This window comes from Cupriavidus sp. FW305-46 (assembly GCF_058787075.1).
Genome location: NZ_JBYSZI010000029.1, coordinates 6,752 through 62,219 on the forward strand (window position 1 = coordinate 6,752; position 55,468 = coordinate 62,219).

Consider the following 55,468-nt stretch of genomic DNA (forward strand, 5'->3'; position numbering starts at 1 on the left):
CTCCCGGGCAGTCACGGCCGGGAGGCCCGACTTGTCCACAGGAACTATCCACAGCTTCAGTGGATATCCCCCCTCTTGACAACCGCAACGGGCGCGCCGGTGCTGGAATTCACTGGAGTGCCCGTTTTATAGGCAACCCGCCGGGCTACGGGAATGGTTGCGGGCGTTCGAATTTTGTGCCTGTTGCGATTCTTCCGCCACGGGGCGCTCAGCGCGTCAGCACTTCGCGGATGGTGTCGGCCAGTTCCTTGGCCACGAATTTCGCCACATAAGCGTCCGCGCCCACCTTGCGCACATGCTCCTCGCTGGCCTCTCCGGACAGTGACGAGTGAATCACCACCGGCAGCGACTTCAGCCGGCTGTCCGCCTTGATCTTGCGGGTCAGGGTGAAACCGTCCATCTCCGGCATCTCCAGGTCGGTCAGCACCAGCGCCACCTCGTCCTGCACTGACCTGCCATGGCTGGCCGCCTCGGCGGCGATGCGGTCGAGCAGCTCCCACGCCTCCTTGCCGGACTTGGTCATCACCACCGGCGCGCCCAGCGCCTTCAGCCCCTGCTCGATCAGGCCGCGCGCCAGTGCCGAATCGTCGGCGGCAATGACCTTGGCGCCGGGGCGCAGGCTCAACTGCGGGCCGACCGTGCCCGGATCCACGTCCGGCTGCCGCGTCGGCAGCACATCGCGCAGGATCTGCTCGACGTCCAGCACCTGCACCAGCCGCGACGGGTCCGTGCCCCCGGCGGTGTCCCCGTCCAGCTTGGCGATGCTGGTGACGTGGCCGGTCCGCACGCTGGCCTCGGCCGAATGCACCTGGTTCCACTCCAGGCGCACGATTTCCTCCACTGCCTCCACCGCGAAGCCCTGCGTCGAACGAGCATATTCCGTCACCAGCAGGATGCCCAGGCCGCTGCGCGGCTTGCAGCCCACCAGCCGGGGCAGGTCGATCACCGGGATCACCTGGCCGCGGATATCCGCCATGCCCAGGATCGACGGGTCGGCCCCCACCACGGTCGTCACGTGCGGCATCACCAGGATCTCGCGCACCTTGAAGACATTGATCCCGAACAGCTCCGTCTGGCCGGAATGCTCGGCTTCGCCAAGCCGGAACAGCAGCAGCTCGAACTGGTTGTTGTTGGTCAGGTTGGTCCGTTCGTCGATGTCCCTCATGGAACTGCTCATGCTGCGCTCCCGTGCCGTGCGTGTGGTTTTTTGCCGCCGTCGTTGTCATCTGCCTGCGGCCGCGGCGGATGGCGGACGGCAGGGTTCATGACTGGATATCGGCGCGGGGCAACGGGAGTTGAGAGGCACACGCAGCGCATGTTCGGATTTCATCCTTGCATATCCGGATTGCTTCGTTCCTCCGGCACAGCGTCGTCCATATAGTGGTTCCCAACTTGTCATAACACGCTATGTCGATCCCCATGACGACCCGGACCAACGTGGTACCCGTCCCCGCCGCCGCAGCAGCCATGCCGGCACCGATCCCGCTGCCGCTCTATACGCAAATCAAGGACGCCTTGCGCGCCCGCATCCTGGACGGCACCTATCCGCCGCACCACCAGATGCCGTCGGAAAGCGAGCTGGGCGAGCGCTTTCGCGCCAGCCGCATCACCGTGCGCCAGGCGCTGGGCGACCTGCAGAAGGAGGGGCTGATCTTCAAGATCCATGGCAAGGGCACCTTCGTCTCCAAGCCCCGCGCCTTCCAGAACGTGACCTCGCTGCAAGGCTTTGCCGAGGCCATGTCGAGCATGGGCTACGAGATCCTGAACCAGATACGCAGCTGCAAATGCGTACCTGCCAGCCGTCACGTTGCCACGCAGCTGCGGCTGCGCGAAGGCGATCCGGTGGTGGAGATCCGGCGCGTGCGCCTGCTCAACCGCGAGCCGGTGTCGCTGGAGCTGACCTGGGCGCCCGAGGCCGTCGGCCGCCGCCTGCTCACTGCCGACCTGGCCACGCGCGACATCTTCCTGATCCTGGAAAACGACTGTGGCGTGAAGCTCGGCCATGCCGACCTGAGTGTCGACGCCATCCTCGCCGACGACGACCTGACCCAGGCCCTGCGCATCCAGGAAGGCGCGCCGGTACTGCGCATCGAACGCCTGACCCATGACGCGCAAGGCACGCCGATCGATTACGAGTTCCTCTACTTCCGCGGCGACGCGTTCCAGTACCGGCTGCGCGCAGACCGGCACAAGACCGCGCCAGCCGCCAGCGTCACCAGCCCGGCCGGCCGTGCACGGCCCCGCAAACCAGCCAGCAAGGGGAAGCCCTCCGCATGAATACCCTGACTCACGAATACGACATCGTTGTCGTCGGCGGCGGCACCGCCGGCCCGATGGCCGCGATCAAGGCCAAGGAACGCAACCCCGCGCTGCGCGTGCTGCTGCTCGACAAGGCGCACGTCAAGCGCAGCGGCGCCATCTCGATGGGCATGGACGGGCTGAACAATGCCGTGATCCCCGGCCACGCCACGCCCGAGCAGTACACCCGCGAGATCACCGTGGCCAACGACGGCATCGTCGACCAGTCCACCGTTTATGCCTACGCGCGTCACAGCTTTGCCACCATCGAGCAGCTGGATCGCTGGGGCGTCAGGTTCGAGAAGGACGAGACCGGCGACTACGCAGTGAAGAAGGTCCATCACATGGGCTCCTATGTGCTGCCGATGCCGGAAGGACACAACGTCAAGAAGGTGCTGTACCGCCAGCTCAAGCGCGCGCGCGTAGTGATCACCAACCGCATCGTCGCCACGCGCGTGCTGACCGACGCCAGCGGCGCCGCCGGCGGCGTGATGGGCTTCGACTGCCGCACCGCGGACTTCCACGTGATCCGCGCGCGCGCCGTGATCCTGTGCTGCGGCGCGGCCGGCCGCCTGGGCCTGCCCGCTTCCGGCTACCTGATGGGCACCTACGAGAATCCGACCAATGCCGGCGACGGCTATGCCATGGCCTATCATGCCGGCGCCGCGCTGGCCAACCTGGAGTGCTTCCAGATCAATCCGCTGATCAAGGACTACAACGGCCCGGCCTGCGCCTACGTGACCGGCCCGCTGGGCGGCTATACCGCCAACGGCAAGGGCGAGCGCTTTATCGAATGCGACTACTGGAGCGGCCAGATGATGTGGGAGTTCTACCAGGAGCTCCAGGGCGGCAACGGCCCGGTGTTCCTGAAGCTTGACCACCTGGCGGAAGAAACCATCCAGACCATCGAGACGATCCTGCACACCAACGAACGGCCCAGCCGCGGCCAGTTCCACGCCGGGCGCGGCACCGACTACCGCAGGCAGATGGTGGAGATGCATATCTCGGAGATCGGCTTCTGCAGCGGCCACAGCGCTTCCGGCGTGCATGTGAACGAGCGCGCCGAGACTACCGTGCCGGGCCTGTACGCAGCCGGAGACATGGCTGCCGTGCCGCACAACTACATGCTGGGCGCCTTCACCTATGGCTGGTTTGCCGGGCACAACGCGGCCGGCTACGTCGCCGGCCGCGGCCTGCCTGAAGCCGATGCGGCCCAGGTCGAGGCGGAGCGCGCGCGCGTGTTCGCACCGCTGGCGCGAGAGAGTGGCCTGCCGCCCGCCCAGGTGGAATACAAGCTGCGCCGCATGGTCAACGACTACCTGCAGCCGCCCAAGGTCACGCGCAAGATGGAAATCGGCCTGCAGCGCTTTGACGCCATCGCCGAGGACATCGGCCAGATCCGCGCCGCCAATCCGCACGAGCTGATGCGCGCGGTCGAGGTGATGGCGATCCGCGACTGCGCGGAGATGGCGGCACGTGCTTCCCTGTTCCGCACCGAGAGCCGCTGGGGTCTCTACCACCATCGCGTCGACTATCCGCAGCGCAATGATGCGGACTGGTTCTGCCATACGCACCTGAGCAAGGATGAAGCCGGGCGCATGGTCAGCCACAAGCGCGCGATCGAGCCGTACATCGTCCCGGTGGCAGGCGGCGACGCCACCGCCTACCAGCGGCTGCGTGTCAGCCGCGGCCAGGCTGCCGCCACGGCCGCCACTGCCGAACCCGCCACCCTGGCTGCCGCCTGAAGGAACCCACGCCATGGCCTACACCCCGCATGAGATCGCCCAGCGCAGCAGCGCGCCGGTCACCATCGATGAAGACAAGTGCATTGCCGACAAGGGCTGCACGGTCTGCGTCGATGTCTGCCCGATGGACCTGCTGGCCATCGACCTGACCAAAGGCAAGGCATTCATGCAGTTCGACGAGTGCTGGTACTGCATGCCCTGCGAGAAGGATTGCCCGACGGGCGCGGTCAGGGTCGAGATCCCGTACCTGCTGCGTTGATTGCCCCGCTTCATGACAACAGCACCACAGAGATGACCCCATGAAAGCCCTCCACAAGCGCCAGGGCTGGGACCCGCGTCACCTTCGCCAACGTGCCCGCGCCCAGCGATGTGGTTCCGGCGGCCTGGCAACTGCTGCAGTCACCCAAGCTGGTGCTGCACCTGGGCAACAGCCTGTACCGCGTGTTTGCCGGCTTTGGCGCGGCGGCCGTGGCGGGCATCGTGCTCGGCATGGCGATCGGCCGCTCGCGCTGGCTGGAAGACCTGCTGCTGCCGCCGCTGGAGGTGCTGCGCCCGATCCCCGGCGTGGCGTGGATTCCGCTGGCAATCCTGATGTTCCCGTCTTCGGAGCTGAGCATGATCTTCATCACCTTCATCGGGGCGCTGTTCCCGATCCTGCTCAACACCATCCACCGCGTGGAGCGCACCGACCCGCGCCTGGTCGCCACGGCGCGCAGCCTGGGCGCGCGCCGCTGGACCGTCTTCCCCGAGGTGCTGCTGCCCGCGGCGCTGCCGAGTATCGTCACCGGGCTGGCGATCGGCATGGGCACGTCCTGGTTCTGCCTGGTCACCGCCGAGATGATCGCCGGCCAGTACGGCATCGGCTATTACACGTGGGAGGCCTACAGCCTGCAGAACTATGCGGACATCGTCGTCGGCATGCTGCTGATCGGTGCCTTCGGCATGGGCAGCAGCGCGCTGATCAAGCGCTTCGGTGCGTGGCTGATGCCGTGGACCCGCCTGCAGCAGGTGCGCACATGACGAGCCAACCGATCCGCGCGGGCCGCCTGCAGGTGCGCGGCCTGGATGTGGCGCTGGGCCAGGGCGATGCCGCCTTCACCGCCGTGCACCAGCTATCCATCGACATTCCCGCAGGGCAGTTCGTCTGCATCCTGGGGCCGTCGGGCTGCGGCAAGTCCACGCTGCTGGGCGCCATCGCCGGACACCTGCCGGCGGCGGCGGGCGAGATCCTGCTCGACGGGGCGCCAGTGCGCGGCCCCGCGCCGGAGCGCGGGCTGGTGTTCCAGCAGCACTCGCTGTTCCCGTGGAAGCGCGTGCTCGACAACGTCGCCTTCGGCCTGAAGATGCAGGGCGTGCCCACCGCCGAGCGCAAGCGCGAGGCGCAGGCCCTGCTGGACCTGGTCGGCCTGGGTGGCTTCGCGCAGCGCTACCCCGCCCAGCTTTCCGGCGGCATGCAGCAGCGCGCGGAGATTGCGCGCGTGCTGATCAACCGGCCGCGCGTGCTGCTGATGGACGAGCCCTTCGGTGCGCTCGACGCGCAGACCCGCGCCCATATGCAAGCCCTGCTGCTCGAGGTCTGGGCGCGGATGCGCACCACCGTGGCCTTCGTCACCCATGACATCGACGAGGCGCTGTTCCTGGCCGACCGCGTGCTGGTGATGTCGCCACGGCCCGGACGCATCCTTGAAGATATCGCCATCCCCTTCGAGCGGCCCCGCCGCGCCGAGCTGATGACCGACGACGATTTCATCCGGCTCAAGCGCCGCTGCCGCGGCCTGCTGCACGACCACACCCAGGCCAGCGCGCTCGCGACCGCCGCCTGACCGCTATCGACCTGACTGCCATCCATGCCGCAAGCTTCCACCCTGCCTGACGAATCCCTGTTGGATCTCGATCCCGCCATCGGCGCGCTGACGCTGCGCCTGGCCGACCCCGACCCCGCGGTGCGACGCGTGGCCGTGCTGCAACTTGCCGACTTGGAGGATGAAGACGGCGTGCCGCTGCTGCTGCAGCGCCTGCAATCGGACCCTGCCGAATCCGTGCGCGCGGAAGCCGCGCGCACGCTGGCCAGCTGGGAGCAGGAAGCGGTCGTCCCGGCGCTGGCCGCGGCACTGGCCGACCCCAGCCGCGAGGTGGCCGAAGCGGCAGCACAGGGACTGTCGGAACTGAAGGCGCCCGCCTCCGGTGCCGCCCTGCTGCCGTGGGTCACGCACCGCGATCCCTTTGTCCGGGCGGCCGCGTGGCGCGGCCTGCGCGAGCTGCGCTATGCGGCCGGCTTCGATGCGGCCATGGCGGCACTGTCCGACGCGGCCGCCCCGGTGCGCCGCGAAGCCGTGGCCGTGCTGGGCTGGCTCAGGCGCAGCGAAGCCCTGCCCGCGCTGGCACAAGCTGCGACCAGCGATGCCGATACCGACGTCAGGCGCGCCGCCGCCGGCGCGCTCGGCCTGGCTGCCGACCCGTCGGCGCGCGATGCGTTGCTGGCAGCCCTGCGCGACGGCGCCTGGCAGGTGCGGGAAGAAGCCGCGCAGACGCTGGGAAAACTGAAATTCCCTGAAGCCGTGGGCCCGTTGATCGACGCGCTGGAAGACCGCTACTGGCAGGTCCGCCTGCAGGCCGCCAGGGCTCTCGGCAAGCTGCGCGACCGCGCGGCGCTGGTGTCGCTGACGGTGCAGCTGGCCCACGCCATCAGCAACCTGCGCAAGGAGGCCGCGCTGTCGCTGGGGAGCCTGCGGGATGCGGCAGCCGTGCCGGCCCTTGCCGCAGCCGCCGACGATGCCGATCCGGAGGTACGCAAGGCCGTGCGCATTGCGCTGGCGCAGATCGGCGCGCCGGAGGGTCATGCATGAGCGGCGGCATGGTCGTACCTACGCGCCTGGAGCTCTCCCGCGCCAACGGCGCGCTGCGCGTCTACTGGCCAGACGGCCAGTGCCAGTCGCTGGACCCGGGCCGCTTGCGCGCAGCCTGCCGTTGCGCCGCCTGCCGCGGCAAGCCCTCGGAGGCCGGGCCAGGCGACACGCAAATCGTCGCCCTCGGCGAAATGGGCTATGGCGTGCAGATCGTGTTCAGCGACGGGCACGACCGCGGCATCTACCCGTGGCCGTACCTGCAGGCGCTGTAGCCGGGCGCTTACCCGCCCGCCAGCGCCTGCAGGATATGCACCTCGTCGGTTTCCTTCAATGGCGCGTCCAGCCGCATCAGCTGCGCGCGGTTGACGAAGACGCGGATATACGGCCGCAGCTTGCCCTGCTCATCGACGATGCGAAAGCGCATGCCGGGGAACTGGCGGTCGAGGTCGTCGAGCAGCTCGGCGATGCTGGCGCCACGGGCCTCGACGTATTCGCGCTGTCCGGTATAGGAGAAGAGCGGCGTCGCGATACGGACCTGCATGGAAGTTCTCCGGTCGGCTGATGGCATTCAGGCAGGGCGCGCCACGGTGACCGCGTAGACCTGCGGCAGGTTGCGGGCGATGCATTGCCAGCCCTCGCCCTCATCGGCACTGGCCCAGATCTCGCCGCCGGTGGTGCCGAAGTACACGCCCACCGGCGCGTGGCCGTCGGTGGCCATGGCCTGGCGCTTGACCGTGAACCAGCCCTGTTCGGCCGGCAGGCCGCGGTCCTGCCGTTGCCAGGTTTCGCCGGCATCGCGCGTGACATAGGCTGCCGGGCGGCCGCCCGGGCTGACGCGCGGCGAGACGTCGCTGCCATCCATCGGGAACACCCAGACCGTGCGCGGATCGCGGCGGTGGGCGACGATGGGGAAGCCGATATCGCCCACTTCCGCCGGCATGGCTTCGCCGATGCGTTTCCACACGCCTTCGCGGCGGTCCATGCGATAGATGCCGCAGTGGTTCTGCTGGTACAGGATGTCCGGGTCGGCGGGATGCTGCAGCATGCAGTGCGGATCCTGGCCGTATTCGGGATTGGGGTCGGGCAGGAAGGTGGCGAGGCTGCCGCGGTTCAGCGGCTTCCAGTCCGCGCCGCCGTCGGTGCTCTCGAACACGCCGCCGCTGGACATGCCGATATACAGGTGGCGCGCGTCGCGCGGATCGACCAGCACGGAATGCATCTTGGGGCCGTCGGGCGTGCCGTCCTGCTCGCCGCCGGTCCAGGTGCGCCAGTTCGGGTGGTCGTTGAAGCCTGATACCGGCTCCCAGGTCACGCCGTGGTCGGCGCTGCGGAACAGGCCCTGCGGCGAGGTGCCGGCATACCAGGCGCCGGGCTCGCTGGCGTGGCCGGGCGTGAGCCAGAACACGTGGTCGACGACGCGGCCGGTCTCGCCCTCCGGGGCCTTGTCGAAGGCGGGCGGGCGCGCGGCTTCGGTCCAGTTGCGGCCGCCGTCGGCGGAGCGGAACACGGTCGGGCCCAGATGGCCGGTGCGCGCCGCCATCAGCATGCGCGACGGTTCACGCGGGTCCTGCACGATATGGTGGATGGTATGGCCGAGGAACGTCGGGCCCTCGATCTGCCAGCTGCGACGCGCGGCGTCGCTGGTCAGGAACCAGGCACCCTTGGTGGTGGCCACCAGCAGCCTGACGGGGCCGGTGTCGGTTTCGGGAATGGGGGAAGTCGTCATCTTGGCTCCTGCAAGAAGGCCGGTGAACGATGCTTCCGAGTCTAGTACATGTAGACAGTGTTCACAATTAAAGATGGCGGAGCTGTGGCCGGCAGGCCGGCCACAGCCACCATGAGTACGAAGTAGCACGGAGTTAAAAGCGGAAGCCTGCAACTTGCCTGGACATTGCGCGTAAAGTGTGGCATAAGCAATGTTCCCCGATGCTTTCGCGCCCCATACCCATGCTTCGCACTGTCCGCTTCGCCACCCTGAACCGCCCGGCCCTGCCGGCGGCAGGCGTGCGCGCCGCGCAGCGCGCGGGCGCCGCCATCGACCTGGCCGACCGCTTCCACGCGTACGCCCAGGTCCGCCGCGCCGTGCTTTTCCTGGCCGTGCGGGCAGCTCGGGACGCCACCCTCCAGCCCTGAGCTTTCCCGCACGGCCCATGTCGCGGATGCCATCTGGCACCCGCTTGATCATGCAGCCAGGAGAAAGCCAGACATGTCCCCGCTCTACCGCCATACCCTCTGCGCCATGGTGGCGCTTGCCGCCCTCTACCTGATCCTCAATCCCTGAGCCCGGTGGAGTCTTGCCATGGCGAATTTCCATGCCCTGCGCCTGCCGGCGCCGGCCCTGGCGCGCGCGCTCGAACTGCGCATCGATGTTGAGCTGGCGCCGGGCGATATCGAACGCGAGCTGGGTGCCCTGCACGACCGCATCGGCCAACCCGGCGACCGCCTGAATGCGATGCCGGCGCTGCCAGCGGGCGCGCCAGGCCTGCGCCTGCGCTATCGCGAGGCCGACGGCGAGTACTACGTGTATGTGGAAGATGTGATGCAGCGCCGGCTGGCCGGTTATACCGTCTTCAACCGGCTGATCGAGGTCGGCCGCCGGGCCGACCCATGGGTACGGGCGCCGCACACAAAGTTTGCGCCCGCTTACCAGCGCCGCGGCCTGGCTCGGGCGCTGTACCGCTGGGCGCTGGACGGCGGGCTGTGCCTGCTGAGTGGGGCGCGCCAGTCGGCCGGCGCCAACGCCCTATGGCAGGCGCTGGCCGCCGATTACCCGATGGGCTATGTGGACTTGCGCCAGAAGACGCTGACCTGGCTGGGCCAGGCCGTCGACGCGCCCGTGCGTGAGGGCCTGCATACGCGCATGCTGCTGCTCGGGCGCGGCTGGACGCTGGACGCGTTCATGGCCCGCACCGGCATGTACTGAGGCAGCGCGCCCGCTTACAGCCAGCGGATCGGCGCGGCCTCGCGGGCGTTGGCTACGTACAGGGTCCAGCCCTGGGCAAAGTAGGCGCGCACCCGCGCGGCCAGCGATTGGCCGCCGCCCACGCGGGCGTAGTAGGCAACATCGCGTGCCGGCTGGGCGGCGGGCTTCGATGCCTTGGCTTGAGCGGGCTGGCGATAGAGGGTGTCGGCGAGCACTTGCATGGCGAATATCCTTTCCGGTTGGGATCGAAGTTGGTGCGCCTCACGAAGCACATCCAGCCGTGGTTCGGCCCGGATCGGGAGGCGGCTCAGGGTTATCCCTAGTATAGAGAAGTTGCGCCTGAATCATCCGGGTCTGTACCTATAGGCCGTATATGGGGTGCGTGATAATGGCCGCCTGCCGCAAGCGCCACCTGATGCCAATCCATCAACCCAAGACGATCAATCATCACATTCGATATTCCTCGATGCACATGCCGCGCATTGCCTGCCGGTGATGATGCATGGCGCGTGGTCACCTAGCCTTCAGCCTTGCCCGGATCGCGCCCGCAGAGGCACCGACAAGCGGCACACCGATAACAGCGGGTTGGCCAGGTTTGCGCCTCCAGCCCAGACCAGAACCACGTGAGACACGCCTGACGACAGTCCGTACGACGGACGTTGCAGCGCCCGCAAGGAGACAGCTCATCATGATCGAACAGCCCTATCCGTCGTCCGCGACGGAAGCCGATGCTGCACGCCCCCAAGTCCCCGAAGTCCGGAGCCGGATCGACGCGTTCTTCGAGATCACCGCGCGCGGCAGCACCCAGCGCAAGGAAGTGGTCGCCGGGGTGACCACCTTCATGGCGATGGTCTACGCCGTCTTTGTCGTTCCCGGCATGCTGGGCAAGGCCGGCTTCGACACCAGCGCGGTCTTTGTCGCGGTGTGCCTGACCACCGCCTTCGGCTCCCTGCTGATGGGCCTGTGGGCCAAGCTGCCGATCGCCATCGGCTGCGCCATCTCGCTGACCGCATTCATGGCCTTCGGGCTGGTGCTGGGGCAGGGCCTGTCGCCGGCGGTCGCGCTCGGCGCCGTGTTCCTGATGGGCGTGATCTTCACCGCGATCTCCGTCACCGGCGTGCGCTCCTGGATCCTGCGCAACCTGCCCGCCGGCGTGGCGCACGGCACCGGCATCGGCATCGGCCTGTTCCTGCTGCTGATCGCCTCGAATGAAGTCGGGCTGGTGGTCAAGAACGCTCACCCCGGCCTGCCGGTGGCGCTGGGCAAGATCACCTCGTTCCCGGTGGTGATGTCGGTGCTGGGCCTGGCCGCGATCTTCGGCCTGGAGCGCCGCAAGGTGCCGGGCGGCATCCTGCTGGTGATCATCGCGATCTCCGCGCTGGGCTTGGCCTTCGACCCGGCGGTGAAGTTCACCGGCGTGTTCGCGCTGCCGTCGCTGAGCGCACCCGGCCATGAATCGCTGATCGGCGCCATGGACGTGCGCGGCGCGCTGACGGCAGCGGTGCTGCCGAGCGTGCTGGCACTGGTGATGACCGCGGTGTTCGATGCCACCGGCACGATCCGCGCGGTCGCCGGACAAGCCGGCCAGCTCAACGCTGCCGGCCATATCCACAACGGCGGGCGCGCGCTGACCGCGGATTCGGTCAGCTCGATCTTCTCGGGGATGTTCGGCGGCGCTCCGGCTGCAGCCTACATCGAGTCGACCGTCGGCGTTGCGGCCGGCGCCAAGACCGGCCTGACCGCCGTGGTGGTGGGCCTGCTGTTCGTTGCGGTGATGTTCTTCTCGCCGCTGGCCGGGCTGGTGCCGTCGTATGCCACCGCGCCCGCGCTGATGTACGTGGGCCTGCTGATGCTGTCGAGCGTGAGCCGCCTGCACATGGACGACATGGTCGACGCGATGGCTGGCCTGGTCTGCGCCGTGTTCATCGTGCTGACCTGCAATATCGTGACCGGCATCATGCTCGGCTTCTGCACCCTGGTGGTGGGCCGCGTGGTGGCTGGCGAATGGCGCAAGCTCAATGTCGGCACGGTGGCCATCGCGGTTGTGCTGGCTGCGTTCTATGCCGGGGGCTGGGCCATCTGATCCTGCCGAAAGCTACTGCCGCGGCCCGGGCGCCCCGCCGGGCACGCTGACAACCAGATGTCTCCTCCACCGTGATCCAGGTGGATTTCAAGCCCGGGCTTCCTGCTTTCCCGGGCTGTTTTTTTGGTGGCTTGCCTGAAAGGTCCCGCGCTTGGCGAATGGCGTTTCGCTAAATCGCCTTCATTGCCCGGCCTGCATTGCCGCCACATCCATGTACACCAGTTCCCAGACATGGCCATCGGGATCCTGGAATCCATGCCCGTACATGAATCCCAAATCCATCGGCGGCTTGTAGGTATTGCCACCCGCCGCGACCGCGGCATTGACCATTTCATCCACGCGCGCGCGGGTTTCCATCGACAGGCAAACCAGCACCTCAGTCGATTTCCGTGCATCGCAGATTTCATTGGGCGAGAAGCTGCGGAACTTGGCTTCGGTCAGCAGCATCACGAAAATGTTTTCGCCGACGATCATGCAGGTGGCAGTGTCGTCGGTAAATTGCGGATTGAAGGAAAAACCCAACTGCGTAAAGAAGGCAATCGACTTTTGCAGGTCGCGGACGGGCAAATTGACAAAAATCTGCTGGCTCATCAGGGGCTCCGGTAGTCGTGTCAGAGGGGGCTGCGCCGGGCGCAGACAAGCAGTCTAGGCGCTAAAGGCCGGGGGCGTGCGTATTTTCATTGTCCTTAAATGCGGGCAAAACGGGCGATGCCCAGCCCAATACCGGCTGCATCGTGGGCTGTGCGACCGTCAATTCAGGCCGGCAAACAATCAGTCCGTGCAATCTCCGTTATTTTTTGTAAAATTTTTTTAGGTGAACCGACACCACAACTTCTAGTACCATGCAGCGGCCTATTTGCAGAAAGGGGATATAAATGGCGACATACAAGCAACTCCTGGCTGAGAAGGAAGCGCTGGAAGCCAAGCTGAATGAAGTGCGTGCGACGGAAGTCGCCGGCGTGATCGACAAAATCCGGGACCTGATGACTGAATACGGCCTGACCGCCGAAGACATCCTGCCGCGCCGCAAGCGTGGCCGCCCGGCTGGCTCGAGTGCCAAGAAGCCCGCATCCGCCTTGCCGCCGAAGTACATGGACCCCAAGACCGGCAAGACCTGGTCGGGCCGCGGCCGCGCGCCGGCATGGCTGGGCAAGCGCCCCGAGCGTTTCCTGATCGAGCAGTAAGCCGCCTGCGCGGCCAGCGGGCGCCTGCCTCAGACGGCCGCTTCAATCGATGGTGCCATCGGCCTGCCGGGCGCGTCACTGCGCCTGGCAGACATACTCCTTGCGCAGCGCCCTGAAGCCCTGCTGGGTCGGCTCCGCCGTCAGGCGCGCGCCGCCGCCGGCCAGCGGCTGCATGCGCAATACCTGCGCCGAGCACTGGCTCGCGGTCTCGTCCCGCTGGTAGCGGATCTCATACTGGCCGCCGGCAACCGGCACGAATGACACGCCCGCCGCGCAACGCAGCTCGGGCAGCGGCGGCGCCGCGGCCGAGGTCACCGCCACGTAGATGCGCCGGCCCGCCTCCACCAGCCGCTCGCGCGTGCGCGCCGGCGGCTCGGGCGAGCGCCCGGCCATGTCCAGGCTCCGGTCCCGTCCCATCGCAGACAACTGCCTGCCGGTTCCCGCCAGCACCAGCGGCCGCGCGGGCACCGGGCATTTGGCCGGATCGACCACGGTGAACGAAGTGTTGTCGTCGGTGCTGGTCAGCAGCCGCACACTGGCGGCCGGGGCGCCGGCAGGCACCCGGTATTGCGCCACGCAGCCGGACAGCGCCACGGCGGCGGCAAGCATCGGCAACAGGGCAAGGCGAGGCAGGACTGCGGACGACCGGTCATGGCGCATGGCGGCGGGCAGGTGGAACGATTGGGCCAACAGCGGACGTTGGCGGCACGATGGCGGCAAATCCGACATGGATGCCACACGATGACGGCGCGGCCAGGCAACACGCCGCGCCCTCAAACCAACCAGCATACCTGCATCCGGCGCTTGGCGGCAGCCGCATAAACCCATGTTGAAAACCTGCGTGTGATATCCACAGAATCTGTGGATATCCTGGCCCTACACTCCCCGAAAGCCCCGGTCTGTGCGGCAACCCACCGGAGCGCCCAAATTTTAGGCAACGGGTTGCAGGCGCCCCGGAACCCGGCAATGGTGCGGCACCCCCGCCGCCAGCACGCCGTTGCGCTGCCCAGGCCACACTTCATCCCCCCGCACGCCCTTGAAGGGGGCACCGGCACCGCGTAATCTCAGTGTTACCGGGGGCTGCACTGGCGCACTTGCGCCAACTTGCCAGCCAGATAATGACAATGACACAACAAGAGCCTATCCAGGCCGGGCCGTTGCCTCGTGACCTGCTGCACGCACTGCGTGACGGCGGCTACGACGTATCGGGACTCGCGCCTGCCCCGGAATCCGACACCGACTCCGACCCCAGCGACCTCAGGCCCGCCATGCCGGCGGCCGGCCCGCAACAGGCCTGCCACGTGCTCTGCGCGGTCTACCGTGCCACTGGCGATCCAACCATCGGCCTGTGGCTGGGCAGCCGGATGCAGACCGACCTGCTCGGGCTGGCGGGCCTGACGGCCATGGCCGGGCCGTCGCTAGGCACCGCGCTGCGGCGCATCGCGCGCTACCAGAAGCTGCTCGCCGGCGACCGCATCGAACTGCGCCGCCAGGGCGACGAAGCCTGGGTCTGTATCCGCCCGAGCGATCCCGAGGCGCCCGACACCCGACCGCGCATCGACATGGAGCTGTGCTCGCTGCTGGCCTTCGGGCGCCAGTTCACGCGCAAGCCGCTGCATCCGCTGCGGGTGTCGCTGCGCATCGGCCAGCCGGACTGGCACCTGCGCTATACCGAGGCCTTCGACTGCCCGGTGCGCTTTGGCGAGCCCGAAGACGCCATCGTGTTCGGCCGCCGTGACCTGGCCTTGCGCCTGGCTGCCCGCGTGCGCAGCGGACCGGCCGGCGCGGGCACGGGCCATGCCGCGCGCGAAGCGCGGCCGGCGTCCGCGTCGCTGGACGATGTGCGCGCGGCCCTGCAGGCGCTGGCCGGCGACCGCGCCCTCAGCCTGGCCGCGGTGGCACGCCACCTGGACATCAGCGAGCGCACGCTGCAGCGCCGGCTGATGGCGGCGGGCACGAGTTTCCGCACGCTGTGCGAAGAGGCGCGCCGCGAGCTGGCTGGCGGCTACCTGGCCGGAGGCGCGATGTCGCTCGGAGAAATCGCGTTCCGGCTCGGCTTTGACGATGCCAACTCGTTCTTCCGCGCCTTCCGCCGCTGGACCGGCATGACCCCTGGCGACTACCGGCGCGCGGCGGCGCCTCCACCCGCGTAGGGCAGGCCGGCTCACCCGCCGTCGGGTTGCTCCCACGGCGGGTTGTCGCCGAAGCGCCCGGCCAGGAAATCGACAAAGGCGCGCACGCGCGGCGGCACCAGCCGCCGCTGCGGCATCACGGCGTAGATGCCGGTGTCGGCGAGCGGGTAATCGGGCAGCACCTGCACCAGCCGCCCGGCGCGCAGGTCGGCGCAGACATGCCAGGTGGAATGCAGGGCGATGCCAAAGCCCGCCAGCGCCGCATCGGACAACAGCTCGCCGGTATTGGCCTCGATCCGGCCGCGCACGCGCACGGCAATCTCCCCGCCGGCGCCGTCGCCCAGGCGCCAGACATCCTGCCGGCCCTGGCTGCCCACCAGCACCAGGCAATCGTGCCGCGCAAGGTCCTGCGGGGTGCGCGGCGTGCCGCGCCGGCGCAGGTAGTCCGGCGCGGCACACAGCAGCCGCCGGTTATTGGCCAGCCGCCGCGCGACCAGCGTCGAATCGTCCAGCGCACCGATGCGGATGGCCAGGTCGAAACCCGCGCTGACCAGGTCCAGCACGTTGTCGGTCAGGTTGACGCTCAGCGTCAGCCCGGGATGCTGCGCCAGGAATTCCGGCAACAGCGGCGAGATATAGAGCCGCCCGAACGAGGACGACGTGGTCACCCGCAGCGTGCCCGACACCCCGGTGCCGGCCTGCCGCAACGAGGTGCCCAGCGCTTCCAGGTCGTCCACCAGCGCACGCCCCTGCTCGGCCAGCACCGCGCCTTCCGGGGTGGCGTGCAGCCGCCGCGTGGTGCGATGCAGCAGGCGCACGCCCAGTTCACGCTCCAGCCGCTGCAGCCGCTGGCTGGCCACCGCCACCGACAGGTCCAGGCTGCGTGCCGCGGCGCTGATCGAGCCCAGGTCGAGCACGCGCAGGAACAGGCCGATATCGCCGATCCGGTCCATGATTTTCAAGATTCCATTGAAACTGATTATGGATCATGCCGGTTTTTACTGAAGACGGAAAGGCGCAGACTGCGGGCTTTCTTCCTTTTGCCGACGCCCCCCGAACATGGCCTCTCCAGTCCCCACCACCGCCACCTCCGGCGCTGCATCCGCCCGCGGCCGGCTGCCGGTTGCGCTCTACGCGCTCACTGCCGGTTCCTTCGGCATCGGCTGCGCCGAATTCGTGATCATGGGCCTGCTGCTGCAGGTTGCCGCCGACCTGCAGGTGACCATCGCCGCCGCCGGCATGCTGGTGTCCGGCTACGCGCTGGGCGTCTTCGCCGGCGCGCCGGTGCTGACCCTGCTGACGCGGCGCATGCCGCGCAAGGCCGTGCTGCTGGCGCTGATGGTGATCTACACCGTCGGCAATGCCGCCTGCGCGCTGGCGCCCGACTACACCACGCTGATGATCGCGCGCGTGCTGACCTCGCTCACGCATGGCACCTTCTTCGGCGTCGGCGCGGTGGTGGCCACCGGGCTGGTGCCGGAGGACCGCCGCGCCTCGGCGATCTCGGTGATGTTCTCCGGCCTGACGCTGGCCACGTTGCTGGGCATGCCCGCCGGCGCCTGGCTGGGCCTGCACCTGGGCTGGCGCTCGACCTTCTGGGCGATGACCGTGATCGGGCTGCTGTCGCTGGCGGTGATCGCGCTGCTGGTGCAGAAGAGCCAGGACCACGGCGCCCCCGTGGCCCTGCGCGACGAACTGGCCACCATCGGCCGCCCGCAGGTGCTGCTGGGCCTGTTGATGACGGTGCTGCAGTCGATGGGCATCTTTGCCGTGATCACCTACGTGCAGCCGCTGCTGACGCGCGTGTCCGGCTTTGGCGAGGCGGCGGTGTCACCGATCCTGCTGCTGTTCGGCGCCGGCATGATCCTTGGCAACGTGCTCGGCGGCCGCTTTGCCGACCGCACCCCGACGCGCGCGGTGCTGGCCACGCTGACCACGCTGACGCTGGTGCTGGCGGCGATGACGCTGGCCATCCACAGCCAGGTGCTGGTGGTGGCCTTCGTCGGCATCCTGGGCATCGCGGCCTTTGCCACGGTCTCGCCGCTGCAGCTGCGCGTGCTGCGCCACGCCCAGGGCGCGGGGCAGAACCTGGCCTCGAGCTTCAATATCGCGGCATTCAACCTGGGCAACGGCCTGGGCGCGTGGATGGGCGGCGTGGTGGTCGATCACGGGCCGGGGCTGGCGGCATTGCCGTGGATTGCGGCCCTGGCGCCGATGGCTGCGCTGGGGGTGGCGTGGCTGAGCGTGAGGATGGAAAACGGCAGCCACGCCGCCGTGCCCGTGGCTCAAGCCTGCCCCTGATCCCGCACTTCAGCCCGGCTTGCCGTCCACCCGCGGACGCGCAAGCCGCGGCGCATACGCCAGCGCATAGAGGCCGAACCCGGCCACCCAGCACGCCCCGGCTCCCCACACCCAGTGCAGGTAGCCGCCCGGCCAGGCCATCGGCCCGAACACCCGCAACACCGCAGCCGCGGCCACCAGCCAGTACGCCGCGGTTTCCGCGCGGCCGGCCACCAGCATGCGGCCGGTGTGGCCCAGCGCGGTGCGCGTGATCATGGCGATGATCGCCACGCCGAGCACGCCCACCGTGAACGCATGCGTCGCCAGCCCCGCCATCACCAGCCCCAGCGCACCCAGCGCCTGCAGCAGCAGCGCCACCGGCAGCCACGCATAGGCCAGGTGCAGCACCCACAGGATCGGCCGGTTGCCTACCGCATGGCTGCGCCAGCCAGCCACGCGCACGGCCAGCACCGCCGCGGCCAGCAATGACAGCGCCGCCGCCAGCCAGACCGGCAAGGGCAGCACCCCCGCAGCCAGTCCCAGCAGCGCGGCCGGCACCACCATGCGCTCCACCTGCCGGTATTGCCGCAGGCGGAACCCCGGAATCGCGTTGGTCGTGAACATCGGGATGACGCGCCCGCCGATCACCACCACGAACAGCGTGACCAGCGCCACGCCCGCGCGGCAGGCCAGCATTGCACCGGCGTCATGGCCGCGCGCCTGCAGCCACAGGCTGGCGATATCGGCCGCGCCCAGCAGCCACAGCGCCAGGGCCAGCGGATAGTTGCGGCGGTTGCCGGCGCGGGCCAGCGTGCGCGTGAAGGCCAGCGCGGCCAGCGGCAGGAACGCGCCCTCGATCACGAAGGCCGCCGTTCCCGGCGCCACCCACATGCCCACGCGCCCGGCCAGCCACAGCAGGAACAGCGCGGCCAGCGCGGCGCCGGTGGGCGTCGGCTGGCCGGTCCAGGCCCGCCCCGCGGTGAACAGGAAGCCCACCACGATGGCCGCGGCAAAGCCGAACACCATCTCGTGCGCATGCCAGAACATCGCCGCCATCACCGGCGCCGGGCCGACTGCGGCGACGCCCGCCAGCATCGCCGACCACGCCGCGATGGCCAGCGCGGCGAACACCGCCCCGCCCAGGTAGAACGGCCGGAAGCCCAGCGCAAACAAGGCAAAGCCGCGCGGCGGCGGCCCGGCGGGCGCCTTGCCAGGGGGTGGCGAGCGCCGCGCGGGAAGAATGGGAATGGTGTCCATGGCTGGCTACGGGAATCAGGTGGTGCGGCGCGCGCCGGTTTCTTGATCCGGCGCACGGTTTGCCGCAGGTGCGCGAACGGATGCCATTCACGCTGACTGCACGATAGCACCGCCGCCGCGCCGGCGACCTCCGCCGGTAGAACTACCTCCAAAGGCAGGCTGCGCGCCCGCGTGCGCTGTGCGGCCGGCGAATAGGCAGCACCAGTGGCGGCCCCTACTCTGGCATCACCCCCGCCAAAGTTGACACAGGAGCATGGCCATGGCCACCCACCCACGCGCGCCGGAGCCCATTGCGCCCGGCGCCGCAATCACGCTGGCGTCCAGCACTTTCGCCTTCACCATCTGCTTTGCCGTCTGGATGCTGTTCGCGGTCCTCGGCATCCCGCTCAAGCAGGAGCTTGGCCTGAGCGACACCGAATTCGGCCTGCTGGCCGCCACGCCCGTCCTCAGCGGCTCGCTGATCCGCGTGCCGCTGGGCATCTGGACCGACCGCTACGGCGGGCGCATCGTCTTCTTCGTGCTGATGCTGGCCACCGTGATCCCGATCTGGCTGATCTCGTATGCGCACACGCTGTGGCAGTTGCTGGTGCTGGGCTTGTTCGTCGGCCTCGCGGGCGGCTCGTTCTCGGTCGGCACGCCGTATGTGGCGCGCTGGTTCCCGCGCTCGCGCCAGGGCCTGGCGATGGGCATCTTCGGCGCCGGCAACTCGGGCGCGGCGCTGACCAAGTTCGTCGCGCCGGCGATGATCCTGGCCGCCGGCACCTGGACCGTGGTGCCGCGCGTGTATTCGGTGGCGATGCTGGTCACCGCGCTGCTGTTCTGGGTGTTCTCGCGCAGCAACCCGGCGCACCTGGTCAAGTCCAGCGTCGGCTGGCGCGAGCAGCTCGCCGTGATGCGCGACCCGCGCGTGTGGCGCTACTCGCAGTACTACTCGGTGGTGTTCGGCGGCTATGTCGGCCTGTCGCTGTGGATGACCAAGTACTACATCGGCGAATACGGCTTCGACATCAAGACCGCCGCCTTCCTGGCCGCGTGCTTCTCGCTGCCCGGCGGCGTGCTGCGCGCCATCGGCGGCTGGATCTCCGACCGCTACGGCGCCCACCGCACCACCTGGTGGGTGATGTGGGTGAGCTGGGTCGGCTTCTTCCTGCTGAGCTACCCGCAGACCGACTTCATCGTCCAGACCACCAGCGGCCCGCAGGGGTTTCGCATCGCGCTGACGCCCACGGTCTTCACCTTCCTGCTGTTCGTGGTCGGCATCGCCTTTGCCATCGGCAAGGCCTCGGTGTTCAAGTTCATCTCCAACGACTTCACGCACAACATCGGTGCGGTTTCCGGTGTGGTCGGCCTGGCTGGCGGGCTGGGCGGCTTCGTGCTGCCGGTGCTGTTCGGCATGCTGGCCGACCTGACCGGCGTGCGCAGCAGCTGCTTCATGCTGATGTACGGCACTGTGTGCGTGAGCCTGGTGTGGATGCACTACAACCAGCGCGCCGAACGCCAACGCAAGGCACAGGCCGTCGGCCTCACGCAGGCCGCCTGAGCGACGGCCCCTGTTACGCACAACAACCAAGGCACACTGTCATGTCCTCTTCCGTACTGACCCGCTGGGAGCCCGAGAATAAGGTCTTCTGGCAAAGCCAGGGCGAGCGCATCGCCTACCGCAACCTGTGGATCTCGATCCCGGCGCTGATGCTGGCCTTCGTGGTCTGGATGCTGTGGAGCGTGGTCGCGGTCAACCTCGACCGCGCCGGCTTCCAGTTCACCAAGAACCAGCTGTTCTGGCTGACCGCGCTGCCGGCGCTGTCCGGCGCCACGCTGCGCATTTTTTATTCATTCCTGGTGCCGGTGTTCGGCGGGCGGCGCTTCACCGCGATCTCCACCGCACTGCTGCTGATCCCCGCGCTGGGCATGGGCTTCGCGCTGCGCGACCCGTCCACCGGCTATCCGACGCTGCTGGTGCTGGCGCTGCTGTGCGGGCTGGGCGGCGCCAACTTCAGCTCGTCGATGGCCAATATCAGCTTCTTCTTCCCGAAGGCGAAGAAGGGGCTGGCCACCGGGCTGAACGCGGGCATCGGCAACCTCGGCGTGTCGGTGGTGCAGTTCGTCACGCCGCTGGTGGTGTCGATCGCCGTGTTCGGCGCGCTCGGCGGCGAGCCGCAGCAGTACACGGCCAACGGCGCCACGCATGACCTGTGGCTGCAGAACGCGGGCTTTGTCTGGGTGCCGTTCATCATCGTGTCGGCACTGGCGGCGTGGTTCGGCATGCATGACATCGCGGATGCCAAGGCATCGTTTGCCGAGCAGGCGGTGATCTTCAAGCGCAAGCACAACTGGCTGATGTGCTGGCTGTACGTGGGCACCTTCGGTTCGTTCATCGGCTTCTCGGCGGGGCTGGCGCTGCTGACCAAGTCGCAGTTCCCCGGCGTCAATCCCACCGCTTATGCCTTCCTGGGGCCGCTGGTAGGCGCGCTGACGCGTCCCGTGGGTGGCTGGATCTCCGACAAGCTGGGCGGCGCGCGGGTCACGCTGTGGACCTTCGTCGGCATGATCGCCGCGGTGTTCGCGGTGCTGGCGGCGCTGCCGCATGACGGCGCCGGCGGCAACTTCACATTCTTCCTGGCCGCCTTCATCGCCTTGTTCGCGCTGACCGGCATCGGCAACGGCTCGACCTTCCGCATGATTCCGGTGATCTTCCTGACCGAGCGCCAGCGCGCTGCCGCGGGCAAGGGCGACGCGGCACAGAAGCAGGCATTGCAGGACGCCGGCAAGGAATCCGCCGCGGTGCTGGGCTTCTCCGGTGCGATCGGCGCCTACGGCGGCTTCTTTATCCCCAAGAGCTTCGGCACCTCGCTGGAGCTGACCGGCGCCGCCGACGCCGCGCTGTATTGCTTTATCGCCTTCTACCTCAGCTGCGTGCTGGTGACGTGGTGGCACTACGCGCGCCGCAACGCGCCCATGCCCTGCTGACCCTGTCACCAGTACCGCCGGCCGGGCTAGTTCTTCCGAACTAGTCCCGCGCCCGGCGCCTAGCCCGATCGCCATGCGGCGGCTGTTCCACCAGCGAATTGGCTGCCGCCCGCCTCCCCCATAAGCTGAGAGTGTCCCTGCAAAGCTCCTGAAACCACCGGAGCGCCCGCAGCAAAGCACTCGCGGAGAACAAAGCAATGAGTCATTTCCTGGATCGACTGAAGTTCATGTCGCGCGTCAAGTCCACCTATGCGGACGGCCACGGCGCGGTGGTGAACGAAGACCGCAAGTGGGAAGACGGCTATCGCAGCCGCTGGCAGCACGACAAGATCGTGCGCTCGACCCACGGCGTGAACTGCACCGGCTCCTGCTCGTGGAAGGTCTACGTGAAGAACGGCCTGATCACGTGGGAGACCCAGCAGACCGACTATCCGCGCACGCGCCCGGACCTGCCCAACCATGAGCCGCGCGGCTGCCCGCGCGGCGCCTCGTACAGCTGGTACGTCTACTCCGCGCAACGCGTCAAGTACCCGATGATCCGCGGCCGCCTGATGGAGATGTGGCGCGAGGCCCGCAAGACCATGGATCCGATCGCCGCGTGGGAATCGATCAGCCAGGATCCGAAGAAGGCCGCGCGCTACAAGAGCGTGCGCGGGCAGGGCGGCTTCGTGCGCGCCGACTGGAACACCGCCACCGAGATCATTGCCGCGGCCAATGCCTTTACCGTGAAGAAGTTCGGTCCGGACCGCGTGATCGGCTTCTCGCCGATCCCGGCCATGTCGATGGTGTCGTATGCCGCCGGCGCACGCTACCTGAGCCTGCTCGGCGGCGCCTGCCTGTCGTTCTACGACTGGTACTGCGACCTGCCGCCGGCCAGCCCGCAAGTGTGGGGGGAACAGACCGACGTGCCGGAATCGGCCGACTGGTACAACTCCACCTACCTGATGGTGTGGGGCTCGAACGTGCCGCAGACCCGCACGCCCGACGCGCACTTCTACACCGAGGTCCGCTACAAGGGCACCAAGACCGTCGCGGTGTCATCTGACTTCGGCGAGATGGTCAAGTTCGGCGACATCTGGCTGGCGCCGAAGCAAGGCACCGACGCCGCGCTGGCGATGGCCATGGGCCACGTGGTGCTGAAGGAATTCCACGCCAGCGGCAAGTCCGCCTACTTCCGCGACTACGTGAAGCAGTACACCGACATGCCGATGCTGGTGCTGCTGCGTGACAACCAGGGCACGCTGGTGCCCGACCACTTCCTGCGCGCGTCGCACCTGGCCGACAACCTCGGCGAAGCCAACCATCCCGAGTGGAAGACCCTGCTGGTCGACGACGCCACCGGCGAGATCGTCGCGCCCAACGGCTCGATCGGCTTCCGCTGGGGCGAAGGCGCCCACAACGGCGGCGAGAAGGTCGGCCGCTGGAACCTGGAGATGAAGGACGGCGGCAGCGGCCGCCCGGTCGAGCCGCGCCTGTCGCTGCTCGGCAATGAAGACGAGGTGGTGGAAGTGGGCTTCCCCTACTTCGGCGGCGAACACGATGAACTGCTGCGCCGCCGCGTGCCGGCACGCCGGCTGACGCTGGCCGATGGCAGCACTGCGCTGGTGGCGACCGTGTATGACCTGCAGATGGCCAACTACGGCGTGGATCAGGGACTCGGCGGCCCGAACGTCGCCGCCTCGTACGACGATGACGTGCCCTACACCCCCGCCTGGCAGGAAAAGCACACCTCAGTCCCGGCCCGCCTGGTGACGCAGGTTGCGCGCGAATTCGCCGACAACGCCGACCGCACGCAGGGCAAGAGCATGGTCATCGTCGGTGCCGCGCTCAACCACTGGTACCACAACGACATGATCTACCGCGGCATCATCAACCTGCTGATGATGTGCGGCTGCATCGGCAAGAGCGGCGGCGGCTGGGCCCACTACGTCGGCCAGGAAAAGCTGCGCCCGCAGTTCGGCTGGGCACCGCTCGCCTTCGGCCTGGACTGGTCGCGCCCGCCGCGCCAGATGAACGGCACTTCGTTCTTCTACAACCACACCAGCCAGTGGCGCCACGAGAAGCTGGCCGTCGACGAGATCCTGTCGCCGACCGCCGACCGCAAGCGCTATGACGGCCTGTCGCTGCTGGACCTGAACGCGCGCTCCGAACGCATGGGATGGCTGCCGTCGGCACCGCAGCTCGGCACCAATCCGCTCGACGTGGTCGATGCGGCCGAGCGCGCCGGGCAGGACCCGGTCGCCTACACGGTCGAGCAACTGAAGTCCGGCAAGCTCCAGTTCGCCTGCGACGATCCCGACAACCCGGCCAACTTCCCGCGCAATATGTTCGTGTGGCGCTCCAACATCCTGGGCAGCTCGGGCAAGGGGCATGAGTACTTCCTGAAGTACCTGCTGGGCACGCAGAACGCCGTGTTCGGCGACGAGAACGACGCCATCAAGCCGAGCGAAGTCAACGTGCGCCCGGCCGCCGAAGGCAAGCTGGACCTGCTGACCGTGCTGGATTTCCGCATGAGCACCACCTGCCTGTACGGCGACATCGTGCTGCCCACCGCCACCTGGTACGAGAAGGACGACCTCAACACGTCCGACATGCACCCGTTCATCCACCCGCTGTCCGAAGCCGTGCAGCCGCTGTGGGAAAGCAAGACCGACTGGGAGATCTACAAGGCCATCGCGAAGAAGTTCAGCGAGATCGCCGGGCCCTACCTCGGCACGCGCAAGGACCTGGTGTGCACGCCGCTGCTGCACGACACCCCGGGCGAACTGGGCCAGCCGTTCGAGCCGAAGGACTGGAAGGCCGGCGAGTGCGACCTGATCCCCGGCAAGACCGCGCCGTCGATGACCGTGGTCGAACGCAACTACGCCGACATCTACAAGAAATTCACCTCGATCGGGCCGCTGCTGGACAAGCTCGGCAATGGCGGCAAGGGCATCAACTGGAACACCCAGCATGAAGTGAAGGAGATCGGCCACCTCAGCCACACGGTGAAGGAGCCCGGCGTCAGCCAGGGCCGCCCGCGGCTGGAGAGCGCGATCGATGCCGCCGAGATGATCCTGACCTTCGCGCCCGAGACCAACGGCCATGTCGCCGTCAAGGCGTGGGAAGCGCTGTCGAAGATCACCGGCCGCGACCACACGCACCTGGCCGAAGGCCGCGAGCACGACAAGATCCGCTTCCGCGACGTGCAGGCGCAGCCGCGCAAGATCATCTCCGCGCCGACCTGGTCGGGCCTGGAATCGGAAGAGGTCAGCTACAACGCCGGCTACACCAACGTGCACGAGCTGATCCCCTGGCGCACGCTGACCGGCCGCCAGCAGTTCTGGCAGGACCACCGCTGGATGCTGGACTTCGGCGAAGGCGCGTGCGTGTACAAGCCGGCCATCGACACCAAGACCGTGGCGCCGATGCTGGGCAAGAGGCCCAACGGCAACCCGGAGCTGGTGCTGAACTGGATCACGCCGCACCAGAAGTGGGGCATCCACTCCACCTACTCGGACAACCTGCGCATGCTGACGCTGTCGCGCGGCGGCCCGCACGTGTGGATCTCGGAGACCGAGGCCAAGGCCAACGGCATCCGCGACAACGACTGGGTCGAGGTCTTCAACGTCAACGGCACGCTGACGGCGCGCGTGGTGGTGTCGCAGCGCGTGCCCAAGGGCATGTGCCTGATGTACCACGCCCAGGAAAAGATCGTGAACGTGCCCGGCGCCGAGACCAGCGGCATGCGCGGCGGCATCCATAACTCGGTCACGCGCGCCGTGACCAAGCCCACCCACATGATCGGCGGCTACGCGCAGCTGGCCTACGGCTTCAACTACTACGGCACCGTGGGCAGCAACCGCGACGAGTTCGTGATCCTGCGCAAGATGAAGAAGGTCGACTGGCTGGAAGGGCCGCTCGTGGAAAAGACTGAGAAGGAAGGAGCCTCGCAATGAAGATCCGTGCCCAGGTGGCCATGGTGCTGAACCTCGACAAGTGCATCGGCTGCCATACCTGCTCCGTGACCTGCAAGAACGTCTGGACCAGCCGCGACGGCGTCGAGTACGCCTGGTTCAACAACGTCGAGACCAAGCCCGGCATCGGCTACCCCAAGGAATGGGAGAACCAGGACAAGTGGCAGGGCGGCTGGAAGCGCAACGCCGACGGCACGCTGGAGCCGCGCCAGGGCGGCAAGCTGAAGATCCTGGCGAACCTGTTCGCCAACCCCAACCTGCCGCAGATCGACGAGTACTACGAGCCCTTCACCTACGACTACGAGCACCTGCAGAAGGCGCCGCTGGTGCAGACCCCGCCCACCGCGCGTCCGGTCTCGGTGCTGACGGGCCGCAAGATGGAAAAGATCGAGTGGGGCCCGAACTGGGAAGACGACCTCGGCGGCGAATTCAGCTCGCGCGGCCGTGACAAGCTCTTCGACGACGTGCAGAAGGAGATGTACTCGACCTTCGAGAACACCTTCATGATGTACCTGCCGCGCCTGTGCGAGCATTGCCTGAACCCGGCCTGCGTGGCCTCGTGCCCGTCGGGCTCGATCTACAAGCGCGAGGACGACGGCATCGTGCTGGTCGACCAGGACAAGTGCCGCGGCTGGCGCATGTGCATCTCGGGCTGCCCGTACAAGAAGATCTACTTCAACTGGCAGAGCGGCAAGGCCGAGAAATGCCTGTTCTGCTATCCGCGCATCGAGGCCGGCCAGCCCACGGTCTGCTCCGAGACCTGCGTCGGCCGCATCCGCTACCTCGGCGTGATGCTGTACGACGCCGACCGCATCGAGCAGGCGGCATCGGTGGCCGATGAGCGCGACCTGTACCAGTCGCAGCTCGACGTCTTCCTCGATCCGCACGACCCGGCGGTGCAGGCCGAGGCGCTGCGCCAGGGCATCCCGCAAACCTGGCTCGATGCCGCGCGCAAGTCGCCGGTCTACAAGATGGCGTGCGAGTGGAAGATCGCCTTCCCGCTGCACCCGGAGTACCGCACCCTGCCGATGGTCTGGTATGTCCCGCCGCTGTCGCCGATCCAATCCGCGGCCGAGGCTGGCCACATGGGCATGAACGGCGTGATCCCGGACGTCAAGAGCCTGCGCATCCCGGTCAAGTACCTGGCCAACCTGCTGACCGCGGGCGACGTGATGCCGGTACTGTCCGCACTGGACCGCATGCTGGCGATGCGCGCGTACAAGCGCTCGCAGGTGGTGGACGGCGTGCAGGACCTGGGCGTGCTGGAGCAGGTGGGCCTGACGCCCGCGCAGGTCGAGGACATGTACCAGACCATGGCCATCGCCAACTACGAGGACCGCTTCGTGATCCCGTCCTCGCACAAGGAGATGGTCGAGGACAGCTTCAACGACAAGGCCAGCTGCGGCTTCACCTTCGGCAACGGCTGCTCGGGCGGCGCCTCGGACGGCTCGCTGTTCGGCAAGAAGCCACAGGGCAGCGTCCACTTCGCCGACATGCCCAAGTCGCGCAAGAAGGCAGTGATGAGCTGATGCCTGCCACGAACCGCACGGAGAACAACATGCCCCTCTATCCCATCCTCAGCGCCCTGCTCGGCTATCCCGAGCAGGAACTGCTCGACGCCCTGCCCGAGATCGACGCCGCGCTGGCCGAATGGCCGCAGGCGCGCGAGCTGCTGGCCCCCGTGACCGGCCTGCTGCGCAGCGAGTCGCTGATCGCGCTGCAGGAGAACTACGTCGCCACCTTCGACCGCAACCCGGCGCACTCGCTGCACCTGTTCGAGCACGTGCACGGCGAAAGCCGCGACCGCGGCCAGGCCATGGTCGACCTGATCGACGAGTACCGGCGCGAAGGCTTTGAACCCGCCGCGTCCGAGCTGCCCGACTACGTGCCGCTGTTCCTGGAGTTCCTCGGCGCGCTGGTGGCCGACGGCAAGGAAGCGCGCGCCGAGCAATTGCTGGGCGACGCGATCCACGTGCTGGCCGCGATCGGCGAGCGCCTGGCGCGCAACGAAAGCCCGTACGCCGGCGTGTTCGCGGTGCTGCGCACGCTGACCGACGTGCAGCCGCAACCGCAGCAGGAGCCGCCGGTGCGGGATATGGATGAAGCGCTGGAGACCTTCGGGCCGGGGGCTGATGGCGTGGAGCCGTTGCTGGCGCCGCAAGGCGGGCCGCAGGCGGTGAAGTTCTATCCGCGTGGCACGGCGCCGGTGCCATTGCCTTGCTGAAATGCTTACGCGAGCCGACTGTTTGCTCCCCTCCCCCCTGAGGGGAAGAGGGAACACAGTCGGCAACAGCTAAGACACAGGCAAGCCAAACACACGATCGATCCTAGCGAGCTAACACACCATGGCAACCCTCCACCAATTCCTCTACGGCATCTACCCGTACATCGCTGCCGCCATCTTCCTGTTCGGCAGCCTGGCCCGCTTCGAGCGCGAGCAATACACCTGGAAGACCGACAGCTCGCAGGTGCTGTACCGCGGCAACCTGCGCACCGGTAACATTCTGTTCCACGTCGGCATCCTCGGCCTGTTCTTCGGCCACCTGGTCGGCCTGCTGACGCCGGTGGCGGTGTGGGATGCGCTGGGTGTCTCGCACGGCTTCAAGCAGGCCGTGGCAATGGTTGCCGGCGGCGTGATGGGCACCATGTGCCTGGCCGGCCTGCTGATCCTGCTGCACCGCCGCCTGACCAACGCCCGCGTGTCGGCCGTGACCCGCACCGGCGACAAGGTGCTGCTGCTGTGGCTGCTGGTGACGCTGCTGCTGGGCCTGTCCACCATCTTCGAATCCGCCAGCCACATGGACGGCCACATGATGGTGCAGCTGATGACCTGGGCACAGCACATCGTCACGCTGCGCGGCGATGCCGCCAGCTATATCGCCGATGCGCCGCTGCTGTTCAAGGCGCACCTGTTCATGGGCATCACGCTGTTCGCGATCTTCCCGTTCACGCGGCTGGTGCATGTGTGGAGCGGCTTCGCCTCGGTCGGCTATCTCGGCCGCGCCTGGCAACTGGTGCGCAGCCGCTGAGCGCCGCCACCCGACAAGGAGAAACAGCATGCCTGTCACCGTCAACGGCGTGGAACTGCGCGACGCCGATATCGAACGCGAGCTGGACCACCATCACGATGCCGCCAACCCGGCGCGGCTGGCCACCATCTCGGCCATCCTGCGCCAACTGGTGCGCACCGAAGCCGACCGCATCGGCCTTGCCGCCGAAGGACTGGACGACGACGCCCTGGCGCTGGCCCTGCTGGAACGCGAGGCCGGCATCCCCGAGCCCGACGAAGCCAGCTGCCGCCGCCACTACGACAGCCGCCCCGAGCGCTTTCGCGACGGCGAATGGGTCGAGGCCGACCATATCCTGTTCCAGGTCACGCCGCGCGTGCCGCTGGACGCGCTGCGCGAGATTGCCGCGCAGACGCTGGCACTGGTGCGCGGCGATCCTTCCACCTTTCCCGAGCACGCCCGCGCGCTGTCCAACTGCCCGAGCGGCGCCAACGGCGGCCGCCTTGGCCGCGTGTTCCGCGGCGAGACCGCGCCGGAATTCGAGCGCGCGCTGTTCGCCGGACAGCAGGACGGCGTGCTGCCGCATTTGCTTGAGACCCGTTATGGCCTGCATATCGTGCGCATCCTGGAACGCTGCCCCGGCACGCGCCTGCCCTTCGATGCGGTGCGCGGCGACATTGCCCGCGCCCTGGCCAGCGCCGCGCGCGACCGTGCCTGGAAGCAGTATGCCAGCCTGCTGATCGGGCGCGCGCGCATCGAAGGCATCGAGCTGGAGGGCGCCGACAGCCCGCTGGTGCAGTAGCGCCCGGACGCCGCCATGCATCACATCGAACAACTGCTCAAAGGTTTCGAACGCTTCCAGCAACGCTATTTCGACGACGAGCCCGGGCTGTTCGACACGCTGCGCACGGGCCAGCGGCCGCCCACGCTGCTGATCGGCTGCAGCGATTCACGCGTCGATCCTGGCCTGCTGCTGGGCTGCGATCCGGGCGAGCTCTTTACCGTGCGCAATATCGGCAACCTGGTGCCGCCCTGCACCGGCCGCCATGAAGGCAGCCTGCACGGCGTATCCGCGGCGATCCAGTTTGCCGTGCAGCAGCTGCGCGTGGCGCGCATCATCGTGATGGGCCACGGCGGCTGCGGCGGCATCCGCGCCTTGCTGGCGCAGCCGGCCGACGCCGGCGACCATCCGCCCGACGAAAGCGAAGACCCCGACTACATCGGCGCCTGGGTGCGCATCGCGGCACCAGCGCGCAGGCAGGTGGAGGAAACCCTGGCCGCGGCCAGCGCCGCCGAGCGCCAGCGCGCCTGCGAACAGGCGGCGATCCTGGTGTCGCTGCGCAACCTGCAGACTTTCCCGTTCGTGCGGCGCGCACTGGAGGCCGGCACGCTGACGCTGCACGGCTGGTATTTCGACTTGCAGGCCGGCGCGCTGCTGGCCTATTCGCAGCGTGCCGACAGCTTCCTGCCGCTGGTGTGCCCGCTGCCCGCCCAAACTGAACTCCGCGAACCCTGCGAACCCTGACCCCATGCATCCCTTCATCCTTGGCATTACCGGCACCTCCGGCAGCGGCAAGACCACGCTGATCACGGCACTGCTGCCGTGGTTCCGCGCGCAGGGCCTGACCGTCAACGTGATCAAGCACAGCCATCATCCGCTGGAACTGGAGCCGCCGGGCAAGGACAGCGCGCGCTTTCGCGCCGCCGGCGCGGCCGAGGTGATGGTGGCATCGCCCTATCGCTTCGCCATCGTGCGCGAACTGGCCGACGAGGCCGAGCCGACGCTGGCCGAGCAGGTGGCGCGCCTGCGGCCGGCCGATATCACGCTGGTGGAAGGCTTCCGGCGCGAGGCGATTCCGCGCATCGAGGTCTACCGGCCGGCGCACGGGCGCGCGCCCTACTACCCGGGCGACCCTTCGATCGTCGCGCTGGCCAGCGATGCGCGCATGGACACGGTACTGCCTTGCATGGCCCTTGACGACATTGCACAGGTGGGGGGCTTCATCCTCGCCATGAAGGACGAGGCGGGGGCGGCGAGCGCGGCCGCCGCGTTCAGTCGCTCGCGCGACGGTGCAACGGCCAGATGACATTCACGGCCTCGCCGTCGTTGCGGTAGGCGTGGCAGGTGTCCAGTATCCAGGGCCGGGGTACGGGCTCGTCTCCCGCCAGCTTGGCATGCCACGGCGACTGTTCGCGCTGGACATGATGGTCTGCATCGCGGTGGTGGCCAGCGGCCCCAGCAGCTCGGTCAGGTGGGTACAGCCCTTGGCGCCCCCCAGGCGCGCCCTGGCCTGCTGCCGGAAGCCGCCGCCGATGCGCAGGCCCTCGAGCTGCCGATAGGCGGCGTTGATCTCCGCGCAGTATGGCGTCGGGCCGGTCTCGGTGCGGGCCTCGAAGCGCCGGATCACCAGGTCCGCGTCGATCGTCATGCACAGGCGCATCTGGTGAATGAAGCCCCCGTCGGGCACGCTGACAAAGGGCAGTTCGGTGGCGTCGGCGGAAATATCATCCATATCGGCCTCGATGTCATAGAGGCCATCGTCGCGCAGATAGCCGCGGCATTGGATCTGGCGGGTGTGACGCAGCGTGCGTCCGGGTTGGGGCGTGGGGGCTGTTTCCATGCGTGTTTCCGTCGGGCTTCTGGTATTGCCGGTCATGATGGACGCTAGCGGCGCCGGAATCGCCCCCCAGTATCGGGTGGCGCGGCTCCAGTGCCGCGCAGGATCGCCGCCAGATGGCTACCAGCTGCTGTCCGGGCTGCCCGCGCCGGAGGCACGGTGGCTGGCAAAGTGCTCCAGCAGGAAATCCACCAGCGCCCGCACCTTGTCCGGACGATGGTTGCGCGCCGGGAACACCAGGTGGATATCCGCGGGCGCGAACTGCCATTGCGGCAGCACCCGGCGCAGGGCGCCGCTGCGCAGGGGCTCCGCAACATCCCACTCGGAGCGCACGATCAGGCCCTGGCCATCGAGCGCCCAGGCCAGCGCCGACTCGCCGTCATTGGTGCTCATGGTGCCGCGGACCTTGACGGTCTCCTGCTGCGCGCCATGGCGCAGGTGCCAGGTGCCGAAGGTCTCGTCGGCTTCGCGGATGAAGATGCAGTTGTGCCGCGCCAGCTCGCGCGGGCTTGACGGCTCGCCCCGCGCTTTCAGGTAGGACGGCGCGGCACAGAGCAGGCGGCGGTTGTTGGCCAGCAGGCGCGCCGTCAGCCTCACGTCCGGCATCTCGCCAAAGTGGATCATGGCGTCCAGGCCCTGCTCGACCAGGTTCAGGGGCCGGTCGGTCAGGTAGAGCTGGACTTCGATGTTCGGAAAGCGGCGCGAGAACCCCGACAGCGCCGGCGCGATATGCCGCCGTCCGAAGCCGAGCGTTGCGCCGATCTTCAGCAAGCCGTGCGGGGTGCTGCCGGTACCCGCGATCGATCGCTCCAGTGCCTCCATCTCCGCAAGGATCCGCGCGCCCTCCACCAGATAGCTTTCCCCTTCCGGCGTCAGGCTGATGCGGCGCGTGGTCCGGTGCAGCAACCGGACGCGCAGCCGCGCCTCCAGCCCCGCCAGCCGCTTGCTGACCGCGGGCGGCGTCACGCCAAGCTCCTGCGCCGCGCCGGCCAGGCTGCCGTGCTTGTTGATGCACGCAAAGAACGCGACGTCCGAGAGGTTATCCATTAGTGAATACCAGGAAACAAAGAAGTAACTGAGTTTGAATTATGTGCCTCTGGGTGAATGATACGATGGTTTCCATAACGATTCCTAAACCAGGAGACACCCATGAAAGTTGCCCACCTCACGGCCTTGCTGCTGTGTGCCGCGTCGATCGGCACGGCCGCGGCCCAGTCCTATCCCCAGCGCCCGGTACGCCTGATCGTGCCGTACGCCCCGGGCGGCAGCGCAGACATCGCCGCCCGCCTGGTCTCGGATGCCTGGTCGAAGAGCCTGGGCGGCACCATCGTGGTCGAGAACCGTGCCGGCGCCGGCGGCAATATCGGCGTCGATGCCGTGGCCAAGGCCGCCGCCGACGGCTACACCATCGGCCTGCAGACGGTGTCCCTGGCCATCAACCCGGGCCTGTTCCCGCGCATGCCGTATGACACGCTGAAGGACCTGGCCCCGATCGGCATGGTCGCCAGTTCGCAGCATGTGCTGGTGGTCAACAACAACGTGCCCGCCAGGAACCTGCAGGAACTGATCGCCGCTGCCAGGGCCACGCCGGGCAAGCTGACCTACGGGTCCGCGGGCAACGGCAGCACCTTCCATATGTCGGCCGAGCTGTTCAAGTCGGTGGCCAACGTCTCCATCGTCCACGTGCCGTACCGCGGCGGCGGCCCTGCCCTGGTCGACACCATCGCGGGCCAGGTCGACATGAGCTTCCCGGTGATCTCGGCCGCGCAGCAGCATGTGCAGGGCGGCAAGCTCAAGGCGCTCGCCGTCACCGGCAGCAAGCGCGCGCCGCAGTTGCCCAATGTGCCGACCGCGGCCGAGGCGGGCCTGCCCGGCTATGCCTTCGAGACCTGGTTCATGGTGTTTGCCCCGGCCGGCACGCCCAGGCCCGTGATCGACAAGCTGAACGCGACGCTGAACACCGCGCTGGCCGCCCAGGCAACCCGTGAGCGCATGCTCAAGGAAGGCTTCGAGCCCACCCCGACCACGCCCGAGGCCGCCCGCCAGCGCCTGGAAAAGGAGATGCCCGTGTGGGCCAACCTGATCAGGCAGCGCGGCATCACCGCGGAATAACGACAGACAAGGCAGTTGCCATGACCCCCAAGACGCTATACCAGAAGCTGGTCGACTCCCATACCGTGGCCAGGATCGACGACGACAATGTGCTGTTGTACTGCGACCTGCACCTGATGAACGAGTACACCAGCCCGCAGGCTTTCGCCGGGCTGCGTGAACAGGACCGCGGCGTGCTGGTGCCCGGCCAGAACGTCTCGGTGGTCAGCCATATCATCCCGACGCACCCCAGCGCAATCCGCGTGATCGCGGACCCGGCCTCGGCGCTGCAGGCCACCAACCTGCGTGCCAATTGCGAGCGGCACGCGATCCCGCTGTTCGACACCAACGACACGCTGCAGGGCATCGAGCATGTGATCGCGCCCGAGCACGGCATGATCCGGCCGGGCATGGTGGTGATCTGCGGCGACAGCCATACCACCACCTATGGCGCGCTCGGCGCGCTGGGCTTCGGCATCGGCACCTCCGAGGTCGAGCATGTGCTGGCCACCCAGACGCTGGTCTACCGGATGGCCAGGACCATGCGCATCCGCGTGGACGGCAAGCTGCCCGCCGGCACCACCGCCAAGGACCTGATCCTCAGGATCATCGGCGCGATCGGCGCGCAGGGTGCGCGCGGCTATGTGGTGGAGTACTGCGGATCGGCGATCCGCGACCTGAGCGTCGAGGCACGCTTCACGCTGTGCAACATGACCGTGGAGGCCGCGGCGCGCGGCGCGCTGATCGCGCCGGACGCGGTCGCCACCGACTATGTGCTGCGCCGCGCCGTCGATATCGAAGGCCCGCAGCGCGACGCCGCGCTCGGCTACTGGGCGACTCTCCAAAGCGATGCTGACGCCGTGTTCGACATGGACTTCGTGTTCGACGCAAGCGAGATCGAGCCCTACGTGACCTGGGGCACCAGCCCGGACCAGGTGCTGCCGGTGTCCGGCCAGATCCCGTTCCCGGAAGACCAGCTCGATGAGGCCGAGCAGCGCTCGGTCGAGCGCGCGCTGGCGTACACGCACCTGCAGCCGGGCGCCGCGCTGGCAGGCACGCCGATCCAGCACGTCTTCATCGGCTCCTGCACCAACGGCCGTATCGAGGACCTGCGCGCGGTGGCCAGCGTGGTGCGCGGCCGCAAGGTGGCCGCCGGGGTCCGGGCCATGGTGGTGCCCGGATCGGGCGCGGTCAAGGCCCAGGCCGAGCGCGAGGGCCTGGCCGAAGTCCTCACCGCCGCCGGCTTTGAATGGCGGCAACCGGGCTGCTCGATGTGCCTGGCCATGAACGACGACGTGCTCGCCAACGGCGTACGCTGCGCTTCCACCACCAACCGCAATTTCGAGGGCCGGCAGGGACGCGGTGCCATCACCCACCTGATGAGCCCGGCCATGGCCGCCGCGGCCGCCGTCACCGGCGTCATCACCGACGTCCGCAAGCTGGAGATCACCCATGCCTGAACCCACCTGCATCGCCGGCAAAGGCGCCGCCATCCGCTTCGAGAACCTCGATACCGACCAGATCATCCCCAAGCAGTTCCTGCGCGGGATCGACAAGGCCGGGCTGGCCGAGGGCATCCTCTACGACCACCGCTTCGATGCCAGCGGCGCGCCGCGCCCTGGCTTCGTGCTGAACCGGCCCGAGTACGCCGGCACCAGCATCCTGGTAAGCGGCGCCAACTTCGGCTGCGGCTCCAGCCGCGAGCACGCCGTCTGGGGCCTGCAGCAATTCGGCATCCGCGCCGTGATTGCGCCGAGCTTCGGCGAGATCTTCTATTCGAACGCGATGAACAACCGGCTGCTGCTGGTGATGCTGCCGCGCGAGTTGATCGAGCAGTTGATGAACGACGTGGACGCGGACGCGTGCAACACCATCAGCATCGATGTCGGGGCGATGCGCGTGCGCACCCCCTCCGGCAACTACGCCTTCGAGCTGTCGGCACGGCACCGCCGCATGTTTATCGAAGGGCTGGACATGATCGGCCTGTCGCTGCGGCAGCGCGGCGAGATCGAGCAGTTCATCCAGCAGTACCAGAGCGCGTTCCCGTGGACAACGAACGTGGCCAGGCGCACGCGCGACCGCCTGGGCGCGACCTGAAGCATGCCCTTGCAAGCGCATCGCCTTCACGGTGCGCTTGCACCATAGCAACCACAAGCATCAACCACCCCACACTTCGTTCCCGCACCACCGCCGTCGTTTGATGCCAGTCAATTCCATGTCGTCAGTGTGTCCGCATGATTTCCACATGACGACAGGTGCCCGCCACGCAGGCATGGGCACCGCGAAACCGCTTTCCTCACCGCTGATCCACGGCACCCATGAAAGCAAAAAACTGGCTGTACCCGGCAATCGCGGCATTGCCGCTCTCACTCTGGCTCGGGCTGCCACATGCAGCCACCAAGGCAGAACCGAAAGCGGAACAGAAGGCCGCCATCCCCACCCTAACTGCCGCTGAGTTCGACCACGCCCGGCAGATCTACTTCGAGCGCTGCGCCGGCTGCCACGGCGTGCTGCGCAAGGGCGCGACCGGCAAGGCGCTGACGCCTGACATCACCCGCGCACGCGGCACCGAGTACCTGAAGACCTTCATCAAGTACGGCAGCCCCGCCGGCATGCCCAACTGGGGCACCTCGGGCGACCTCTCCGACAAGGAAGTCGACCTGATGGCGCGCTATATCCAGCTCGACCCGCCGACCCCGCCCGAGTACTCGCTGGCCGATATCGAGAAAAGCCGCAAGGACATCCTGCCGGTGGCCCAGCGCCCGACCAGGAAGATGAACCAGTACAACCTGGACAATCTCTTCTCGGTCACGCTGCGCGACGCCGGCGAAGTGGCGCTGATCGACGGCGACAGCAAGCAGATCATCAATATCGTCAAGACCGGCTACGCGGTGCATATCTCGCGCATGTCGGCGTCCGGGCGCTACCTGTACGTGATCGGCCGCGACGCGCGGCTGGACCTGATCGATCTGTGGCTGCCCAAGCCCGATATCGTCGCCGAAGTGAAGATCGGCATGGAGGCACGCTCGGTCGAGACCTCCAAGTACAAGGGCTATGAAGACAAGTATGCCGTGGCCGGCTCCTACTGGCCGCCGCAGTACGTGATCATGGAAGGCGACACGCTCAAGCCGCTCAAGGTGGTCTCCACGCGCGGCATGACCGTGGACAACGAATACCACCCCGAGCCGCGCGTGGCGGCCATCGTCGCCAGCCATTTCCATCCGGAGTTCGTGATCAATGCCAAGGAGACCGGCAAGATCCTGATGGTCGACTACTCGGACCTGTCCAACCTGAAGACCACCACGATTGATTCAGCCAAGTTCCTGCATGACGGCGGCTTCGACGCCACCGGCCGCTACTTCCTGGTGGCCGCCAATGCGTCCGACAAGATCGCCGTGGTCGACACCAAGGAGAACAAGCTGGCCGCGCTGATCGACGTGGGCAAGACCCCGCATCCGGGGCGCGGCGCCAACTTCACGCATCCGAAGTTCGGCCCGGTCTGGACCACCAGCCACCTTGGCGACGAGACCATCAGCCTGATCGGCACCGATCCGGCCGGACACCCCGCGCAGGCGTGGAAGGTGGTGCAGACCATCAAGGGCCAGGGCGGGGGCTCGCTCTTCATCAAGACCCACCCGAAGTCGTCCAACCTGTGGGTCGACACGCCGCTGAACCCTGACGCCAAGCTCAACCAGTCGGTGGCGGTGTTCGACACGCGCAACCTGGAAGCCGGCTACAAGGTGCTGCCGATCGCCGACTGGGCCGACCTCAAGGGCGCGGGCGCCAGGCGCGTGGTGCAGGCCGAGTACAACAAGGCCGGCGACGAGGTCTGGTTCTCGGTCTGGGGCACCAAGGACGGCGAGTCCGCGCTGGTGGTGGTCGACGACAAGACCCGCACGCTCAAGACCGTGATCAAGGACAAGCGCCTGATCACCCCGACCGGCAAGTTCAACGCCTACAACACGCAGCACGACGTGTACTGAGCCGGCGCCACCATGCGTAATCACATCGCCTGGCGGCGCGCTGCACTGGCGGGGCTGGCAACAGCCCTGCTGGGTGCAGCGCCCGGCGCGGCGGCCCAGCCCAATCCTGCCCGGCAGGCGCAGCTTGCGCACTGGCTGCGCGATGACTGCGGCGCCTGCCACGGCATGACGCTGCGCGGCGGGCTGGGCCCGCCGCTGACGCGCGAGGCACTGTCCGGCAAGCCGCCCGAGGGCCTGGTGGCCACCGTGCTGTACGGCCGCCCCGGCACCGCGATGCCGCCCTGGCAACCTTTCATGACGCAGGATGAAGCCCAATGGCTGATCGATCGACTGCAGGCCGGCAAGCCACCGGCCGCCTCGCCGCAAGGCAACTGATCCGCGGCCTGGCCGCGGCCTTGTGCGCCACCGTTGCCGCCGCGCTGGTGGCCGGTTGTGCCAGCGCCGTGCGCGGCACCGGCGACCTGGGCGTGGTGGTGGAGCGCGCCGCCGGACGGCTGCAGATCGTCGAGACCACCGGCATGACCCGGCTGGCAACCGTGGAAGGACTGGGCGATTTGTCCCACGCCAGCGTGGTGTTCTCGCGCGATGCACGCTACGCCTATGTCTTCGGCCGCGACGGCGGCCTGACGCGCGTGGACCTGCTCGGCGCCCGCATCACCCACCGCGTGCTGCAGGCGGGCAACAGCATCGGCGGCGCGATCTCGCAGGATGGCCGCGTGGTGGCCGCGCAGAACTACGCGCCCGGCGGCATCCGCCTGTTCGACGCCCAGACGCTTGAGCCGCTGGCGGAGCTGCCGGCCATCGGCAATGACGGCCGCCGCTCCAAGGTGGTGGGCCTGGCCGACCTGCCCGGCCGCCGCTTTGCCGCCAGCCTGTTCGAATCCGGCGAGGTCTGGATCATCGACGCCAGCGATCCGCGCCAGCCGCAGGTGACACGCCTGCCCGCCGGCCGCGAGCCGTACGACGGACTGGCCACGCCCGACGGCCGCTGGTACCTGGCCGGGCTGTTCGGTGAGGACGGCCTGGCGCTGGTCGACCTGTGGCAGGCGCCACTGCAGTCGCGCCGCGTGCTCTCCGGCTACGGCCGCGGCAGCGCGCCGCTGCCGGTCTACAAGATGCCGCACCTGCGCGGCTGGGCCATGGCCCAGGGCATGGCCTGGCTGCCGGCGATCGGCCGTCATGAGGTGCTGGTGGCCGATCCCGCCAACGGCTGGCAGCAGGCCGCGCGCGTGGCCCTGGCCGGCCAGCCGGTCTTTGTGATGGCACGACCCGACGGGCGCCAGGTCTGGGTCAACTTCGCCTTCCCCCACAACGACACGGTGCAGGTGATCGACACCGCCACGCGCCAGGTGGTGCGCACGCTGCATCCCTGCCGCGGCGTGCTGCACATGGAGTTCACGCCCAAGGGCGAGGCGCTGTGGCTGTCCTGCCGCGACGACGACCGTGTCGAGGTCTACGACACCGCCAGCCTGGCGCGAATTGCCACGCTGCCCGCCGACAACCCCAGCGGCATCTTCTTCACCGTGCGCGCGCAACGGTTCGGCATGTAAAGGGGCACCATGTACGATGAACTGAGCGTCTACGACACCCTGCAGCGCGATTTCCCGCTGCAGCCGCGGCCCTACCAGGCGCTGGCCGGCAAGCTCGGCCTGTGCGAGCACACGCTGCTGAGCCTGCTGGCGCGCGACCTGGGCAGCGGGCGCATCAGCCGCGTCGGCGCCGTGTTCGCGCCCAACGTGATCGGCGTCAGCACGCTGGCGGCGCTGTCCGTGCCGCCGGCCCAGCTGGACCGCGTGGCGGCGCGCGTCAGCGCCTGCGCGGCGGTCAGCCACAACTATGCGCGCAGCGGCCACCCGTACAACCTGTGGTTCGTCGCGGGTGCGCGCGAGCGTCGCATGCTCGATGTCACGCTGGCGTCGATCGGGGACATGACCGGCCTGGCGCCGCTGGACCTGCCGATGGCCCGCGAGTATCACATCGACCTCGGCTTCCCGCTCGCGCGCCCGGGCAGCGCACGCGCCCGCCGCGCTGCCAGCGCGGCCGCTCCCGCCGCTCCCGCCGCGCCTGTCGCCCTGGACGATGACGACTGGCGCCTGGTGGCCGCACTGGAAGCCGGCCTGCCGCTGACGCCGCGCCCGTTCCACGCACTGGCAGCGCAAGCGCGGATGGCGATGCCTCAGGTCCTGGAGCGGCTGACGCGCTGGTCCGCGCAGGGCGTGATCCGGCGCCTGGGCGTGGTGCTGCAGCATGGGCGCTTCGGCTTCGGCCACAACGCCATGTGCGTGTGGGATGTGCCCGACGCACACGTGGACGCCATCGGCATGCGGCTGGCCCGGCAGGCGCGCGTGACCCTGTGCTACCGCCGCGCGCGCCGGCTGCCCGACTGGCCCTACAACCTGTTTGCGATGGTCCATGCGCGCAATGCGCAGGACTTGCAGCCCGCGCTGGCGCGCATCCATGCCACCGCCGGGCTGGAACATGCGCCCGGGACCGTGCTGGTCGGCACGCGCTGCTACAAGCAGCGCGGCACACGCTATGCCATGCAGGTGTCGGCATGACCGGTGCAATCGCCGCACTCGACCCGCTCGACCGCCGCATCATCAACGCGCTGCAGCGCGGGCTGCCGCTGGTGCCGCATCCGTATGCCGAAGCCGCGTCGGCCCTCGGCATCACCGAGACCGAACTGCTGGAGCGGCTGCGCGCACTGCTTGCCGCGGGCGTGCTGACGCGCTTCGGCCCGCTCTACCAGATCGAGCGCGCAGGCGGAAGCTTCGTGCTGTGCGCCTGCCATGCGCCCGCCGCACGGATGGACGCCGTGATCGCCGCCATCAACGCGCACCCCGAGGTCGCCCACCACTACGCGCGCACCCATCACCTGAACCTGTGGTTCGTGCTGGCGGTGGCGAGGCGGGGAGATGTCGCGCCGGTACTCGCGCGCATTGCGGCGGCGGCCGGCGTCGAGATCCTGCCGTTCCCCAAGGAACGCGAGTTCTTCGTCAACCTCTACCTGCCCGCCTGATGCCCGAGCCTGTCGATCCCGTCGACCTGGCGCTGATCCGCGCCACGCAAGCAGGACTGCCGCTGGTGCCGGCGCCCTACGCGGCAGTGGCCGGCGCACTCGGCCTGACCGAGCAGGAAGTGATTGCGCGGCTCGCCGCGATGCAGGCGCGCGGCGTGCTGCGCCGTATCGGCGCCGTTCCCAACCACTACCGGCTGGGCTGGCGCGCCAACGGCATGACCGTGTGGGACGTGGACGATGCGTGCATCGACACGCTGGGCCAGCGCATCGGCGCCCTGCCCTTCGTCAGCCATTGCTATTGCCGTCCGCGCCACTTGCCGCATTGGCCCTACAACCTGTTCGCGATGGTCCATGCGCGCTCCCGCGAAGACGCCGCGCCGCAGGTTGCCGTGATCGCGGCACTGCTTGGCGACGCCTGCCGCGCGCACGACGTGCTGTGGTCCACCCGCATCCTCAAGAAAACCGGGCTGCGCCTGCCGCCGCCCGGCCCAGACCAATAGGAAACCCCCCCCATGTTCCGCCTGTCCCGCTTCATGGAAGCCCTGCGCGATGCCGGCCCGGTGCCGCCGCCGCGCAAGCCCGCCGGCCCGGTGGTGATCTGGAACCTGATCCGCCGCTGCAACCTCAACTGCCGGCACTGCTATGCCACCTCCGCCGACACGGACTTCAAGGGCGAGCTGGACACCGCCGAGGCGCTGCGCGTGCTCGATCAGTTGCGCGATGCGCGCGTACCCGCGCTGATCCTGTCCGGGGGCGAACCGCTGCTGCGGCCGGACCTCTACGAGATTGCCGCACGGGCGCGCGCGCTCGGCTTCCACCTGTCGCTGTCGTCCAACGGCACGCTGCTTGATGCAGCGCATGCCGCGCGGCTAGCGGCGGCGGGCTTCGACTACGTCGGCGTCAGCGTGGACGGCCTGCCCGCCACGCACGACCGCTTCCGCCGCAGCGACGGCGCCTTTGCGCAGGCGCTGACGGGCCTGCGCATTGCGCGCGCGGCCGGTCTGCGCGTGGGCGTGCGCATGACGCTGACCGAAGCCAACGCGGCACAACTGCCCGACCTGGTGGCGCTGACCGAGCGCGAGGGCATCGACAAGTTCTACCTGTCGCACTTCAACTATGCTGGCCGTGCACGCAGCCATCGCGCCGAAGACGCGCACCATGCGCGCACCCGCGCCGCGCTCGACTGGCTGTTCGACCACGTCTGGCAGCGCACGCAGCAGGGCCATGCGGGCGACTTCGTCACCGGCAACAACGATGCGGATGGCGTGTACCTGCTGTACTGGATCGCCAGGCACTTGCCGCACCGCCTGGCGGATATGCGCCAGCGGCTGGAACACTGGGGCGGCAACGCCACCGGGGTCGGCGTGGCCAATATCGACAACCTCGGCAATGTCCATCCCGACACGATGTGGTGGCAGGTGACCGTGGGCAATGTGCGCGAGCGGCCGTTCGGCGAGATCTGGGCCAGCCGCGCCGATCCGCTGATGGCGGGCCTGGCCAGCAAGCCGCGTCCGCTGCAGGGGCGTTGCTCAGGCTGCGCATATCGCGCCATCTGCAACGGCAATACCCGGGTGCGCGCCTTTGCGCTGACAGGCAACGCCTGGGCGGAAGACCCGGGCTGCTACCTGAGCGATGCCGAGATCGCGCATGCGCCGGGCACGGAGGTCGCGGCATGAAGACTGTGCTCCGATGGCTGGTCACCCTGGCCCTTGCCGGCGCCGCGCAGGCCGCCATGGCCGCCGACCCCGCGGCGCTCTACAGCCAGCACTGCGCCGCCTGCCATGGCGCCGACCGCCTCGGCGCCATGGGCCCCGCGCTGCTGCCGGAAAGCCTGGAGCGCTTGCGCGCCGGCGAACTTGACCAGGTGCTGCATGATGGGCGCGCCGCCACGCAGATGCCGGAATTCGCCGCCACGCTGGCCGAGCCTGACTTGAAGGCCCTGGCGCGCTGGCTGCGCACGGCACCCGCAGCCACGCCGCAATGGAACGCGGAGGCCATCCGCGCCAGCCATATCGTCCACCACGCCCCCGGCAGCCTGCCGGCGCGGCCGGTGTTCAGCGCCGATCCGCACAACCTGTTCGTGGTAGTGGAGGCCGGCAGCCATCATATGACCGTGCTCGACGGGGACCGGCTGGCACCGGTCCATCGCTTTGCCACCCGTTTTGCGCTGCACGGCGGCCCCAAGTTCAGCCGCGACGGCCGCTATGTCTACCTGGCCAGCCGCGATGGCTGGGTCAGCAAGTACGACCTGTGGAACCTGGCCTATGTGGCGGAGATCCGGGTCGGCGTGAACACGCGCAACGTCGCCGTCAGCGATGATGGCCGCTGGGTGCTGGCCGGCAATACGCTGCCGCGCACGCTGGTGCTGCTCAATGCCGACGACCTGTCGCTGGCGCGGGTGATCGACGTGAAGGGGCGCAATGGCGAGGCCTCGCGCGTCTCCGCCGTCTACGACGCCGCGCCGCGCCACAGCTTTATTGCCGCGCTGAAGGATATCGCCGAGGTCTGGGAGATTCCGTATGCCGATGCGGCCGGTGCGCCGCTGCCGGCGCTGGCCCCGCGCGTGGTGGTGCTGGACGACGTGCTCGACGACTTCTTCTTCGATCAGTCCTATCGCCATATCCTGGGCGCTTCGCGCAAGGGTGGCGGCCAGGTGATCGACCTGCTGCAGGGCCGCAAGGTCGCGGCGCTTGCGCTTGGCGGCATGCCGCACCTGGGCAGCGGCATCACCTGGCAGCGCGATGGCCGTGAAGTGATGGCCTCGCCCGACCTCGGGCAAGGCCGCATCACGGTGATCGACATGCAGGACTGGCACACGGTCTCCACCATACCGACCAACGGTCCGGGCTTCTTCCTGCGCAGCCATGAAAACACCCCCTACGCCTGGGCCGACGCCATGATGAGCCCGAAGCGCGACACGCTGCAGGTGATCGACAAGCAAGGCCTGCGGGTGGTCGGCAGCGTCACGCCGAGCCCGGGGCGCACCGCTGCCCACGTCGAATTCACGCGCGACGGGCGCTACGCGCTGGTCAGCCTGATGGAGCGCGACGGCGCCATCGTGGTCTACGACGCGGCCACCTTGCAGGAGGTCAGGCGCCTGCCGATGGACAAGCCCATCGGCAAGTACAACGTCTTCAACAAGACCACGCGCTCGGCCGGCACCAGCCACTGAGCCGGCGTGGTGATGCCCCCCATTGCAGGAGCCCGAGATGACCCCCCCCCTGAAACCCGGCAAGGTCTGGCTGGTCGGCATCGGCCCCGGCAGCCCGGACCTGGTCACGGTACGCGCCATGCGCGCGCTGGCCGCGGCCGAGGTCTGGCTGGTCGATGACCTGGTCGCGCCGGAGATGTCCTGCTATGCCAGTCCCGGCACCCATGTTGAGTGGGTCGGCAAGCGCGGCGGGCGCTGCTCGGTCAGCCAGGAACGCATCCAGCAGCTGACGCTGCAGCATGCGCTGGACGGGCGCAGCGTGGCGCGCGTCAAGGGCGGCGATCCGCTGCTGTTCGGGCGCGGCGGCGAAGAGGCCGCCTTCCTGCGCGGCCACGGCGTGGCCGTCGAGATCGTCAATGGCATCAGCAGCGGCATGGCCGCCGCGCAGGCACTGGGGATTGCGCTGACGCACCGCGCGCACTGCCACGGCGTGACCTTCGTAACCGGCCATACCAGCGCGCACGGCTCGCCCGACTGGCAGGCGCTGGTGCGTGGCGGCACCACGCTGGTGATCTATATGGGCATGAGCCGGCTCGCGGCGATCCGCGACGGCTTGCTGGCGGCGGGGATGCGCAGCGACATGCCGGCGGCGGTGGTGATGCATGCCGGCAGCGAGCAGGCACGCAGCTGGGCCGGCTCGCTCGGCACGCTCGCCGAAGCGCTCGCGGAGGGGCTGGCCAGCCCGGCCGTGGTACTGGTGGGTGAGGTGGTTGGAGACACGCTGCAAGCGGTGCAAGCGGTGGTGTCGGACGCCGGCTCGCTGGCCGCGTAGCGTCGGCTTCCGGCAAGTTCTACCGAGTTCTGGGGACCCGATTGTGTGCTCCCTTCTCCCGCTTGCGGGAGAGGGGAGCACACCCACAGCATGCGAATGCTGTCAGCAATCGCGCAGTGCACTCAGCTCAATACGGCAACCCCACATAGTTCTCCGCCAACACCCGCGACGCAGCCTCCGACCCCACCAAATAGTCCAGCTCCGCCTGCTGCATCCGCAACGAGAACGCATCCGCATCCGGAAACCGGTGCAACAGCGAAGTCATCCACCACGAGAAACGCTCAGCCTTCCACACACGCTGCAGGCAACGCGCGGAATAGCCATCGAGGCCGCTGGCATCGGCATGGCGGTAACGGGCTTCAAAGCCTTCGGACAACGCCAGCACATCACTGGCCGCCAGGTTCAACCCCTTGGCCCCGGTAGGCGGCACGATATGCGCCGCGTCGCCCGCCAGGAACAGCCGGCCAAAACGCATCGGCTCGCACACAAAGCTGCGCAGCGGCGCAATGCTTTTCTCGATGCTGGGCCCGGTCACCAGCGCGCTTGCCGTCTGCGGATCGAGCCGGCTGCGCAGCTCCTGCCAGAAGCGCTCGTCTGACCAGTCTTCCACGCGCTCGCTAGCCGCCACCTGCACGTAGTAGCGGCTGCGGTGGCGCGAACGCATGCTGCACAGCGCGAAGCCGCGCTCATGGCTGGCATAGACCAGCTCATCGGCAACGGGGGGCGTCTCCGACAACAGCCCCAGCCAGCCAAACGGATAGACCCGCTCGAACACCTGCCGCGCCGCCGCCGGCACGCTCTCGCGGCAGATGCCGTGAAAACCGTCGCAGCCGGCGATGTAGTCGCAGGCCACCTCGTGCATGGCGCCATCCTTGCGATAGCGCACCGACGGCGTGCTGCCGTCGAAACCGTGCACGCTCACCTCCTGCGCTTCATAGACGGTGGGGGTGTCATCGGCGCGGCGCGCATCCATCAGGTCGCGCGTGACCTCGGTCTGCCCGTACACCGTGACGCTGCGCCCGATCAGCGCATGCAGGTCGATATGATGGCGCTGCCCGCCGTACGACAGGGCGATGCCGTGGTGGACCAGGCCTTCCGCATGCAGCCGCCCGGCCACGCCGGCGCGTTCCAGCGCGTCGACGGTGACGCTCTCCAGGATGCCCGCGCGGATGCGGCCAAGCACGTATTCGGGACTGCGTTGTTCGATGATGATGTTGTCGATGCCGGCGCGTGTCAGCAACTGGCCGAGCAGCAGGCCGGCCGGGCCGGCGCCGATGATGGCAACCTGGGTGCGCATGTCTTGTCTCCTTGTGGGTATCGGTCTTCTGCCGCTAAAGATAGTCGGCGCAGACCCGCCAAGGAATGGACAGATCGAACCAATGACAGGACAATCGGAACATCGATGGTAAACACCTAAGCCACCGTGAAACCTGTCCCGACGTACTCGCTGTATGGCATCAATCCCTCAGAACTGCTGGAAAACCAGCTTCATTTCGAATCCATTGCCGCACGCAGCCGCCTGCACGGATGGGAGATCAAGCCCCATCGGCATGATCGATTCCTGCAAATTCTGTACATTCACTCAGGCGCCGGCGAAGCCCTGCTGGAGGAGCGGCGCGAACGGCTGCGCAGCGGTTCGCTGGTAACGATGCCGCCACGGCACATCCACGGCTTTGTCTTCACGCCGGACACCGACGGCATGGTCGTGACCATGACCGACAGCCACCTGCGCACATTGCTGGCGGGTGTGCCGGATGCGCTACCGCTGTTCGCCGATCCGCGCCACGACCGCGTGCGCCGGGGCCACGCGCTGGCCGATACGCTGGCACTGGTTCGTGGCGAGGTGGAAGCTGTGTCCGCCTGGCGCGGGGCGTCGCTGTCGGCATTGCTGACGCTGCTGCTGATCGGCATCGCGCGGCTGGCCAATGCCGCCGCGCCAGCCGCGGCGCGCAGCGACAGCCGGCCCGCGCGGCATTTCCGGCTGTTCCAGCAGCTGCTCGAATCCGACTATCGTGAGCACAAGGACATCACGCACTATGCAGGCGCCATCGGCATCACACCCACGCAGCTCAACCGCGTGTGCCGCCAGGCTTGCGGGCGGTCGGCCCTGCAGATGATCCACGCGCGCGTGCTGGCCGAGGCGCAGCGCGACCTGCTGTTCAGCGACCTGGAGGTCAAGCACATCGCACTGTCGCTCGGGTTCGCTGACGCGGCCTACTTCTCGCGCTTCTTTGCGCGGCTGGTAGGGCAGGCGCCGACTGAGTTCCGGCAGTCGGGGCGTGCGCGGCTGCCGGCATTTGCGATGCCACCGCCCGCGGATGCGGCGGGCTGACCGCTCAGCCTGCCTGGTCGATTTCGGCGAACACCTCCTCGGCCAGGTGAAATGCCGAGTTCGCCGCCGGCACGCCGCAATAGATCGCGGCCTGCAGCAGCACCTCCTTGATCTCGTCGCGCGTCACGCCGTTGTTGGCGGCGGCGCGCAGATGCAGCTTAAGCTCCTCCGCGCGGTTCAGCGCCACCATCATGGCGATCGTCACCAGGCTGCGCGTATGCCGCGGCAGGCCTTCGCGCGTCCAGATCTCACCCCAGGCATAGCGAGTGATTAGGCTCTGGAACTCCTCGTTGAGCGGTGTCAGCCGCGCGAGCGACCGGTCCACGTGCGCACTGCCCAGCACCTCGCGCCGCACGGCAAGGCCAGCGTCGTAGCGCGCATGATCATCGGTCACCGGCAGCCGGCCGCGCACGAAATCGCGCAGCGCTGCCGTGAAGCGGCCGGGCTGCTCGAAGCTGGAAATATGCGCGGCGGGCAGTTCGACAAAGCGGGCGCCGGGAATCGCGTCGGCCAGCGCGCGGCCTTCCTGCGCGCTGGTTGACGGGTCCTGGCTGCCGGCGATGACCAGCACGGGCACCGTTATCGACGCCACCGACTCGCGGAAATCGGCGTCGCGCACGGCCGCGCAACTGGCCGCATAGCCGCGCGGATCGAGCCCGGCGAGCACATCGCGCAGGCCGTCCAGCGCGCGCTCCGCCGTGGCGGCAAACGCCGGCGTGAACCAGCGCTCGACCGAAGGCGCGACCATCACGGCCATGCCTTCGCGCAGCACGGTGTCGATGCGGGAATTCCAGCCGTCGGCATTGCCGATCTTCGCGGCGGTATTGGCCAGCACGATATGCGAGAACCGCTGCGGCGCATGGATGCCCAGCCACATCCCGGTGAGCCCGCCCATCGACAGGCCACAGAACACCGCCTGCCCGATCCCCAGCGCATCCAGGATGGCGATGACGTCCTGCCCGAGCTGCGCCACGGTAAAGGCATCGCCCGGTGCGGTCGAGCGGCCGTGGCCGCGGGTGTCGTAGCGCACCACGCGAAAGCGCCCTGCCAGCGCGGCGGCCTGCGGCTCCCACATGGTGTGGTCGGTGCCGAGCGAGTTCGAGAACAGGATGGCCGGCGCGGACTCGGGGCCGTCAACGGTGTAGAAGAGCCGGGCACCGGCGTGGTCGAGGTAGGGCAATGCAGTCTCCTTGGGGGCGCGGCCGGCGGCGTGACCGGCGCGTCGTGATAGTTCCGGGCTCAGGGCAGTTTCAGGACAGGCGCGCCACCAGTGCGGATTGCCAGGCCTGCACGGCAGCGTCCGCAAAGGCCGCGGACTGGCCCGCGTAGTTGGCGGGGTCGGCAAGGCGATCCAGCGCGGCGTCATCGAGCAGGCCGGCATGGGCCGGGTCGGATTGCAGCGTACTGGCCAGCGCGTCACGCAGGCTGGTGCCGTCGGCCACCGCACGTTGCGAGGCGCGTTCCACCAGATGGTGCGCCGGCAGCCGGCCGATCCTGCTGCCAAGTTCAAGCATCGCCGCCTCGCCGAGGATCAGGCCATGGGTGAGGCCGAGGTTGGCGCGCATGCGCGCCGCATCGACCTGCAGCCCCGCCACGACCTCACCCATCTGGCGCAGCGCGCCGGCGGCCAGCGTCACGATCTGCGGCAGTGTGTCCCACTCGGCCTGCCAACCCCCCAGGGCACGCTCATGTTCCTGCACCATGCCCGCCAGCATCGTCGCCACCAGCGGCGGCACGCGCACCGCGGCCGTCAGCACCGCCGCGCAGCCGACCGGGTTGCGCTTGTGCGGCATGGTGCTGGAGCCGCCGCGGCCGGGGCCGGCAGGCTCGGCCACTTCCGCCACTTCGGTCTGCATCATCAGCGAGATATCGCGCGCCATCTTGCCGAGCGTGCCGGTCATCATGCCCAGTGTGGTGGCGATCTCGACCATGCGGTCGCGATGCGCGTGCCACGGCAGCACGGGCGCGGCCAGGTCCAGTTCGCGGGCCAGCGCGGCGGTCACCGCTGGTGCCGCATTGCCAAGGCTGGCGAGCGTGCCGGCGGCGCCGCCGAACTGCAGCACGCGGGCCTGGACACGGGTGGTATCGAGACGGCCGAGATCGCGGCGCAGCGCATCGAGCCAGCCCGCGGCCTTGAGGCCGAAGCTGGCCGGCAATGCATGCTGCAGCCAGGTGCGCGCGACCATCGGCGTGGCCCGATGCGCCGAAGCCAGCGCGGCGCAGGCTGCGCCCAGGCGCACCAGGTCGGCATCCAGCGCGCGCAGCGCGTCGCCGGCCTGGAGCACCAGTGCGGTGTCGATGATGTCCTGGCTGGTGGCGCCCCAGTGGACAAAGCGCGCCGCCTCGGCATCGCGCGCGGCCACGGCGGCGGTCAGTTGCCTGACGAAGGGAATCGCGAGATTGCCGGCGGCGACCGCGGCTTGCGCAAGCGCGTCGCGGTCAATGATGCCGGGGTCGCGGCAGACGTCGGAGATCACGGCAGCGGCCGCGGCAGGGATCACGCCGCTGTCGGCTTCGGCGCGCGCGAGCGCGGCCTCCACGGCAAGCATGCGCTGCACCGTGCCGGCGTCGGAGAAAATGTCCAGCACGGCCGGGCTGCCGGACATGGGATCGGTGAGACGCGAAGCGGTTGGCATTGGGGGCGATGGGTAGCGTGAGTGGCCGTGACATCGACGGCCACCCGATTATGCGTCTGTTGCCGGCAGCGGGGTCTTCAGATGTCGAAGAACACTGTCTCGGCCTGCCCCTGCAGCGCCACGTCCCAGCGCAGCGTACCGTTGCCGGCATCGCTGGCAACCAGCGTGCCGCGGCGCTCGGCGGGGACCAGCGCCAACACGGCATCGGCGGCATTGGCCGCCGCTTCGTCCGGGAAGTACATGCGCGTGGCCACATGCCTGACCAGGCCGCGCATGAACACCGACACCATGATGTGCGGCGCCTGCGGCCGTCCGTCCGGGCCCGGCACGGCGCCCGGCTTGACGGTGACAAAGCGGAACGAGCCGTCGGCCTCGGTCGGCACACGGCCGAAGCCGGTGAAGCCGGGCACCAGCGGCAGTTCGCGGGTGTCTTCAGGATGGCGGTAGCGGCCGGCAGGGTTGGCCTGCCAGATCTCGACCATGCCGTCCGGCACGGGCTCGCCGTCGCCGTCGGTCACGCGGCCTTCGATCACGATGCGCTGGCCTGCCAGTTCCGGGGCGCTGGCGGTCAGGTCGGCGCAGTTCAGGCCGCTCAGGCCGATATGGAGATAAGGGCCGACGGTCTGGGATGCGGTGGCGTAAAGCATGGTCTTACTCCATCGGCGTGGCATCGCGGCCACGCAGCACGATATCGAAACGGTAGCCGAGCGCGTATTCGGGCTGGGTGGTCTCCCAGTCGAAGGCGGCGATCAGGCGGTTGCGCGCTTTCTCGTCCGGCACGCAGTTGAAGATCGGGTCGAACGGCAGCAGGGGATCGCCGGGGAAGTACATCTGCGTCACCAGGCGCGTGGCGTAGGCATTGCCGAACAGCGAGAAGTGGATGTGCTGCGGCCGCCAGGCGTTGTGGTGGTTGCGCCAGGGATAGGCGCCGGGCTTGATGGTCTTGAACTGGTAGTGCCCGTTGGCGTTGGTCACGGCGCGGCCCTCGCCCGAGAAATGCGGGTCGAGCGGGGCGTCGTGCTGGTCGCGCTTGTGCAGGTAGCGGCCGGCGGCGTTGGCCTGCCAGACCTCGACCAGCGCATTCGGCACCGGCCGGCCGTTCTCGTCGAGCACGCGGCCGGTCACGAGGATGCGCTCGCCGATGGGCTCGCCGCCGTTGCCGGCGGTGAGGTCGTTGTCACCTTCGCGGACGAACTCGGCGCCGAAGGTCGGACCGGTCACTTCAGACAGCGACTGCGGCAGCGCAACCAGCGGTTGGCCCGGCGAGCGCTTCTGCGTCGAGGCATAGGGATCGAAGCGGTATTCGGGTTGGGTGTCCCAGTAGGGACGGCGGTACTGGGCAAGACGGGTCATCGCGCAGTCTCCTTGTCATTGGAATGGTTTGACTTTAAACAGCACATAAAGTCATGTAAATTAAGATTACATCGAAATACGATAACTTTTAGGCATGAAACCACAGGCACCTCCCGCGCTCGAAATCTTCCGCAATCGCGTGCGGCTGCGGCACCTCTATTGCTTCGTGGCGGTATCGCAGACCCAGCACCTGGGCCGCGCCGCCGAACGCCTGGGCCTGACCCAGCCGGCCGTCTCCAAGACACTGAGCGAGCTCGAGGAACTGGCCGGCAGCCGTTTGCTGGTGCGGCAGCGGGCCGGCACCGAACTGACCACCGCCGGCACGCGCTTCCTGCGCCACGCGCTGCGCATCCTCGCGGATATCGATGCCGCGGCGGACAGCATGGCCGGCGCGGATGCACTGCCGCAAGAGCGCATCCGGCTGGGTGCGCTGCCGAGCGTGGTGCCGGCCGTGCTGACCGACGCCCTGCTGCGTTTTCGCGCCGCGCATCCCGAAGTCGGCCTTGCCGTGCAGACCGGCATGAACCGCAACCTTATCGACCAGCTCAAGGCGGATGTGCTCGACCTGGTCATTGGCCGGATGGATGACCCGGTGGCCATGGAGAGCCTGTGGTTCGAGTCCCTGGGCCCGGACTCGCTGGCACTGGCGGTTCGTCCCGGGCATCCCCTCGCCGCCGTATCGCGGCCAACCCTGGTTGACGCACTGGCGTGGCCGCTGGTGATTCCGGCCGCGGGCTCGATTCCCCGCCACAACACGGAAAGCCTGCTCGCCCGGCACGGCCTGCCCCTGCCGGGCGGATGCGTGGAAACCTCGGACGCCTATCTCGGACGGCTGCTGGCCCGGCAGAGCGACAGCGTGTGGGCCGCGCCGCTCTCCGCAACCAGGCGCGCGGTATCCGAGGGGGAGCTGGCGCTGCTGCCGATCGATACGCAGGGCACCGAGGAACCGATCGGCCTGCTGCGGCACGGCGACCGCACGCTCACACCGATGGCCGAGGCGCTGGCGAACTGCATTCGCGCCGCGGCCCAGCCTGATGCCGCTCAGTGACTTGCCACGCTTGCGCTGCCATTGACCGAGTCCGAGTCGGCGGCAGCCGCGGGGCGGCTGCTGAAATGCTTCACCAGCAGTGCACCGGCGGCCAGGAACGCCGGCACGGTGAGCAGCGTAAAGATCGTGTCGAAGCCAAGGTGCAGGCGCAGCAGTTCGGCACCGAGCAGCGCACCGGTGATGCCGCCGAAGCGGCCGATGCCAAGCATCCAGGCAACGCCGGTAGCGCGGCCCTGCGTCGGGTAAAAGGCCGCGGCCAGCGAAGGCATCGAAGACTGGGCACCGTTCATGGCCGTACCGGCGAGGAAGATCAGCACGCCCAGCAGCACCTGGCTGCCGGTGCCGTGGCCTACTGCGTAGATCAGCACGCCGGTTGCGGCGTAGGTGATGGCGATGACCTTGTTCGGATTGAAGCGGTCCATGAACCAGCCGGCCGCGATGGTGCCGATGCCGCCACCGAGCGGAAACAGCGCCGTCAGGAATGACGCGTGCTGGATCGAAAAACCGGCGTCCTTCATCAGCGTCGGCATCCAGCTCGTCAGCAGGTAGAAGATGACGAGGCCCATGAAGTAAGTGGACCACAGCATCGCCGAGCCCAGGCGATAGCCGGGGGCCAGCACGGTGCCGATCGCGGATCGGGTCGCAGGGGCCTGCTCGCCGATGATGAAGGTGCTGGCTTCGGGCAGGTCTGCGCCGGTCACGCGCCGCAGCACCTTGCAAATCTGGTCGGCCGGATACTTGCGCAGGACCATGTAGCGCACGGACTCGGGCAACAGCACCACCAGCAACAGCGCGAGCGCAAGCGGCACGATGCCGCCAAGCAGCAGCACGCTATGCCAGCCGAAGTGCGGAATCATCGCGGCGGCGACAAAGCCTCCGGCCGCGGAACCCAGCGGAAAGCCGCAGAACATGGTGTTCACCAGCACCGCACGGCGGCGTTGCGGCGCGAACTCCGATGTCAGCGTCACGGCATTGGGCATGGCGGCGCCCAGGCCAAGGCCGGTCAGGAAGCGCCAGACCGTGAGCCAGCCCAGCGTGGGCGCAAACGCGGTGGCGAGACTGCAGGCGCCAAAGAAGAAGACTGACAGCACCAGCACCTTCTTGCGGCCGACCCGATCAGCCAGCGGACCGGCGAAGATCGCACCGAAGGCAAGACCGAACAGGGCCGCGCTCATGACGGGCCCGAGGGCTGCTTTCTCGATCCCCCAGTCCTGCACCAGCGCCGGCGCGATATAGCCCATTGCCGCGGATCGAAGCCGTCAACGGCCACAATCAGGAAGCACAGGCCAAGAATGAGCCACTGGTAACCAGTGAACCGCTGGCCGTCGATCAAGGCCTGGACGTCTGCGACGCCGCCTTTGGTTTCGGTGGGATGTTGCACTTCTGTCTCCGTTTGCCTGGAAATCGCACTAGCCGTCCTGCAGGCCGGACATGCGATTTTGTTCTAATTGCGAACTGATGTTCTCCAATTGAACGAAATCTTAGGCAGCAGGCATTGCGACCCAGAATTAGCGTTAACCCGGCGGGAAATTGGCCGTCCGGCGTGGGGGCTTTCACCGGAACGGGCCATTTTTGTGGAACCAGATTGAACGTCTGGGTAAGCGGAGAGTGCTTTCTATCAGGAAACCGGCTGGTCGTGAAATTTACTAGCAGACTAGCCGTGCGGCATAACGAAATTTCATGTAAAGAGCGCCAACTCTCAATTTACATTCCGAAACCCACGACCTATAGTCTCGCCCCCGGCGTGCCGAGCCGATGCAATCCTGCGGCGACGTGCCTGTCCAACGTCTCAGGACACGCGGCGCGGCAAGCCGCCGGCCCAACCGAATCCATCCGATCATGCAACGCGTGCTTCTCATCCTTGGCTGCCTGCTGATCGCAGCCGCCGCTGCCTGGCCCTGGCTGTCGAAGCTGCCGCTCGGGCGGCTGCCCGGCGATATCCATATCGTCCGGGACGGGTTCAGCTTCTACTTTCCGATCACGACCTGCATCCTGGTGTCGGTGCTGGTGTCGGTCGTGATCTGGATCTTCCGGCGCTGAGCACCGCGAGGCGGACTAGGCTTGCGCTTCGGTCCGGAATACCGCCACCGCCCGCTGCATATGCAGCGCCTGCTCCTGCAGCGACTGCGCCGCCGCGGCGGCCTCCTCCACCAGCGCGGCGTTCTGCTGCGTGACCTGGTCCATCTGCGTCACCGCCTGGTTGACCTGGGCGATGCCGCTGCTCTGCTCGCGCGACGCATGGCTGATCTCATCCATCATCGCTGTCACGCGGCCGATGGCGGCAACGGTGTTCTCCATGGTCGCGGCAACGTCCAGCGCCAGCGTGTTGCCCGACGCCACGCGCTGCGCCGATTGCGAGATCAGCGTGCGGATCTCCTTGGCCGAGCTGCCGGCGCGCTGCGCCAGCCCGCGCACTTCGGTCGCCACCACCGCGAAGCCGCGGCCGGCCTCGCCCGCGCGCGCGGCCTCCACCGCCGCGTTCAGCGCCAGGATATTGGTCTGGAAGGCGATGCCGTCGATCACCGCGATGATGTCGACGATGCGCCGCGAATCGGCCTCGATCTCCTGCATGGTCTGCTGCATCCGCCCGACCGCGTCGCCGCCGGCGCGCGCCACGTCAGACGCCTCGCGCGCCAGCTCGCTGGCCTGGCCGGCATTGCTGGCGTTCTGCTGCACGGTGGCCGTCAGCTGCTCCATGCTGGCCGCGGTCTGCTCCAGCGACGAGGCCTGCTCCTCGGTGCGCTGCGACAGGTCGATATTGCCCTGCGCGATATCGCCCGCCGCCGCCAGCACGTTGTGCGCGCCGGCCTTGGTGTCGCCGATCAGCGCGCGCCAGCTGTCCACCAGCGACAGCAGGTGCCGCTTGATCTCGCTCAGTTCGTCGCGCCCGCGCACCGCGATGCGCAGGGTCAGGTCACCCGCGTTGATGCGCTCGACCATCTCAGCGACCTGCCGCACGTCGCCGCGCATGCCGCGGCTGAAGCCGATGAACAGGTAGAACGCGGCGGCCACGGTCACCAGCGCAATGCCCGCCAGCAACACGAACTGCCTTTCCTGCACCGCGACACGCTGTGCCAGCATGGCGCCCGCGACCTCGGCAAACGCCTTGTTGGCGGCAGCCACGCCTTCGATGGCCGCGGTGGCCTCGTCGAAATATGTCCTGGCATCGATGTCGATGCCGGTCGCGCCCAGCATCCGGACCTTGAGCGTGCGATGGAAGTTGTCCATCGCGGCGAGCCGCGCCAGCGCGGCGTCGATGCGCGGCCGGTACGCCGGTGCCGCGTTCCCGACGCGCGCGATGTCGCGCCGCACCGTTTCCAGCCCGTCGTGGATCTGCTCGGCGAGCGCGCCCAGGCCCGCCTGCTGCGCGGCATCGGCATAGCCGCCCTGAGCGATGATGCCGGCCCCGCGGCCGCGCGCCAGCGCGCTCAGCTCAGCCAGGCGCGGCATCGGTCCCACCAGCAGGTTGATCAGGTAGTACGAGCCCGCTTCACTGTCCAGTGCGAGTTGCGAGCGCTCGGCCAAGTCGCCGATAAACACCTGCGTCTGCCGCACCAGCGCGCTGTGGCGCTCGAACAGCGGCCCGGCCGTGGTGTCCAGGCCCAGCCCGCGCAGATGCTGCCAGTCCTGCTCCAGCTTGCGCGCCCCCGCTGCCAGTTCGAAGGCAGGATTTTCCGCGATGCTGCGCGTCAGCCCCGCCAGGCCGGCCGCGGCCTTGTTGTCGGC

General features: G+C 68.3%; 52 protein-coding genes and 2 pseudogenes (1 of these 54 only partly in view). 37 read left to right on the forward strand and 17 right to left on the reverse strand.

All coding sequences use genetic code 11. The features are described from left to right. Window positions 1–208 precede the first annotated feature (208 nt). A complete protein-coding gene (locus AC3WON_RS15685) occupies window positions 209–1,177 on the reverse strand; it encodes a chemotaxis protein (protein WP_492318413.1) in 969 nt (322 codons plus the stop codon). Between the two features lie 242 nt (window positions 1,178–1,419). On the opposite strand from AC3WON_RS15685, the gene AC3WON_RS15690 reads away from it, so the two are divergent. From AC3WON_RS15690 to AC3WON_RS15720, 7 genes and pseudogenes are all read left to right on the forward strand, one after another. Then, the gene (locus AC3WON_RS15690; protein ID WP_492352200.1) at window positions 1,420–2,277 is read left to right on the forward strand and encodes a GntR family transcriptional regulator; all 858 of its coding nucleotides are present in this window, start codon (window positions 1,420–1,422) and stop codon (window positions 2,275–2,277) included. Then, entirely contained in the window at window positions 2,274–4,043 is a 1,770-nt protein-coding gene (locus AC3WON_RS15695) for a fumarate reductase/succinate dehydrogenase flavoprotein subunit (protein ID WP_492352201.1), read from the forward strand. The genes AC3WON_RS15690 and AC3WON_RS15695 overlap by 4 nt, the downstream gene beginning before the upstream one ends. Window positions 4,044–4,056: 13 nt before the next feature. Beyond that, a complete protein-coding gene (locus tag AC3WON_RS15700) occupies window positions 4,057–4,302 on the forward strand; it encodes a 4Fe-4S dicluster domain-containing protein (RefSeq protein ID WP_010810893.1) in 246 nt (81 codons plus the stop codon). Between the two features lie 77 nt (window positions 4,303–4,379). After that, window positions 4,380–5,063: pseudogene (locus tag AC3WON_RS15705) on the forward strand (ABC transporter permease); the annotation flags it as partial. Further along, window positions 5,060–5,866 carry an ABC transporter ATP-binding protein gene (locus tag AC3WON_RS15710; RefSeq protein ID WP_492318410.1) on the forward strand — a complete coding sequence of 269 codons (807 nt, stop codon included), beginning with the start codon at window positions 5,060–5,062 and terminating at the stop codon, window positions 5,864–5,866. The pseudogene AC3WON_RS15705 and the gene AC3WON_RS15710, both read left to right, overlap by 4 nt. Window positions 5,867–5,890: 24 nt before the next feature. After that, the gene (locus AC3WON_RS15715) at window positions 5,891–6,889 is read left to right on the forward strand and encodes a HEAT repeat domain-containing protein (RefSeq protein WP_492352202.1); all 999 of its coding nucleotides are present in this window, start codon (window positions 5,891–5,893) and stop codon (window positions 6,887–6,889) included. A gap of 8 nt (window positions 6,890–6,897) precedes the next feature. After that, the gene (locus tag AC3WON_RS15720) at window positions 6,898–7,161 is read left to right on the forward strand and encodes a gamma-butyrobetaine hydroxylase-like domain-containing protein (RefSeq protein WP_035823310.1); all 264 of its coding nucleotides are present in this window, start codon (window positions 6,898–6,900) and stop codon (window positions 7,159–7,161) included. 8 nt (window positions 7,162–7,169) lie between these two features. On the opposite strand, the gene AC3WON_RS15725 is transcribed toward AC3WON_RS15720, so the two are convergent. Together AC3WON_RS15725 and AC3WON_RS15730 are read right to left on the reverse strand one after the other, a co-directional pair. Beyond that, the gene (locus AC3WON_RS15725; protein ID WP_492318409.1) at window positions 7,170–7,430 is read right to left on the reverse strand and encodes a MoaD/ThiS family protein; all 261 of its coding nucleotides are present in this window, start codon (window positions 7,428–7,430) and stop codon (window positions 7,170–7,172) included. Between the two features lie 27 nt (window positions 7,431–7,457). Further along, entirely contained in the window at window positions 7,458–8,615 is a 1,158-nt protein-coding gene (locus AC3WON_RS15730; RefSeq protein ID WP_492352203.1) for a glycosyl hydrolase, read from the reverse strand. A 221-nt stretch (window positions 8,616–8,836) separates the two neighbouring features. Here AC3WON_RS15730 and AC3WON_RS15735 point away from each other — a divergent pair, with 221 nt between their 5' ends. Together AC3WON_RS15735 and AC3WON_RS15740 are read left to right on the forward strand one after the other, a co-directional pair. Then, window positions 8,837–9,022, forward strand: a complete 186-nt coding sequence (locus AC3WON_RS15735) for a glycosyl hydrolase (protein ID WP_492318407.1) — start codon at window positions 8,837–8,839, stop codon at window positions 9,020–9,022. A 166-nt stretch (window positions 9,023–9,188) separates the two neighbouring features. Then, window positions 9,189–9,812 (forward strand): N-acetyltransferase, encoded by a 624-nt coding sequence (locus tag AC3WON_RS15740; RefSeq protein WP_492318406.1) that lies wholly within the window; start codon window positions 9,189–9,191, stop codon window positions 9,810–9,812. Between the two features lie 14 nt (window positions 9,813–9,826). Here AC3WON_RS15740 and AC3WON_RS15745 read toward each other — a convergent pair whose 3' ends face one another. Continuing rightward, window positions 9,827–10,033, reverse strand: a complete 207-nt coding sequence (locus AC3WON_RS15745; protein WP_010810883.1) for a hypothetical protein — start codon at window positions 10,031–10,033, stop codon at window positions 9,827–9,829. Between the two features lie 467 nt (window positions 10,034–10,500). On the opposite strand from AC3WON_RS15745, the gene AC3WON_RS15750 reads away from it, so the two are divergent. Then, complete coding sequence (locus tag AC3WON_RS15750) at window positions 10,501–11,895, forward strand: NCS2 family permease (protein WP_492318405.1); 1,395 nt, start codon at window positions 10,501–10,503, stop codon at window positions 11,893–11,895. A 180-nt stretch (window positions 11,896–12,075) separates the two neighbouring features. On the opposite strand, the gene AC3WON_RS15755 is transcribed toward AC3WON_RS15750, so the two are convergent. Further along, a complete protein-coding gene (locus AC3WON_RS15755; RefSeq protein ID WP_010810881.1) occupies window positions 12,076–12,486 on the reverse strand; it encodes a VOC family protein in 411 nt (136 codons plus the stop codon). A 284-nt stretch (window positions 12,487–12,770) separates the two neighbouring features. Between AC3WON_RS15755 and AC3WON_RS15760 the strand changes: the two genes are divergently transcribed. Further along, entirely contained in the window at window positions 12,771–13,079 is a 309-nt protein-coding gene (locus AC3WON_RS15760) for an H-NS histone family protein (RefSeq protein WP_010810880.1), read from the forward strand. 75 nt (window positions 13,080–13,154) lie between these two features. Here the strand turns inward: AC3WON_RS15760 and AC3WON_RS15765 are convergent, their stop codons facing one another. After that, window positions 13,155–13,688, reverse strand: a complete 534-nt coding sequence (locus tag AC3WON_RS15765) for a hypothetical protein (RefSeq protein WP_010810879.1) — start codon at window positions 13,686–13,688, stop codon at window positions 13,155–13,157. A 515-nt stretch (window positions 13,689–14,203) separates the two neighbouring features. Here AC3WON_RS15765 and AC3WON_RS15770 point away from each other — a divergent pair. After that, window positions 14,204–15,232 (forward strand): AraC family transcriptional regulator, encoded by a 1,029-nt coding sequence (locus AC3WON_RS15770; protein WP_492318404.1) that lies wholly within the window; start codon window positions 14,204–14,206, stop codon window positions 15,230–15,232. A gap of 11 nt (window positions 15,233–15,243) precedes the next feature. Here AC3WON_RS15770 and AC3WON_RS15775 read toward each other — a convergent pair whose 3' ends face one another. Further along, entirely contained in the window at window positions 15,244–16,164 is a 921-nt protein-coding gene (locus AC3WON_RS15775) for a LysR family transcriptional regulator (RefSeq protein WP_492318403.1), read from the reverse strand. Window positions 16,165–16,270: 106 nt separating this feature from the next. Between AC3WON_RS15775 and AC3WON_RS15780 the strand changes: the two genes are divergently transcribed. Continuing rightward, window positions 16,271–17,512, forward strand: coding sequence for an MFS transporter (locus AC3WON_RS15780; protein ID WP_492352204.1), 1,242 nt, complete (start codon window positions 16,271–16,273; stop codon window positions 17,510–17,512). A 9-nt stretch (window positions 17,513–17,521) separates the two neighbouring features. Here AC3WON_RS15780 and AC3WON_RS15785 read toward each other — a convergent pair whose 3' ends face one another. Continuing rightward, window positions 17,522–18,748: an NnrS family protein gene (locus AC3WON_RS15785; protein ID WP_492352205.1), complete on the reverse strand. Its 1,227-nt coding sequence runs from the start codon at window positions 18,746–18,748 to the stop codon at window positions 17,522–17,524. Window positions 18,749–19,007: 259 nt separating this feature from the next. Between AC3WON_RS15785 and AC3WON_RS15790 the strand changes: the two genes are divergently transcribed. The 9 genes from AC3WON_RS15790 to mobB all read left to right on the forward strand — a co-directional run bounded on the left by AC3WON_RS15790 (window position 19,008) and on the right by mobB (window position 30,766). Further along, window positions 19,008–20,288, forward strand: a complete 1,281-nt coding sequence (locus AC3WON_RS15790; RefSeq protein WP_492352206.1) for an MFS transporter — start codon at window positions 19,008–19,010, stop codon at window positions 20,286–20,288. 41 nt (window positions 20,289–20,329) lie between these two features. Further along, window positions 20,330–21,715, forward strand: coding sequence for a NarK family nitrate/nitrite MFS transporter (locus AC3WON_RS15795; RefSeq protein ID WP_492318399.1), 1,386 nt, complete (start codon window positions 20,330–20,332; stop codon window positions 21,713–21,715). 197 nt (window positions 21,716–21,912) lie between these two features. Then, window positions 21,913–25,653: a nitrate reductase subunit alpha gene (locus AC3WON_RS15800; protein WP_492352207.1), complete on the forward strand. Its 3,741-nt coding sequence runs from the start codon at window positions 21,913–21,915 to the stop codon at window positions 25,651–25,653. Then, window positions 25,650–27,200 carry a nitrate reductase subunit beta gene (narH, locus tag AC3WON_RS15805; RefSeq protein WP_010810870.1) on the forward strand — a complete coding sequence of 517 codons (1,551 nt, stop codon included), beginning with the start codon at window positions 25,650–25,652 and terminating at the stop codon, window positions 27,198–27,200. The genes AC3WON_RS15800 and narH overlap by 4 nt, the downstream gene beginning before the upstream one ends. A 29-nt stretch (window positions 27,201–27,229) precedes the next feature. After that, window positions 27,230–27,895 carry a nitrate reductase molybdenum cofactor assembly chaperone gene (gene narJ, locus AC3WON_RS15810; protein ID WP_492318397.1) on the forward strand — a complete coding sequence of 222 codons (666 nt, stop codon included), beginning with the start codon at window positions 27,230–27,232 and terminating at the stop codon, window positions 27,893–27,895. Between the two features lie 121 nt (window positions 27,896–28,016). Continuing rightward, window positions 28,017–28,700 (forward strand): respiratory nitrate reductase subunit gamma, encoded by a 684-nt coding sequence (gene narI, locus AC3WON_RS15815; RefSeq protein ID WP_492352208.1) that lies wholly within the window; start codon window positions 28,017–28,019, stop codon window positions 28,698–28,700. 28 nt (window positions 28,701–28,728) lie between these two features. Next, complete coding sequence (locus tag AC3WON_RS15820; protein ID WP_492352209.1) at window positions 28,729–29,481, forward strand: peptidylprolyl isomerase; 753 nt, start codon at window positions 28,729–28,731, stop codon at window positions 29,479–29,481. A gap of 15 nt (window positions 29,482–29,496) precedes the next feature. Continuing rightward, window positions 29,497–30,204 (forward strand): carbonic anhydrase, encoded by a 708-nt coding sequence (locus AC3WON_RS15825; protein ID WP_492318394.1) that lies wholly within the window; start codon window positions 29,497–29,499, stop codon window positions 30,202–30,204. A 4-nt stretch (window positions 30,205–30,208) separates the two neighbouring features. Beyond that, window positions 30,209–30,766 carry a molybdopterin-guanine dinucleotide biosynthesis protein B gene (mobB, locus tag AC3WON_RS15830; RefSeq protein WP_492318393.1) on the forward strand — a complete coding sequence of 186 codons (558 nt, stop codon included), beginning with the start codon at window positions 30,209–30,211 and terminating at the stop codon, window positions 30,764–30,766. Window positions 30,767–30,769: 3 nt separating this feature from the next. Here mobB and AC3WON_RS15835 read toward each other — a convergent pair whose 3' ends face one another. After that, entirely contained in the window at window positions 30,770–31,300 is a 531-nt protein-coding gene (locus AC3WON_RS15835) for a DUF2889 domain-containing protein (RefSeq protein ID WP_492352210.1), read from the reverse strand. 117 nt (window positions 31,301–31,417) lie between these two features. Continuing rightward, window positions 31,418–32,344 carry a LysR family transcriptional regulator gene (locus AC3WON_RS15840; protein WP_492352211.1) on the reverse strand — a complete coding sequence of 309 codons (927 nt, stop codon included), beginning with the start codon at window positions 32,342–32,344 and terminating at the stop codon, window positions 31,418–31,420. A gap of 102 nt (window positions 32,345–32,446) precedes the next feature. Between AC3WON_RS15840 and AC3WON_RS15845 the strand changes: the two genes are divergently transcribed. The 12 genes from AC3WON_RS15845 (at window position 32,447) to cobA (ending at window position 44,373) form a co-directional block, all read left to right on the forward strand. Further along, window positions 32,447–33,409 (forward strand): tripartite tricarboxylate transporter substrate binding protein, encoded by a 963-nt coding sequence (locus tag AC3WON_RS15845; RefSeq protein ID WP_492352212.1) that lies wholly within the window; start codon window positions 32,447–32,449, stop codon window positions 33,407–33,409. A gap of 20 nt (window positions 33,410–33,429) precedes the next feature. Next, window positions 33,430–34,848, forward strand: a complete 1,419-nt coding sequence (gene leuC, locus AC3WON_RS15850) for a 3-isopropylmalate dehydratase large subunit (protein ID WP_492352213.1) — start codon at window positions 33,430–33,432, stop codon at window positions 34,846–34,848. After that, a complete protein-coding gene (leuD, locus tag AC3WON_RS15855) occupies window positions 34,841–35,485 on the forward strand; it encodes a 3-isopropylmalate dehydratase small subunit (RefSeq protein WP_492352214.1) in 645 nt (214 codons plus the stop codon). Before leuC ends, leuD begins: the two co-directional genes overlap by 8 nt. Before the next feature lie 221 nt (window positions 35,486–35,706). Next, entirely contained in the window at window positions 35,707–37,371 is a 1,665-nt protein-coding gene (locus tag AC3WON_RS15860; RefSeq protein WP_492318387.1) for a cytochrome D1 domain-containing protein, read from the forward strand. Window positions 37,372–37,383: 12 nt separating this feature from the next. Then, window positions 37,384–37,746 carry a c-type cytochrome gene (locus AC3WON_RS15865; RefSeq protein WP_492318386.1) on the forward strand — a complete coding sequence of 121 codons (363 nt, stop codon included), beginning with the start codon at window positions 37,384–37,386 and terminating at the stop codon, window positions 37,744–37,746. Next, entirely contained in the window at window positions 37,686–38,921 is a 1,236-nt protein-coding gene (locus tag AC3WON_RS15870; protein ID WP_492352215.1) for a cytochrome D1 domain-containing protein, read from the forward strand. The genes AC3WON_RS15865 and AC3WON_RS15870 overlap by 61 nt, the downstream gene beginning before the upstream one ends. Window positions 38,922–38,930: 9 nt before the next feature. Next, entirely contained in the window at window positions 38,931–39,929 is a 999-nt protein-coding gene (ahbB, locus tag AC3WON_RS15875) for a siroheme decarboxylase subunit beta (RefSeq protein ID WP_492352216.1), read from the forward strand. Further along, the gene (locus AC3WON_RS15880; RefSeq protein ID WP_492318383.1) at window positions 39,926–40,390 is read left to right on the forward strand and encodes an Lrp/AsnC family transcriptional regulator; all 465 of its coding nucleotides are present in this window, start codon (window positions 39,926–39,928) and stop codon (window positions 40,388–40,390) included. Before ahbB (AC3WON_RS15875) ends, AC3WON_RS15880 begins: the two co-directional genes overlap by 4 nt. Continuing rightward, the gene (gene ahbB, locus AC3WON_RS15885; RefSeq protein WP_492318382.1) at window positions 40,390–40,890 is read left to right on the forward strand and encodes a siroheme decarboxylase subunit beta; all 501 of its coding nucleotides are present in this window, start codon (window positions 40,390–40,392) and stop codon (window positions 40,888–40,890) included. Before AC3WON_RS15880 ends, ahbB (AC3WON_RS15885) begins: the two co-directional genes overlap by 1 nt. A 12-nt stretch (window positions 40,891–40,902) precedes the next feature. Further along, the gene (nirJ, locus tag AC3WON_RS15890) at window positions 40,903–42,066 is read left to right on the forward strand and encodes a heme d1 biosynthesis radical SAM protein NirJ (protein WP_492352217.1); all 1,164 of its coding nucleotides are present in this window, start codon (window positions 40,903–40,905) and stop codon (window positions 42,064–42,066) included. Next, window positions 42,063–43,562 (forward strand): cytochrome D1 domain-containing protein, encoded by a 1,500-nt coding sequence (locus AC3WON_RS15895; RefSeq protein WP_492352218.1) that lies wholly within the window; start codon window positions 42,063–42,065, stop codon window positions 43,560–43,562. The genes nirJ and AC3WON_RS15895 overlap by 4 nt, the downstream gene beginning before the upstream one ends. A gap of 37 nt (window positions 43,563–43,599) precedes the next feature. Next, window positions 43,600–44,373 (forward strand): uroporphyrinogen-III C-methyltransferase, encoded by a 774-nt coding sequence (gene cobA / locus AC3WON_RS15900; RefSeq protein WP_492352219.1) that lies wholly within the window; start codon window positions 43,600–43,602, stop codon window positions 44,371–44,373. 127 nt (window positions 44,374–44,500) lie between these two features. Here cobA and pobA read toward each other — a convergent pair whose 3' ends face one another. Continuing rightward, window positions 44,501–45,670, reverse strand: coding sequence for a 4-hydroxybenzoate 3-monooxygenase (pobA, locus tag AC3WON_RS15905; protein ID WP_492318378.1), 1,170 nt, complete (start codon window positions 45,668–45,670; stop codon window positions 44,501–44,503). A gap of 126 nt (window positions 45,671–45,796) precedes the next feature. Here pobA and AC3WON_RS15910 point away from each other — a divergent pair, with 126 nt between their 5' ends. Further along, window positions 45,797–46,705 (forward strand): helix-turn-helix domain-containing protein, encoded by a 909-nt coding sequence (locus AC3WON_RS15910; RefSeq protein ID WP_492352220.1) that lies wholly within the window; start codon window positions 45,797–45,799, stop codon window positions 46,703–46,705. A gap of 4 nt (window positions 46,706–46,709) precedes the next feature. On the opposite strand, the gene pcaDC is transcribed toward AC3WON_RS15910, so the two are convergent. From pcaDC to pcaH, 4 genes are all read right to left on the reverse strand, one after another. Then, entirely contained in the window at window positions 46,710–47,885 is a 1,176-nt protein-coding gene (pcaDC, locus tag AC3WON_RS15915) for a bifunctional 3-oxoadipate enol-lactonase/4-carboxymuconolactone decarboxylase PcaDC (RefSeq protein WP_492352221.1), read from the reverse strand. Between the two features lie 70 nt (window positions 47,886–47,955). Then, window positions 47,956–49,341 carry a 3-carboxy-cis,cis-muconate cycloisomerase gene (locus AC3WON_RS15920; RefSeq protein WP_492318375.1) on the reverse strand — a complete coding sequence of 462 codons (1,386 nt, stop codon included), beginning with the start codon at window positions 49,339–49,341 and terminating at the stop codon, window positions 47,956–47,958. A gap of 77 nt (window positions 49,342–49,418) precedes the next feature. Further along, window positions 49,419–49,988 carry a protocatechuate 3,4-dioxygenase subunit alpha gene (gene pcaG / locus AC3WON_RS15925; protein ID WP_492318374.1) on the reverse strand — a complete coding sequence of 190 codons (570 nt, stop codon included), beginning with the start codon at window positions 49,986–49,988 and terminating at the stop codon, window positions 49,419–49,421. Window positions 49,989–49,992: 4 nt separating this feature from the next. Continuing rightward, window positions 49,993–50,694 carry a protocatechuate 3,4-dioxygenase subunit beta gene (gene pcaH, locus AC3WON_RS15930; protein ID WP_492352222.1) on the reverse strand — a complete coding sequence of 234 codons (702 nt, stop codon included), beginning with the start codon at window positions 50,692–50,694 and terminating at the stop codon, window positions 49,993–49,995. Between the two features lie 94 nt (window positions 50,695–50,788). On the opposite strand from pcaH, the gene AC3WON_RS15935 reads away from it, so the two are divergent. Continuing rightward, window positions 50,789–51,742, forward strand: coding sequence for a LysR substrate-binding domain-containing protein (locus tag AC3WON_RS15935; RefSeq protein ID WP_492352223.1), 954 nt, complete (start codon window positions 50,789–50,791; stop codon window positions 51,740–51,742). Here AC3WON_RS15935 and AC3WON_RS15940 read toward each other — a convergent pair. After that, window positions 51,736–53,123, reverse strand: a pseudogene (locus tag AC3WON_RS15940) (MFS transporter). The gene AC3WON_RS15935 and the pseudogene AC3WON_RS15940 sit on opposite strands and share 7 nt — an antisense overlap. Window positions 53,124–53,581: 458 nt before the next feature. On the opposite strand from AC3WON_RS15940, the gene AC3WON_RS15945 reads away from it, so the two are divergent. Continuing rightward, a complete protein-coding gene (locus tag AC3WON_RS15945) occupies window positions 53,582–53,782 on the forward strand; it encodes a DUF2905 domain-containing protein (protein WP_340525616.1) in 201 nt (66 codons plus the stop codon). A gap of 15 nt (window positions 53,783–53,797) precedes the next feature. Here AC3WON_RS15945 and AC3WON_RS15950 read toward each other — a convergent pair whose 3' ends face one another. Continuing rightward, window positions 53,798–55,468, reverse strand: the 3' portion of a protein-coding gene (locus tag AC3WON_RS15950) for a methyl-accepting chemotaxis protein (RefSeq protein WP_492318370.1). The gene runs 279 nt beyond the window's last position; the window shows 1,671 of its 1,950 coding nt (coding positions 280–1,950); the start codon falls outside the window, past its right edge — the gene reads right to left on this strand; its stop codon occupies window positions 53,798–53,800.

What these genes read in the sequence shown, in the direction of transcription:
- AC3WON_RS15685 (WP_492318413.1), bottom strand. Translation starts at nt 1,177, where the DNA reads ATGAGCAGTTCCATGAGGGACATCGACGAACGGACCAACCTGACCAAC.
- AC3WON_RS15690 (WP_492352200.1), top strand. Translation starts at nt 1,420, where the DNA reads ATGACGACCCGGACCAACGTGGTACCCGTCCCCGCCGCCGCAGCAGCC.
- AC3WON_RS15695 (WP_492352201.1), top strand. Translation starts at nt 2,274, where the DNA reads ATGAATACCCTGACTCACGAATACGACATCGTTGTCGTCGGCGGCGGC.
- AC3WON_RS15700 (WP_010810893.1), top strand. Translation starts at nt 4,057, where the DNA reads ATGGCCTACACCCCGCATGAGATCGCCCAGCGCAGCAGCGCGCCGGTC.
- AC3WON_RS15710 (WP_492318410.1), top strand. Translation starts at nt 5,060, where the DNA reads ATGACGAGCCAACCGATCCGCGCGGGCCGCCTGCAGGTGCGCGGCCTG.
- AC3WON_RS15715 (WP_492352202.1), top strand. Translation starts at nt 5,891, where the DNA reads ATGCCGCAAGCTTCCACCCTGCCTGACGAATCCCTGTTGGATCTCGAT.
- AC3WON_RS15720 (WP_035823310.1), top strand. Translation starts at nt 6,898, where the DNA reads ATGGTCGTACCTACGCGCCTGGAGCTCTCCCGCGCCAACGGCGCGCTG.
- AC3WON_RS15725 (WP_492318409.1), bottom strand. Translation starts at nt 7,430, where the DNA reads ATGCAGGTCCGTATCGCGACGCCGCTCTTCTCCTATACCGGACAGCGC.
- AC3WON_RS15730 (WP_492352203.1), bottom strand. Translation starts at nt 8,615, where the DNA reads ATGACGACTTCCCCCATTCCCGAAACCGACACCGGCCCCGTCAGGCTG.
- AC3WON_RS15735 (WP_492318407.1), top strand. Translation starts at nt 8,837, where the DNA reads ATGCTTCGCACTGTCCGCTTCGCCACCCTGAACCGCCCGGCCCTGCCG.
- AC3WON_RS15740 (WP_492318406.1), top strand. Translation starts at nt 9,189, where the DNA reads ATGGCGAATTTCCATGCCCTGCGCCTGCCGGCGCCGGCCCTGGCGCGC.
- AC3WON_RS15745 (WP_010810883.1), bottom strand. Translation starts at nt 10,033, where the DNA reads ATGCAAGTGCTCGCCGACACCCTCTATCGCCAGCCCGCTCAAGCCAAG.
- AC3WON_RS15750 (WP_492318405.1), top strand. Translation starts at nt 10,501, where the DNA reads ATGATCGAACAGCCCTATCCGTCGTCCGCGACGGAAGCCGATGCTGCA.
- AC3WON_RS15755 (WP_010810881.1), bottom strand. Translation starts at nt 12,486, where the DNA reads ATGAGCCAGCAGATTTTTGTCAATTTGCCCGTCCGCGACCTGCAAAAG.
- AC3WON_RS15760 (WP_010810880.1), top strand. Translation starts at nt 12,771, where the DNA reads ATGGCGACATACAAGCAACTCCTGGCTGAGAAGGAAGCGCTGGAAGCC.
- AC3WON_RS15765 (WP_010810879.1), bottom strand. Translation starts at nt 13,688, where the DNA reads ATGCTTGCCGCCGCCGTGGCGCTGTCCGGCTGCGTGGCGCAATACCGG.
- AC3WON_RS15770 (WP_492318404.1), top strand. Translation starts at nt 14,204, where the DNA reads ATGACACAACAAGAGCCTATCCAGGCCGGGCCGTTGCCTCGTGACCTG.
- AC3WON_RS15775 (WP_492318403.1), bottom strand. Translation starts at nt 16,164, where the DNA reads ATGGACCGGATCGGCGATATCGGCCTGTTCCTGCGCGTGCTCGACCTG.
- AC3WON_RS15780 (WP_492352204.1), top strand. Translation starts at nt 16,271, where the DNA reads ATGGCCTCTCCAGTCCCCACCACCGCCACCTCCGGCGCTGCATCCGCC.
- AC3WON_RS15785 (WP_492352205.1), bottom strand. Translation starts at nt 18,748, where the DNA reads ATGGACACCATTCCCATTCTTCCCGCGCGGCGCTCGCCACCCCCTGGC.
- AC3WON_RS15790 (WP_492352206.1), top strand. Translation starts at nt 19,008, where the DNA reads ATGGCCACCCACCCACGCGCGCCGGAGCCCATTGCGCCCGGCGCCGCA.
- AC3WON_RS15795 (WP_492318399.1), top strand. Translation starts at nt 20,330, where the DNA reads ATGTCCTCTTCCGTACTGACCCGCTGGGAGCCCGAGAATAAGGTCTTC.
- AC3WON_RS15800 (WP_492352207.1), top strand. Translation starts at nt 21,913, where the DNA reads ATGAGTCATTTCCTGGATCGACTGAAGTTCATGTCGCGCGTCAAGTCC.
- narH (WP_010810870.1), top strand. Translation starts at nt 25,650, where the DNA reads ATGAAGATCCGTGCCCAGGTGGCCATGGTGCTGAACCTCGACAAGTGC.
- narJ (WP_492318397.1), top strand. Translation starts at nt 27,230, where the DNA reads ATGCCCCTCTATCCCATCCTCAGCGCCCTGCTCGGCTATCCCGAGCAG.
- narI (WP_492352208.1), top strand. Translation starts at nt 28,017, where the DNA reads ATGGCAACCCTCCACCAATTCCTCTACGGCATCTACCCGTACATCGCT.
- AC3WON_RS15820 (WP_492352209.1), top strand. Translation starts at nt 28,729, where the DNA reads ATGCCTGTCACCGTCAACGGCGTGGAACTGCGCGACGCCGATATCGAA.
- AC3WON_RS15825 (WP_492318394.1), top strand. Translation starts at nt 29,497, where the DNA reads ATGCATCACATCGAACAACTGCTCAAAGGTTTCGAACGCTTCCAGCAA.
- mobB (WP_492318393.1), top strand. Translation starts at nt 30,209, where the DNA reads ATGCATCCCTTCATCCTTGGCATTACCGGCACCTCCGGCAGCGGCAAG.
- AC3WON_RS15835 (WP_492352210.1), bottom strand. Translation starts at nt 31,300, where the DNA reads ATGGAAACAGCCCCCACGCCCCAACCCGGACGCACGCTGCGTCACACC.
- AC3WON_RS15840 (WP_492352211.1), bottom strand. Translation starts at nt 32,344, where the DNA reads ATGGATAACCTCTCGGACGTCGCGTTCTTTGCGTGCATCAACAAGCAC.
- AC3WON_RS15845 (WP_492352212.1), top strand. Translation starts at nt 32,447, where the DNA reads ATGAAAGTTGCCCACCTCACGGCCTTGCTGCTGTGTGCCGCGTCGATC.
- leuC (WP_492352213.1), top strand. Translation starts at nt 33,430, where the DNA reads ATGACCCCCAAGACGCTATACCAGAAGCTGGTCGACTCCCATACCGTG.
- leuD (WP_492352214.1), top strand. Translation starts at nt 34,841, where the DNA reads ATGCCTGAACCCACCTGCATCGCCGGCAAAGGCGCCGCCATCCGCTTC.
- AC3WON_RS15860 (WP_492318387.1), top strand. Translation starts at nt 35,707, where the DNA reads ATGAAAGCAAAAAACTGGCTGTACCCGGCAATCGCGGCATTGCCGCTC.
- AC3WON_RS15865 (WP_492318386.1), top strand. Translation starts at nt 37,384, where the DNA reads ATGCGTAATCACATCGCCTGGCGGCGCGCTGCACTGGCGGGGCTGGCA.
- AC3WON_RS15870 (WP_492352215.1), top strand. Translation starts at nt 37,686, where the DNA reads ATGGCTGATCGATCGACTGCAGGCCGGCAAGCCACCGGCCGCCTCGCC.
- ahbB (WP_492352216.1), top strand. Translation starts at nt 38,931, where the DNA reads ATGTACGATGAACTGAGCGTCTACGACACCCTGCAGCGCGATTTCCCG.
- AC3WON_RS15880 (WP_492318383.1), top strand. Translation starts at nt 39,926, where the DNA reads ATGACCGGTGCAATCGCCGCACTCGACCCGCTCGACCGCCGCATCATC.
- ahbB (WP_492318382.1), top strand. Translation starts at nt 40,390, where the DNA reads ATGCCCGAGCCTGTCGATCCCGTCGACCTGGCGCTGATCCGCGCCACG.
- nirJ (WP_492352217.1), top strand. Translation starts at nt 40,903, where the DNA reads ATGTTCCGCCTGTCCCGCTTCATGGAAGCCCTGCGCGATGCCGGCCCG.
- AC3WON_RS15895 (WP_492352218.1), top strand. Translation starts at nt 42,063, where the DNA reads ATGAAGACTGTGCTCCGATGGCTGGTCACCCTGGCCCTTGCCGGCGCC.
- cobA (WP_492352219.1), top strand. Translation starts at nt 43,600, where the DNA reads ATGACCCCCCCCCTGAAACCCGGCAAGGTCTGGCTGGTCGGCATCGGC.
- pobA (WP_492318378.1), bottom strand. Translation starts at nt 45,670, where the DNA reads ATGCGCACCCAGGTTGCCATCATCGGCGCCGGCCCGGCCGGCCTGCTG.
- AC3WON_RS15920 (WP_492318375.1), bottom strand. Translation starts at nt 49,341, where the DNA reads ATGCCAACCGCTTCGCGTCTCACCGATCCCATGTCCGGCAGCCCGGCC.
- pcaG (WP_492318374.1), bottom strand. Translation starts at nt 49,988, where the DNA reads ATGCTTTACGCCACCGCATCCCAGACCGTCGGCCCTTATCTCCATATC.
- pcaH (WP_492352222.1), bottom strand. Translation starts at nt 50,694, where the DNA reads ATGACCCGTCTTGCCCAGTACCGCCGTCCCTACTGGGACACCCAACCC.
- AC3WON_RS15935 (WP_492352223.1), top strand. Translation starts at nt 50,789, where the DNA reads ATGAAACCACAGGCACCTCCCGCGCTCGAAATCTTCCGCAATCGCGTG.
- AC3WON_RS15945 (WP_340525616.1), top strand. Translation starts at nt 53,582, where the DNA reads ATGCAACGCGTGCTTCTCATCCTTGGCTGCCTGCTGATCGCAGCCGCC.